Here is a 55730-nt window from a genome sequence, read left to right on the forward strand (position 1 = left end):
TATCGAGCAGGGTGGCACGACATTGCGCGACTTTTTGCAGTCGGACGGCAAACCGGGGTATTTCGCGCAGGAGTTGCAGGTTTACGGGCGGGCGGGAGAACCTTGCCGCGCGTGCGGCACGCCGATCGAATCCGCCAAGCACGGGCAGCGCAGCACCTTCTTTTGCCGGCGCTGCCAGCGCTGAGCATCACTCGGCGGCGAGCTTCGCCATCAGCGCTTGCGTCACCACATCAGGCAGGAAAGGCGCAATATCGCCGCCGTGACGCGCGACCTCCTTCACCAGTGAGGAGGAGATGAACGACCACTCTTCGGAAGGCATCAGGAACACGCTTTCCAGCGTCGGCATCAAATGGCGGTTCATGTTCGCCAGCTGCAGTTCGTATTCAAAGTCAGACACCGCACGCAGGCCGCGCACCAGGATGTTGGCATTCTGGTGAGCGGCAAAATGCGCCATCAGCTCGCTGAAGCCCAGTACTTCCACATTGTCCAGATGCGAGGTGACCTGTGTCGCCAACGCCACGCGCTCATCCAGGCTAAACAGCGGCTTTTTGCTTGGGCTGGCGGCGATGGCCAGAATCACGTGATCGAACATCAGCGACGCGCGCGTCACTAAATCCAGGTGGCCGTTGGTCATGGGATCGAACGTCCCGGGATAGATGGCTTTGCTGGTCATGATTCACTTCTCTGAGTAGTTGCGGCCCAATGCCCATAATGCGGCATATTTATTGAAGGTATATTGCGCGTTGACCACCGCCAACAGCAACCCCTGTTTGCCATCCAGGAAGCCGGCGCGCAGCAGCCAGGTTTTGACGAAGGCGCCGAGCGTGTGGGTCAGGATAGACAGATAGCCGCAACGCTTGCCGGCTCGATGACGCTGTGTGGCCCACTCTTCGGCATAGCGCAGCTGTTTGCGCTGGAAGGCGAAGAAGTCGCGGCAGGTCAGGTGCAGCATATCGCCGCTGAGGGGGATGACTTTAGCGTCGCCGATGTTCAGCGACTCGTGCACCAGATCGTCGTTATAGCGATAGCGTGGGTTGGCGTACAGGCGGTTGACGCGGTCGGGATACCAGCCGCTGTGGCGCATGAAGCGGCCAAGGAACAGGTTGCGCCGCGCACAGCTGTAGACGGCGCCGTCGTCCGGTGCGTTCAACACCCGTTCGATGGATTGCCGCAGTTCGGGCGTGACGCGTTCGTCGGCGTCGATCATCAAAACGTAGTCATGGCTGGCGTAGCTTTGCGCCAGCTGACGCTGCTTGCCGAATCCTTGCCAGTCGGTGTGCGTGAAGACTTTGGCGCCCAGGCTTTCGGCGACGGCGACGCTGTCGTCCTCGCTGCCGGAGTCCAGCACGATGATTTCATCGGCCCACTCGACCGAGCGCAGACAGTCCGGCAACAGCCCGGCTTCGTTTTTGGCGATCATCACCACCGACAGGCTTTTGCGGCTGCTCATTCAGTGGCTCCGGGGCGGCAGATGCGGTTCAAGCAGCTGCAGCAGACGCTGCAACGCTCCCTGATTCTGATACAGCACTTCCACCGCATGGCGGCCGTAGTAGCGACGGTAATCTTCGTCAGTCAACAGGGTTTCCACTTCCTTCACCAGCGAATCCACGTCGGCCACGGCGATCAGGCCTTCGGCCTGCGAGAGCTTGGCGCAGATGTCTTTAAAGTTGAAGGTATGCGGACCCATCAGCACCGGGATGGCGTGCGCGGCGGCTTCCAGCGGGTTGTGCCCGCCGCGTTCCACCAGGCTGCCGCCGACAAAGGCCAGATCGGCGATGCCGTACAGCAGCATCAGTTCGCCCATGGTATCGCCGATCACCACTTGGGTGCTGCCAGACGGGATTTCGCCGCTGCTGCGCAGGGTGTAGCTGAAGCCGGCTTTCTGCACCAGCTCCTTGGCGGTCGGGAAGCGTTCCGGGTGACGCGGCACCAGGATCAGCAGCAGGTCGGGGTGTTTTTCCAGCAGCTTGCGGTGCGCTTCCAGCAGGATGGTTTCTTCACCGTCATGGGTGCTGGTGGCGATCCACACCGGGCGGCGCGGCGCCCATTGGCGGCGCAGCGTAACGGCGCGAGCGGCCAGTTCCGGGGTGACGGAGATATCGAATTTCAGGCTGCCGGTTACGGCCAGCTGCGAGCGTTTCAGGCCCAGTTCGATAAACCGATCGCCGTCTTCCTGGTTCTGTGCGGCGATCAGCGTAATGCGGCGCAGCATATCGCGCATGAATCCGCCAATTTTCTTATAGCCGGCGGCGGAGCGGGCCGACAGGCGCGCATTGGCGATCACCAGGGGGATTTGCCGCTGATGCAGCGCGTTGATCAGGTTAGGCCACAGCTCGGTTTCCATGATGATCACCAGCTTGGGATTCACCTGGTCGAGGAAGCGGTTCATGGAACCGGGCAGATCGTAGGGCAGATAGACATGATGCACGTCTTTGCCGAAAGCGGACTGGACGCGTTCTGAACCTGTAGGGGTCATTGTGGTCACAGTTATCGGCAAAGCGGGGTAACGATGGCGCAGCGCCCGCACCAGCGGGATGGCCGCCAGCGTTTCGCCGACGGAGACGGAATGCAGCATGATGCCGCCCGGCACGACTTTCCCGGCGCAGAAGCCATAGCGTTCCGCCCAGCGTTTACGGTAGGCTGGAGCTTTGCGGCTGCGCAGCAGTAAGCGGAGCCAGATCAGGGGTTGGATGAGGTAGAGTAGTACCTGATATAAACGCAGCAACATTCTATCAATTTCATTTATATGGGTTATTCGGAATAGTACCATAACTGGAAGGGAAAGGCGCTAATTTGGTAACCTTGGGTGTCAGTTTCAGACAACCGGCGAGCGATTTCGCCGATAGGCTCGGAATGAAGAATATTTTAATTATTCGCCGCGACAACATCGGCGATCTTGTTTGCACCACGCCTCTGATTGCAGGGGTGAAAATTGCCTATCCAGACGCAAAAGTTTATCTGCTGATCAATAAAGTCAGCCAGGACGTTGTTAAAAACAACCCTCATCTCGAGAAAGTCTTTGTCTATAAAAAGGCCAAGCACAAGGCGAAAAATGAAACGACGTTGGGTGTTTATTTCGAACGTCTGATGATCTTCCTGAAGCTGCGCAAAATAAAGTTCGATGCGGTCATTCTGGCCAACCCGGTGCCATGCAAATACAGCCTGCGTTTAGCGAAAATGGCCGGCGCCACCCATATCATCGGCGCCGATCTGGGCACGAAAGATATTCATCGCCCGTTCCGCAAGGACGATTTCCGCGGCCTCCATCAGGTCGAACACACCTACAGCTATTTATCGGCGATCACCGATCAATCCATTCCGATCCCGCCGGTGCGGGTATTCCTGACGCCTGAAGAGCGGCAATTGGCGGCGCAGCGGCTGCAGGAACGTCTGCCGTCGGTCGAACGGGTATGCGCCGTGCATATCAGCAGCCGCAGCCCGAAAAGACGCTGGCCGGTTGAACGCTATGCCGAAATCATCAACCGTCTGACCGCCGATCCCCACACCGGCGTGCTGATCTTTTGGTCGCCGCAGGGCACGCTGGCGCCGGACGACGTCGGCGATCAGCAGCGCGCCGAACAGCTGCTGGCGCTGTGCCAAAACGAACGCGTCGCGCTTTATCCGACGGCGTCGGTGCGCGAGCTGTTGGGCGGGTTTGATTTATGCGACCGGGTGCTGTGCAGCGACGGTGGGCAGATGCATCTTGCCGCTGCGTTGAATAAGGACATGGTGGTGTTCTTTGGCGATACCGATAAAACGTCCTGGCATCCATGGACCGGCCGTCATCATATTTTGCAGAGCGAGTCGGGGCACTGTGAAGATGTTTCTGTCGATGAGGTTTGGCAGAAAATGCAGGCGCTCAACTAACGAAGAAAATAAGGCAGGCATCCCCTGCCTTATTTATTTTTTTATTATTTTTCTTTCAGCTCAATATATTGATGGCAAATAGGCTCAAGCCCGTAGCTCAGCAATTGCTGTTGATTTATCTGTGGCGGGTTGGCGTAAATTTCCGCCATTTTTTCTGCCAGCGACGCTTCGTTTAATTCCGCCAACGCGTTAGCCATGCCGGCTTTTTCCAGAATTTCCGCAGGGCCGCCCGGACAGCGGGTGCTGACCACTGGCGTGTCGCACAACAGCGATTCTACCAGCACATTGCCAAACCCTTCGCTATCGGAACTGAGCACCAACAGCGAGGCATGGCGGATAAACGGATAGGGATTGGTCTGGAAACCGAGGAACAGCACGCGCTCTGCGATGCCCAAGTCTGCCGCCAGACGCTTGACCTCGGCGACGCGGGCGTCATCCCCGGTGCCGATCAAGGCCAGCGGCGCCTGAATGCCGGAGAGCGCATAGGCTTTCAGCAGGCGGTCATGCCGCTTGGTGGCGTGAAAGCGGCCGACGTGCACCAGATAGTCCTGGCCGGCCAGTTCACAAGGCGCCGCCGCCTGTTGCCGGATGGCGTCGAGGTCGAACGGATTGTTGATGACCGCCAGGCGGCGCGGGCGGATCGGCAAGTTCCGCTGCAGATCGTCGCCGACCGCCTGTGAAACGGCGACGATATTTCTCCCCTGGTAAACGTTGGCGATTTTGCGTTGCTTCAGCCAGCGATCCAGACCCTTGCGGTGGCCGAGGTAGGAGGTGGAGAGAATGCCGTGAATGCAGAACCACAGACGGTCCGAAGCCAGCCGCTTGCTGCGGCTGACGATGCGATCGGTTTTATGCAGGTTGGAGAACACCAGATCGAACGCGCCGCGTTGGCGCTCGTGTTCGGCTATCGCGCGATCCAGCGCGGCGGCGCGGCGCGGCAGCTCGGTCAGCTTGCGCCAGGGGGCACGGCTGCGATCGGCTACCACCTGATAATCAATGCCTGACGGGATAGGGTAATTGCAGACGTCGCGCAGCGAGATCAGACTGACGTCATGCCCCTGTTGCTGCATGCCCTGACACAGGGTCAGCACCACTTTTTCCGCGCCGCCGCCCGGCAGACCATCGATGATCATCAGAATACGCATAGCTAATCCAGTAACCGGTTATAGAGGGAAATGAGCTGTTCGGACAGATGCGCCGGCGTAGCCGTCATAATGCGCAATCTCGCCGCTTCGCCCATGGATGAGCCCAGCGCCTGGCGCGGCAGTGCCCGAATAGCCTCCGTGATGGCCGGTACATCGAGCGCGTCGGTCACGAAGCCGTTCTGGCCTGGGGTGATAAACTCGGCGCCGCCGCAGGTGGTGCTGGTGATAACCGGCAGGCCGCATGACATGGCTTCCAGAATCACATTCGGGAATGGATCGTACAGCGTCGGCAGCAGCAGCGCGTCCGCGGCCTGATAGAACGGCAGGGTCTGCTTCTGCACGCCCATAAAGTGAATGCGATCGCCGCAGCCCAGCGACTGCGCCAGCGCCCGATAGCGTTTTTCGGCTTTGTCTTTACCGACCACCAGGAGGTGGCTGTCGGTCGCCGCCACGGCGCGGATGGCGGCGGCCAGCCCTTTGCGCTCAAAGCCGGAGCCGACGAAGATCAGGCAGTGCGCCTGTTGCGGGATCTGATATTGCTCGCGCAGACGTTGACGCTGGGCCTCGTCGGCGGGCGGGAATTTTTGATTGTCGATGGCGTTATAGATCACCGTGATCTTGTCGGCGGGCACGCCAAAGTCGGCGATGATTTCCTGCTTGATCATCTCGGCATTGCAGATGACGGCTTTCAGCTCGGGCGCGGCGTACATGGCGCGTTCGGCGCACATCACATAGCGGTGATAGCGATTGGAGAACAGCCACTTGCGGCGCCATTCCGGCAGCAGCCGCGCGCGTTGCAGCAGCCAGCGGCGGTGTACGCCGTCGCCGGCGCGATAGATGTCGCAGCCGGGAATGCGCTCGTGGCTTTGCACCAGATCGAAGCGCTCTTTCTGCCACAGCGCTCTGGCCGCCACGGCGAAGCCCCGTTCGCGGCTGATGCGGCCGAGCTTTAATGGATTGCACAGGTGGATATGCCAGTTGGGATTGGCGTCACCCTGCCATTCGCGAGTGATGACGTTCAGATCGAGATCCTGTTGCTCCAGCGCTTCCAGGGCGCGGGAAACGAAACGTTCGGCTCCGCCGTCCGGGCGGTATTTTTGGCGAACGATCGCCAAACGAAATGCTTTCATGCCAGCGTGCTCCGCGCGGCTGCAATCACCGCGTCTGTAGGAATAAGGTCGAGATACCGTTCGTCGGTGCCGGTATCGATGGCGTCCGGATCGGGCAGTTCGCCGAAGTCGCCGGCCCAGATCACGGCGCCGGTAGCTTGCCACGGCCGCCAGAAAGTCAGCTTGGAAGGGCCGAACAGCGCCACGCACGGCGTTTGCAGCGCGGCGGCCATGTGCATAGGCACTGAATCCACGCCGATAAACAGTTTGGCGTGGTCGATCAGGGCGGCCAGTTGGCGCAGCGTCAGCTGGCCGGCCAACGAGATCACACCCTGTGGCGGGCAGAGCGCCAAAATGCGCTCGACCATGGCTTGTTCTCTGGCGTCGGGGCCGGAGGTGATCACCAACTGGTGGCCGTCGGCCTGCAAGGCGGTGAGGGTGGCGGCCATTTTCTCTTCGCTCCAGCATTTGAAGAACCAGCGCGAGGTGGGCTGCACCACAATATAACTGCCGGCGACGCCCTGTTTCTGCAACCGTTGCTCACAGGCCTGCCAATCCTGCGGATCGTAACTCATGGTCACATGATCACTGAGCGCGGGCAGGTTCAGCGGCGCCAGCAGCGAGAGATTTTGTTCGACGGTATGCAGGTGGGCGTGATTGTCGACCGGCACCAGCTGCGTGTGGCAGTGGCGCCACAGGAAGCCGCGGCGTTTGGGGAAATCGAAGCCCAGACGGATACGCGCACCGGTCAGGCGCGTGAGGATGGCGCTGCGCCACTGATCGGCCAGGTTGACCACCAGATCGTAGCGTTGCGCCTTCAGGCGACGCAGCAGCGCCAGTTCGTGCCCCAGATGCGCGCGGGCGCCCTGTTTTTTCCATTGACGGTCGATGGCGAACAGCGTCGACAGTTCCGGATTACTGGCCAGCATCTCCTGCGTTTCCTGATACAGCAGCACATCGATCTGCGCCTGCGGGTAGTTTTGCCGCAGGCTGCTGATGACCGGCGTGACCAGCAGCATATCGCCGTGATGGCGCAGTTTTATGATCAAAATACGCTGTACGGATGGGGCGGAAGTTGGGGCTGGCGCGTCGTTCATCATGGGTCGCTTTCTGGGAAACCAATGTTTGATTCTAAATGACACGATCGCATGTGGCTACTGTTGCAAGGTTTTCTTGCCTGGTCGTAAAAAAATCGCCGAGCCGGGGACGAATGCGCTTCAACGTTGTCCAAACCAGGCAGCAAAGTCGTTTGCCCTGGCGAAACGGCCTGCGTAACATAGTGCATTCTGTTGATATCAGGTTCGATATTCATGACTAAACCGGCGTTTCTCATCACCATTGATACCGAAGGCGATAATCTGTGGCAAAACCACGATCGCATCGCGACCGAAAACACGCGTTTCTTGCCGCGCTTTCAGGCATTGTGCGAAAAATACGCCTTCAAACCGGTTTATCTCACCAACTATGAAATGGCGGTGGATCCGGCTTATGTCGAGTTCGCGCGCGACGTGATCGCTCGTGGCACGGGTGAAGTGGGCATGCACCTGCATGCCTGGAACAGCCCGCCGCTAGCGCCGCTCACCGACGACGACTGGCGCCACAAGCCTTATTTGATCGAGTATCCCGCCGATCAGATCCGCGCCAAGGTCGATCACATGACCAAGCTGCTGGAAGACGCCTTCCAGACCAAAATGCTCAGTCATCGCGCCGGCCGTTGGGCGTTCAACGAATATTATGCCTCGCTGCTGCTGGAATACGGCTATCAGGTGGACTGTTCGGTGACGCCGCGGGTCAACTGGCAGTTTTCGCCGGGCAATCCGCAGGGCGACGGCGGCACAGATTACAGCCGGTTCCCGTCGCAGGCCTATTTCATCGATCCGCAGAACATCGCCAAACCGGGCGCTTCGTCGCTGCTGGAAGTGCCGATGAGTATCCAGTACAAGCATTCGGCGCTGATGAATGCCTTCAAGCAGGGCTATGACCGGCTGCGCGGCAAGCGGCGTTCGCCGTCCGTCAACTGGCTGCGGCCGAGTGGCGGCAATGTGGCCAAGATGATAAGCGTGGCTGAGGCATCGCTGGCGCAGGGGCATGACTACGTTGAATTCATGCTGCACTCCTCCGAATTTATGCCGGGCGGCAGCCCGACGTTCAAAACCGAGCAGGATATCGAAGGGCTGTACCGCGATCTGGAGCAGCTGTTTGACTGGCTGCAGCAGCGCACGGTGGGCATGACGCTGGCCGAGTATTATCAACTTAAAGCGAATTAAACCAATATGTCGAAACAATGGAAAGTCAAGCTGGCTAACGCTTGTCTCCGGTTTTATACGAAGTTTGGCGGTAACTACAAAGATAAGCGCTCGTTTGATAGAAATCGCGATTTTGAGCGCATTGCTATTTTTTCGACAACCGCGTTGGGCGATTTGATGTTCAATACCCCGGCGATCCGTGCGATCCGTGAACGTTATCCCCGCGCTAAACTCACGTTGGTATCCAGCTACAAGAATGGCGGTTTAGTCGGAACCAGTAGCTATTTTTCCGACGTCATTTATTGGGATCACAAAGCCAAGGATATGCTCGGTGTCATCCGTCGATTGAAAAAGAATCGCCCGCAGTTGGCGGTGATACTGCATTCGAAAGCGCCCTATGATGTTATCACGGCGATCTGTTCCGGCTGCGAGTACTTATTTAAAGATGTCTATAAAAACGATTTGAGCGGTATGGAGCAGTGGTTGACCGGCATCAGCATTCGCGATCGAGGCCACCTGATTCAACGCAAGCTGGATCTGGTTAGCCAATTGGGATGCGATGCGCAGAATCGGGAAATGTTTATTCCGGTGGATTTTCCTCAACAGCCGAAACCATTGGGCAAGGTGGTGATTGGTTTTCAAATGGGGGCTTCTGAGCCCTTGCGTTGTTGGCCGGTTAGCCACTTTATCGGCCTGGCGAAAATGTTGCTGGCGCATTCGACGGAGTATCAAATTACCTTGATCGGTGCACCAAAAGAGCAAGTGATAGAGCGTGAATTTATGGCGGGTTTAACGGCGGAAGAACAGAGTCGGGTGGCCAGTTATATTGGCAAAACGACGTTGCCGCAATTGTTGGGGGTGATGGACAATATGGATGTGCTGGTTACCGGTGATACCGGGCCATTGCATTTGGCCATTGCGCTGAAAACCAAAACTGTCAGCCTGTTCGTGACCGCCGATCCGAAACAAACGGGTCCTTATCAGAACCCTGAGCTGCATCAGGTCATGCACGTACCAACGGAGACGCAGCAACTGAGCGATATACAGCGCCGGCAACCTTTAAGCATTATCACCAGTCAGAAGGTAATGGAGAAGGTCATGTTGAGTCTCGGTGCCGCATAAGATTGCTGAAAATCCGGGGCGGCCTATAGAACCGCCCCGGGCAGTTAACCGGCGTTGGCTTTCACTCTGGTCGTCATGATCACCGCCAACGGGAACCAGAATAAGTACCAGGATTCAGACGGATTACCTACCACGAACATCCCCTGCGATGTGTAAAACAGCAGAATAAAGATAAACAGCGCGGCTTCCAGACGCATGCCGTCGCGCAGGCGCCGCAGGGCCAGCAAGCCGCTATAGCTCAATACCGCCATGAACAGTGCCAGACCCACGATACCGCCTTTCAGTAACGCCCCCCAATAGAGACTGTGGGTGGTGCGTATATACTCACCGGAATAATTGGTGAAAGACAGCTCATAGTTGAATCCATAACCAAAGTAAGGACTTTGGCCGACCAGCTCGAAAATATGGTGCCAGATGCTCAGGCGAAGGGAGCTTTGGGTATACATTTCTTCGAAACGGGTCAGCAGCAATTGCCCTATTTCTGAAGATAAAATAACTGCACTAACCGCGACCAGCGCGATGAGAAAATAAGCGGCGTGCTTCAGTTTTAAGTGCCTATAGGATTGCGTGACCAGCAAGGCAATAAGCAGGGAAATCATCGGTCCGCGACTTTGGGTCAGCAGCATGGTGCCGAGCAGAATGGGTATGACGGCCAGAATAACCAGGCGCCGCTTCTCGCGAAATACGATCAGGCTGAGGAAGATGCCGATCCCTGCCATTCCCGCTAAATCAATGACGTTTCCGGGACCCGGATTGCTTTTCGAGACCTGCCGGCTGACTAGAATTTCTTGGTGATCAAAAACGAGCGAATACAGGCACAGGAGAGTGAGCCCCAGCGTGATGACGGTAAACAGCAAATCGCGTTTTGCGCCGTTAAGCACGCTGATCAGCATGGACAGATAAAGCAGCAGGTAAACGCTGTGCGTCAGGGTTGATTCGATATTGGCCGGATCGTTAGACCAAAGATTGCTGAAAGCGAAGTAGCATAACATCGCTGCAATCAGACCCAGCCCGCGGCGGACTTCATGATTCAGCGAAAAGGTTAGCCGAAGATCTGCATTGCGATACAGCGCGATCGTGAAAAAAATTGCGGCAAGGTGAAACAGATTATTCACTTTTGTATAGCCACAAAAAATAGCGCTGAAAAAAGAAAACAGAAACAGGAACACGACATAAAGTTGCCGTGGCTGAAAAGCGTTATTTGAAAATTTCATCGGGATTGATCTTGTCGAAAATGTCATTGCTGACTGCGCTGGCGACAGAAAGGTTCTTTACCATGATGTTCTTGGCTTTCATCATTTTGCTGGCATGGCTCAGCGACGGCATGATCAGACTGGTGATCTTGTCCTCCAACTCGGTTGGCAGCTTATTTTCCGCTGCTTCATAAAAACGGGGTTGGTGAAAGTTGTTCATATCCAACCCAATGATATACACCTGTTCGAAACCCAAGAACGTTAGAATTTGCAGCGCCCAGTAGGCGACAGTGCCAGCATCGAAGACGCCGTGGCGAATGTCGTGGCTAAAAGCGATATCCTGTCTGTCGGCGGCAAACGTGACGTTATTGTTATCGTGATAGGCCGCCCACAGTTCTTTGTTGACTATTCTGGCTTGGTAGATTTTAAAGGCGGCATCTTCAATCACTGCCAAACGGCACTTCACTTTCTCCAGGCTGAATCTGTCGATGATTTTAGCCACGCCGTGCACCGTCGTGAAAAGCGTCAGGCGAGAGTCGGTGATGATATCGCCGATTATTTCCGCCTTTTTATCGATAAAACCCATATCAACAATGACATAGAATCTAAAATCTACCTGATCATGCAGATAATAGGCGCCGTTAACGCCCATGGCAGGCATGGCCGGGAATTTTTCCAGGTGGAGATTCTTCACCGAGGGGCCGGTGGCAGTCAGCAATATATCGCCAGAGAAACGCGCTTTCAGATCGGCCAATTGCACGAGCGGCACGCGCTGCCGACGGTAATTCAACTCGACGATCTCTCCGCTGGCGGCACGTTTTATCTTGACGTAAGGCCAGAGGTTTTCGTTATGCCTATAAGGGCGCGCATGCGTATAACGATATATTTGCTTGAAGAATGTTCCCATTATACCGGCACCCTGTCGTGAATCAGCGTCATCACCTTCTGAGCGGAAATGTCTGCCATGCTGTTGCTCTGCTCTGGCCGACAGGCGTATTGATTTTGCCCGTAGCCGCCGATCAGACCGGGATCGGTCGGCCCGAACAGCGTGATGTTCGGTTTGTCGAGCGCAGCGGTCAAATGGCTGAGCCCGGTGTCGACCGAGACCACGCCCCTGGCGCCGGCCAGCACCTCGGCCACCTGCTGCAGGCTGAGCTTCGGCAGCACTTCGACATGTGAAAAACCTTCCGCCAAGCGCAGCGCGCGCTGATGTTCATGCTCTGCTCCCCACGGCAGTTTGATCTTCAGCCCGCTGTCCGCCGTCAGTGAGATCAGCTCACGCCAGTTTTGCTCCGGCCAATGCTTATCGTCACGGGTTGTCGCGTGCAAAAACACCAAATACTGCCCGGCATCGGCCGGCGGGCGGCTGAGAAAGCGTGCGGCGATGGCGTAATCGCCGTAGCTGCCTGGCTTGTCGTAGCCAAGGCTTTTGGCGAACAGTTCGCGCGTGCGCTCCACCGCGTGCTGCTGCTTGTCTATCTCATGGCGCACATTGTAGAACCAGCTGGCGAACGGTTCGCGCGCGCTCTTGCAGTCCGGGCCATGTTTGTTGCCTTTGGCGATGCGCGTGATTAGCGCGGCGCTTTTGATCAGGCCCTGCGCGTCGATCACCACGTCGTAACGGCGTTCTTGCAGCGCGCGTTTGAAGTCGCAGCGCTGTTGCCGAGTGTCGTTGCCGAACCAATTTTTTCGCCAGCGGCGAATGGCCACCGGGATCACGCGATCTACCGCCGGGTGCCAGGTGGGGATTTGGCTGAAGCCTTCTTCCACCACCCAGTCGAAGCGGATATCGGGAATGGCCTGCAGCGCGTCGGTCAGGGCGGGCAGTGTATGCAGCACGTCCCCCATCGAGGAGGTTTTTACAATTAACACCTGCATGATTATTCCTCGCTGGCGACAAGTAACGGCGTCAGCGCGTCCAACACTTGCTGCGGCTGAATATCGATCAAACTTTGGTGGTATCCCTGCTCGGCATCGCCCTTACGCACCTTGTGGTAGCCGCTGATCAGACGAATGACCCGCGCCTTGTCGGAAAGCGGCGGCGTGAAGTCGGGGCTGCTTGGGCCGTACAAGGCTATCAGCGGTTTGTTCAACGCTGCGGCAACGTGCATTAAACCGGAGTCGTTGCTGACCACCGCCCGGCAGGCTGCGATAAGGATAACTGCTTGCTCCAGCTGGGTTTTTCCGGCCAGGTTAAGGCAGAAATCGCGGGCGTCTTCCTGCAGCGCGGCGCGGATCTGTTCGCCGGCCTCATGGTCTTTCGCCGAACCGAACAGCGCGATTTGATAGCCGCTCTCGATCAGCCGTTGTGCCAGCGCCGCGTAGTGATAGTGCGGCCAGCGCTTGGCGGGACCGAATTCTGCGCCCGGGCAGAAGCCGACGATCGGGCGGCTGTCGGTCAGGTTGAAGGCCGCGGTGGTGTCGGCGATCTCTTCGTCGCTCACCTGCAGCCGCGGCCACAGCAGCGGCTGCGGCAGATCGTCGGCGCGCTGAATGCGCCCTTTGTCATAGGCCAGCGCCACATAGCGTTGCACCATCAGCGGGAAGGCGGCCTTGTCGAGCACGCGGACATCGTTCAGCAGGCCGTAACGCATTTCGCCCCGCCAACCGGTGCGCTGCGGGATATCGGCGAAGAAGGGCACCAGCGCGGATTTGAACGAGTTGGGCAGAACGTAAGCGCGATCGTAACGGTTGGCGCGCAGAGCGCGCCCCAGGCGGCGGCGCTCGCCGAACCCCAGCGCGCCGTGGCCCAGCGGCATCGCCAGCGCCTGATTGACTTCCGGCATGCGCGCCAGCAACGGGCGGCACCAGGCCGGTGCCATCACATCGATCTCCGCCGACGGGTATTCGGCCTTCAGGGTGCGATAGAGACTTTGCGACATCATCATGTCGCCAACCCAAGAAGGGCCGATAACCAGTATTTTCATACCCAGCGTTAATTCCTTCAGCTTATGCGGTGCGGTTCAACCAGGCCATGTACTCTTTCACGCCTTCGGCGACCGTTTTGAACGGTGCGTCGTAGCCGGCGGCGCGCAGCTTGGTCAGATCGGCCTGGGTGTACGCCTGATAGCGGCCTTTCAGCTTCTCCGGGAACTCGATGTATTCCACAGCGCCTTTCTGGTGGAAGTCCACCACCGCGTCGGCTACCGCCTGGAAGGTTTCCGCTCGGCCGGTGCCGCAGTTGAAGATGCCGGATTTGCCGGTTTCCCAGAACCACAGGTTAACCGCCGCCACGTCGCCGACGTAGATGAAGTCACGCTTGAAGTTTTCGCTGCCGGCGAACAGTTTCGGGTTTTCGCCGCGGTTGATCTGGGTATTCAGGTGGAAGGCGACGCTGGCCATGCTGCCTTTGTGGCCTTCGCGCGGGCCATAAACGTTGAAGTAGCGGAAGCCGCAGATCTGCGAGTCCGCTTCCGGCAGGATCTCGCGCACGTACTGATCGAACAGGAATTTGGAGTAGCCGTACACGTTGAGCGGCGCTTCATACTCACGCTCTTCGATGAACTCTTCGCGGCCGCCGTAAGTGGCGGCGGAGGAGGCATACAAGAACGGGATTTCGCGATCCAGGCAGTAATGCAGCAGGTCTTTGGAGTACTGATAGTTATTGTCCATCATGTACTTGCCGTCCCACTCGGTGGTCGCGGAGCAGGCGCCTTCGTGGAACACCGCTTCGATATCGCCCAGATCGTCGCCGGCCACGATGCTGGCGATAAAGTCTTCTTTATCGATATAGTCGGCGATGTCCAGATCGACCAGGTTGACGAACTTGGTGCCGTCTTTCAGGTTATCCACCACCAGGATATCGCGATATCCCTTGTCGTTCAGTGCCTTAATGATGTTGCTGCCGATCATGCCGGCGCCGCCTGTGACGATAATCATTGGGTTACCCCTGCTAAGCTGCCTGGCGGGGCACAATGCCCCACGCTCAATGGCGGTTATAATAGCATTTCATGCCGCGGCAAACAGCGGAAGGGCTCCGAATATCCCGCATTGCCATTGAAGTCCGCCGTTTGCCGTGATATCTGCTGCAATTTTAATATTCTCTCCCGCGCATTCTCGTCAGTTTGGTTACAAATCAGTAAAATATGCCGCAAATAGCCCAATCCTGGAGATAACCGAATGTCAGCGTCTTTTTATCAGCAGTTGGAACAACAGCTTGCCGCCACGCGCAGTGAAGGGCTGTTCAAGGAAGAACGCATCATCACCTCCGCGCAACAGGCGGATATCGCCGTCGCCGACGGCAGCCATGTGATCAACTTCTGCGCCAATAACTACCTGGGCCTGGCCAACCACCCGGCGCTGATCGCCGCCGCCAAGTCTGGCATGGACAGCCACGGTTTCGGCATGGCGTCGGTGCGCTTCATCTGCGGCACCCAGGACAGCCACAAGCAGCTGGAACAGAAACTGGCGGCCTTTTTAGGCATGGAAGACGCGATCCTGTACTCCTCTTGCTTCGACGCCAACGGCGGGCTGTTCGAAACCCTGCTCGGCCCGGAAGACGCCATTATCTCCGATGCGCTGAACCACGCGTCGATCATCGACGGCGTGCGCCTGTGCAAGGCCAAGCGCTATCGCTATGCCAATAACGACATGACCGAGCTGGCCGCGCAGCTGAAGCAGGCCAAAGCCGACGGCGCGCGTCACATCCTGATCGCCACCGACGGCGTCTTCTCGATGGACGGCGTGATCGCCAACCTGAAAGGGGTTTGCGATCTGGCGGACGAATACCAGGCGCTGGTGATGGTGGATGACTCTCACGCGGTGGGCTTTGTCGGCGCCAACGGGCGCGGCACCCATGAATACTGCGAAGTGATGGGCCGCGTCGATATCATCACCGGTACGTTAGGCAAAGCGCTGGGCGGCGCGTCCGGCGGCTACACCGCCGCCAAGAAAGAAGTGGTGGAGTGGCTGCGCCAGCGTTCGCGCCCGTACCTGTTCTCCAACTCGCTGGCGCCGGCGATCGTCGCCGCGTCGATCAAAGTGCTGGAACTGCTGGAAGAGGGCGATGCCCTGCGCGATCGCCTGTGGGCCAACGCGCGTCTGTTCCGCGAAAAAATGACCGCCGCCGGCTTCACGTTGGCCGGCGCCGATCACGCCATCATCCCGGTGATGCTGGGTGAGGCGAAGCTGGCGCAGGAATTCGCCAATGCGTTGCTCAAGGAAGGCATCTATGTGACCGGTTTCTTCTATCCGGTGGTGCCGAAAGGCCAGGCGCGCATCCGTACCCAGATGTCCGCCGACCACACCCCGGAGCAAATCGAACGCGCAGTGGCGGCGTTTACACGTATCGGTAAGGATCTTGGCGTTATTGCATAAGGTAAAACCATGAAAGCACTGTCAAAACTGAAAGCGGAAGAAGGGATTTGGATGACCGACGTGCCTCAGCCGGAGCTGGGCCACAACGACATCATGATCAAAATCCGCAAAACCGCGATCTGCGGCACCGATGTGCATATCTACAACTGGGACGAGTGGTCGCAAAAAACCATTCCGGTTCCGATGGTGGTCGGCCATGAATATGTGGGCGAAGTGGTGGCGATCGGTCAGGAAGTCAAAGGCTTCAGCATCGGCGATCGCGTGTCCGGCGAAGGCCACATCACCTGCGGGCACTGCCGCAACTGCCGCGGCGGCCGCACGCACCTGTGCCGCAACACCGTCGGCGTGGGCGTGAACCGTCCGGGCAGCTTCGCGGAATACCTGGTGATCCCGGCGTTCAACGCCTTCAAGATCCCGGATAACATCTCCGACGAGCTGGCTTCGATCTTCGATCCGTTCGGTAACGCGGTGCACACCGCACTGTCGTTCGATCTGGTCGGGGAAGACGTGCTGGTGTCCGGCGCCGGCCCGATCGGCATCATGGCGGCGGCGGTGTGCAAACACGTCGGCGCTCGCCATGTGGTGATCACCGATGTTAACGAATACCGCCTGGAACTGGCGCGCAAGATGGGTGTGACCCGTGCGGTGAACGTCAGCAAGGAAAACCTCAGCGACGTGATGGCTGAGCTGGGCATGACCGAAGGGTTCGACGTCGGTTTGGAAATGTCCGGCGCGCCGCCGGCGTTCCGCACGCTGCTTAATGCGATGAATCACGGCGGGCGTATCGCCATGCTGGGCATTCCGCCTTCGGATATGTCGATCGACTGGAATCAGGTCATCTTCAAGGGGCTATTTATCAAAGGGATTTACGGCCGTGAAATGTTCGAAACCTGGTACAAGATGGCGGCGCTGATCCAGTCCGGTCTGGATTTGACCCCGATCATCACCCACCGTTTCTCGATCGACGAGTTCCAGCAGGGCTTCGACGCCATGCGCTCCGGCAAGTCGGGCAAAGTGGTGCTGAGCTGGGATTAATCTCGGCAAATGTGAAAAGGGCCGGAATTCCGGCCCTTTTTTATGCTTGCGGTTTGGCTTGCGTCCAGTGTTGCCAATGACGCTTGATGAAGTTCACCGGCGGCGAGGTGGCAATGCTGTCGGCGATAACGCCCAGCGCGGTGCCGGCGTTGGTTTTTTCCTTCGGCGGTTTGACCTTGCACTGCTTGATGCCGCCGCTGAACGGATTCTTCGGCTGCGGTTTTTGCGGTTTGACCGGCGGCGGGACGTAGCTGCCACCGCCGTTGCCCTGCGGTTCGTTCAGCAGCGCGCTCGGTTTGACCAGCACGATATCGGCGGGCAGCGACGGCAGCATCTGCTGCAGCACCTTCACCGTCGCCGGGCGCGGGTGGCCGATGGCGATGGCGGATCCGTTGCGCCGCGCCAATTCGACCGCGCGGTTGAACTGGCGGCGGATGTCGGCTTCGTTCGCGGTATCGTCGAGGAACACCCTGCGTTTGATCACCTTCACGCCGGTGCCGGCCGCGGCGCGGGTCGCCTGGCTGCTGCCGATGGTCATGCTGTCGAGGAAGTACAGGCGGTAGCTTTCGAGCGCCTGCATCACTTTCTGCATGCCCGGCAGGCTGGAGGTCATGGCGCTGCCCATGTGGTTATTCATGCCGACCGCGTAGGGCACGTTGTTCACTGCGTTGCGGATGATGCGCTGGATCTCGTCGCTGCTCATGGCAGGCTGCAGGGTATCGCGCTCCAGCGGCTGCTTGCTGAGCGGCGCCATCGGCATGTGGATCAAGACTTCGCGGCCCTGGCTGTGGGCGCGGGTGGCCATCAGGCGGGCATGCGGCGCGTTGGGCAAGACTGCGACCGAGATCGCCGTCGGCATTTGCAGCACCGCATTTTCTTCGTGAGGGCGGTAGCCCACGTCATCGATGACGATGGAGAGTTTTCCTGCCTGCGCAGCGTAAACCTGCAGCAGACAGCCGATTAACAAAGCTGTACGGGTTTTGACATAACGCAAATCTATCTTCCCAACCACGGCAGTGGGTTAACCGCCTGTCCCTGACGACGGATTTCGAAATAGAGCGACGGCGTTCCCTGGCCGCCGCTGGTGCCGACCAGCGCGATCGGCTGGCCGGCGCGCACCTGCGCCCCGACGTTGACCAACGCGCTTTGGTTGTAGCCGTACACGCTCATGTCGCCTTTACCGTGTTCGACCACCACCATCAGGCCATAGCCTTGCAGCCAGTCGGCCAGCAGCACGCGGCCATCGGCGACGGCTTTCACTTCGCTGCCTTCGCGGGCTTCGATCACCATGCCTTTCCAGCGTAGCTCGCCCTGCTGCTGCTCGCCAAAGCCGTGCAGCGTGCGGCCGCGCACCGGCCACATCAGCTGGCCGGCCGGACGGCCGAGGCCGCCGGTTCGCGCCATCAGCGAGCGATCGGCTTCGCTAGGTTTGTAGGTGGTGCCGGTTTTCTTCGCCTGCTGTTCCTTGATGCGCACCTGTTCGCGCACTTTGGCCGCTTCACGCGCTTCGCGTTCGGCGCGCGCACGGGCTTCGCGCTCCGCCCGAGCGATCTTGTCGCGCATGCGGGCTTCGTTTTGGCGCAGTTCCACCAGGCGTTGTTGGTCTTTTTCCAGCGAAGCTTCCAGCGCGGTCAGCGTTTTCTTGCGGGCGCCGCGCGCCTGCTCCAGCTTCTGCTGCTGTGTCTGTTGTTCGCTCAGTAAGGATTTTTGCTGGCCCTGTTTAGCCACCAGCGTGGTTTTTTGCTTCGCCAGCTCGGCGCGGGTCTGTTTCAACTCTTCGATGGTTTTCTGGCGCGCTTCATTCAGATAGCCGAAATAGGCCAGAATACGTTCGCTGCGCTGGCTTTCTTCACCGCTGAGGATCAGCTGAACGGCGCTGTGCTGCCCTTGCCGGAAGGCGGCGTCGAGCTGTTTGGCGAGGAGGTTTTGCTGGGTCGATTGCTGCTTTTGCAGTTTGGCTATCGAGGCGTTCAGGCCGGAAATGTCCTTGCCCAACTGGGTGAGCGTGCCCTGGGTGTCGCGCAACTGGCGGCTGGCCTGGGCGATGGTTTTTTCCTGTTGACGCAGCTGATCCTGCAGCGAGCTGCGTTGCTGCTGCTGCTGCTTCACCGCTTTTTCTTTCTCGGCGATGCTCTGCTGGATGTCTTTCAACTGGGATTTATTGTCTTCCGCCGCCTGGCCGGCGAGCGGCAACAGCAAGACGCCAGCGCAAAATACGCTGGCGCACATGGCGGTGAACGTCCTTGGCGCGGTGCGTTCAGGCAGCGGCCGGCTGCCTGCGTTTGCGCTTCGGGTTACCCTTGATAGTGCAAAAAACGCCTTCTCCCTCATGGAGAAGGATTATTCCACGATGAACAGCGGCTTACCAGTCATCTCTTGCGGGATTTCCATTCCCATCAGCGTTAACAGGGTTGGCGCGATGTCCGAAAGCTTGCCGCCTTCGACCGCGCGCGCCGGTTTGCCGACGTAAATCAGCGGCACCGGCAGGCTGGTGTGGGCGGTGTGCGCCTGGCCGGTGGCCGGATCGCGCATCTGCTCGGCGTTGCCGTGATCGGCGGTGATCAGCAGCTGACCGTCGACGTCGCGCACCGCGTCAACCACCTGAGCGATGCAGGCGTCCAGCGTTTCCACCGCTTTGACCGCCGCGTCATACACGCCGGTATGCCCCACCATGTCGCCGTTCGGGTAGTTGCAGATGATGGCGTCGTATTTGCCGCTGCGGATGGCGCTCAGCAGCTTGTCGGTCAGTTCGGCGGCGCTCATCTCAGGCTGCAGATCGTAGGTGGCGACCTGCGGCGAGTTGACCAGCACGCGGTCTTCGCCCTTGAACGGCGCTTCCACGCCGCCGTTATAGAAGAAGGTGACGTGGGCGTATTTTTCGGTTTCCGAGATGCGCAGCTGGGTTTTGTCGTGCTTCATCAGCCATTCGCCGAAGGTGTTGGCCAGCGGCGCCGGCGGATAGGCGCAGGCGGTGTCGATGTCGGCGGCGTACTCGGCCAGCATCACGAAATCGCCGAACTGCACCTGTTTGGCGCGCGGGAAACCGTCGAAATCCGCGTTCACGAAGGCGCGGGTGATCTGGCGCGCGCGGTCAGCGCGGAAGTTCATGAAGATCAACGCGTCGCCGTCCTGCATCGCGGCATCGGCCTCGCCGGCGGCGCGGATCACGGTCGGTCTGACGAACTCGTCGTTTTCACCGCGCTGATAAGCGGCCTGCAGGCCGGCGACCGCATCGTCGGCCACGGAGTCGCCTTTGGCCGCGGTCAGCAGGTCATAGGCCAGCTGCACGCGATCCCAACGGTTGTCGCGATCCATGGCGTAGTAGCGCCCAATGAGTGAAGCGATGCGCCCGACGCCCAGCGTGGCGAAGGCCTCGCGGCAGCGCTGCAACGGGGCTTCGGCGCTGCGCGGCGGCGTGTCGCGCCCGTCGAGGAAGGCATGCAGATAAATGGCTTTGGCGCCGCGCTGAGCGGCCAGTTTAATCATGGCCAGGATGTGCTCGTCATGGCTGTGCACGCCGCCCGGCGACAGCAGGCCCATGATATGCACCGCCTTGCCAGCCGCCACGGCCTTATCCACGGCGGCGGTCAGCACCGGGTTGGCGAAGAAGTCGCCGTCGGCGATCGCTTTGTCCAACCGGGTCAGATCCTGGTACACGATGCGCCCGGCGCCCAGATTGACGTGGCCGACTTCGGAGTTGCCCATTTGCCCATCGGGCAGGCCGACATCCAGCCCGGAGGCGGCGATCAGCGTATGCGGCTGCTCCCGCCACAGACGATCCATCACCGGGGTGCCGGCGTTCAGGATCGCGTTGTCCTGCCGCTCTTCACGGTGGCCGTAACCGTCCAGGATCACCAGGACCATCGGTTTTTTGTTGTTCGACATTGCATTGACCTCTTATGAACTTTTTAAGCTGCGAATAGCCATGCGCCCGCCGCAAGCATGGCTATTCGCCCTCGAAAAACCGGCTGATTTTACATCGCCGCCGGCGAGAAATAGCCCAAAGAGATCAAGGTTGCGGCGAATCGCGCGGGCTTTTATGCTCTGACCTCGGGAATTTCTCAGCGCAGCCCGCAGTTTCTACAATCGCGCTTGCTTATTGGCTGTATTTGCCGCACTCGGCAGGTATACTCTGGAACCTTGACTTATTTATCCCTTAACTGACGGGAGTTGTTACACCCCATGCTGCAAGAAATTATGCCATTCGTAAGCAGACACCCGATTCTGAGCCTGGCTTGGATCGCTCTGCTGGTCGCCGTGATCGTCATGACTTTCAAAAGCCGTTTCTCCAAGGTCAAAGAGATCGCCCGCGGTGAAGCTATCCGCCTGATCAACAAAGAAGAAGCCGTGGTGGTCGACACCCGCAGCCGCGACGATTTCCGCCGTGGTCACCTGGCCAGCGCCATTAACCTGACCGCCAGCGAAATCAAAAGCGGCAGCCTGGGCGAGCTGGAAAAACACAAAGCGCAGCCGATCATCGTCGTATGCGCCAACGGCACCGCCTCCCGCGAGCCGGCGGAGAACCTGAGCAAGGCCGGTTTTGAAAAGGTGACGATGCTGAAAGACGGTATCGCCGGCTGGAGCGGAGAAAACCTGCCGCTGGTGCGCGGTAAGTAACCGTTTAACCTATTTGAGGTGGCAATCCATGGCTAACATTGATATCTACACCAAAGCGACCTGTCCGTTCTGCCATCGCGCCAAGGCGCTGTTGAACAGCAAGGGCGCGGCGTTTAACGAGATCGCCATCGACGGCGATAACGCCAAGCGCGAAGTGATGATGGAGCGCAGCGGGCGCACTACCGTGCCGCAGATTTTCATCGACGGCCGGCATATCGGCGGCTGTGATGATTTATATGAACTCGATGCTCGCGGCGGCCTGGATCCGCTGCTTTAAGCAGCTTGCCGGTTCACCGAGTGTCAATAAGGACGTTTAACCAAGGGTATTACTCACATGTCAGAACAAAACAGCACCGAAATGGCTTTCCAGATCCAACGTATCTATACCAAGGATATCTCCTTCGAAGCGCCGAACGCGCCTCAGGTTTTCCAGCAGGAATGGCAGCCGGAAGTTAAACTTGATCTGGATACCGCGTCCAGCCAGCTGGCTGACGAAGTGTATGAAGTGGTACTGCGCGTAACCGTGACGGCGACCCTGGGCGAAGAGACGGCGTTCCTGTGCGAAGTGCAACAGGCGGGCATCTTCTCGGTAGCAGGCATCGAAGGCACGCAGCTGGCGCATTGCCTGGGCGCATACTGCCCGAACATCCTGTTCCCGTATGCGCGCGAGTGCATCACCAGCCTGGTTTCCCGCGGCACCTTCCCGCAGCTGAACCTGGCACCGGTCAACTTTGACGCGCTGTTCATGAACTATCTGCAGCAGCAGGCGGAAGGCGAAGGTGCCGCACCACATCAGGATGCCTGATGAACACCGTCAATGCTTCAATGACTGTTATCGGTGCCGGCTCGTACGGCACCGCATTGGCCATTACGCTGGCGCGTAACGGCCATTCCGTAGTGCTGTGGGGGCACAACCCCGCGCAAATTCAAACGTTGCAGCACGATCGCTGCAATCAGGCGTTTCTGCCCGACGTTCCCTTCCCCGATACCCTGCTGCTTGAAGCCGATTTGGCGCGTGCGCTGGCCGCCAGCCGCGACGTGCTGGTGGTGGTGCCGAGCCACGTGTTCGGCGACGTGCTGCGCCAGCTGAAGCCGCATCTGCGCCCGGACGCCCGCATCGTGTGGGCCACCAAGGGATTGGAAGCGGAAACCGGTCGGTTGCTGCAGGACGTGGCGCGTGAGGCGCTGGGCGAGACGATCCCGCTGGCGGTGCTCTCCGGGCCGACGTTCGCCAAAGAGCTGGCCGCCGGCCTGCCGACGGCGATCGCGCTGGCGGCGACCGATGCGCAGTTCGCCGACGATCTGCAACAGCTGCTGCACTGCGGCAAGAGCTTCCGCGTCTACAGCAATCCCGACTTCATCGGCGTGCAGCTTGGCGGCGCGGTGAAGAACGTGATCGCCATCGGCGCCGGCATGTCCGACGGCATCGGTTTCGGCGCCAACGCCCGTACCGCGTTGATTACACGCGGGCTGGCGGAAATGAGCCGTCTGGGTTCTGCGCTGGGCGCCGATCCTTCGACGTTCATGGGCATGGCGGGGCTGGGGGATCTGGTGCTAACCTGCACGGACAACCAGTCGCGCAACCGTCGCTTCGGCATTATGCTGGGGCAGGGTAAAGGCGTGCAGGAAGCGCAGGACAGTATCGGTCAGGTGGTCGAGGGCTATCGCAATACCAAAGAGGTGTTGGCGTTGGCGCAGCGGCACGGTGTGGAAATGCCGATCACCGAACAGATTTATCAGGTGCTTTACTGCCACAAGGACGCCCGCGAAGCGGCGCTGAGCCTGCTGGGGCGAGCCCGAAAGGACGAAAAACCCAGCGCGTGACATAAAACGATATGTCGGGGCAGCTGAATGCTGACCCCGCAAATGACCTGGGCCGCTTCGCGCTACCGTGTGAAGCGGCCCGTTTGGCAAGGTAAAGGGGTATGTGATGTCGTCAGAAGAGTTGGAACAGGTCTGGAACAGCATTAAATCAGAAGCGCGAGCACTGGCTGATTGTGAACCGATGCTGGCCAGCTTTTTCCATGCGACGTTGCTCAAGCACGAGAATCTGGGCAGCGCGCTCAGCTATATGCTGGCCAACAAGCTGGCCACGCCGATCATGCCCGCCATCGCGGTGCGCGAGGTGGTGGAAGAGGCCTACAAGTCTGACAACCAGATGATCGTTTCGGCGGCGCGCGATATCCTCGCGGTGCGCCTGCGCGACCCGGCGGTCGATAAATACTCCACGCCGCTGCTTTACCTGAAGGGGTTCCATGCGCTGCAGGCTTACCGCATCGGTCACTGGCTGTGGCAGCAAGGGCGGCAGGCGCTGGCGATCTACCTGCAAAATCAAATTTCCGTCGCCTTCGGCGTGGACATCCACCCGGCGGCGACCATCGGTTGCGGCATCATGCTCGACCACGCCACCGGCATCGTGATCGGTGAAACGGCGGTGGTGGAGAACAACGTCTCTATCCTGCAGTCGGTCACCCTGGGCGGTACCGGTAAAACCAGCGGCGACCGTCATCCGAAAATCCGTGAAGGGGTGATGATTGGCGCAGGCGCCAAAATTCTCGGCAATATCGAAGTGGGCAAGGGCGCGAAGATCGGCGCGGGCTCGGTGGTCTTGCAGGCGATACCGCCGCACACCACCGCCGCCGGCGTGCCGGCGCGCATCGTCGGGCGGCCGGAGAGCGATACGCCGTCGATGGATATGGACCAATACTTCAACGGCACCAATCACGGCTTCGAGTACGGCGACGGCATTTGAACGCCGTTTGCGTATCCATTCAGGGGGAGCTTCGGCTCCCCCTGTGTTTTTCAGGCGGCGGTCAGCCCTGCTTAGGGAAGTTGGTGATATCGGTAACGATGTCGTCGATCGCCGCCTTGACGTCATCCGCCGTGACCGGCGTGCTGTCGTTGTTGACGGTTTTACCGTAGGCCTTGCGTACCACTTCCAGCACCGTTTTACCGGTATCCTGGTCGATCAACTCGCCTTCGATATACAGCGCGGTATTTTGCGTCCGGTGCCCGGTAGCCGCCATAGTGCTGGCAACCACCGCCGCGACCGGCACCACCTCATAGAACTTCATGTCTTCGTTTTCGGCCGAAACGGCGGTGATGGCGAGTTTGGCCACCAGAACGCGCGAGCCCGTCGGGCTTGGCAGAATGGTAAAGCGGTTCTGCAGCGCGGTTTTGATTCGCTGGGTCGCGTAGGCCTTAATCTTGTTCAGCGTGTCCTGGCTGACGCGCGCCGTGGGTTTCTCCGCCGGGAAATAGACTACCGGTTGGAAATAGATGCCGCGATAGTTGGATTCCTTGTAGCTTGGATCTACCCAGCGCAGCGTTTTATGACCGCTTGGTGAGGTGGTTTCCTGCAGTTTGCTGTAATCGGACAAGAAGCCCGAATATTGCGACGTTTGGGTGACTTTGGACGAACAGCCCGCCAGCAACAGGCCCGCTGCCAGAACGGCCATGGCAACGCTCAAGCGTTGTTTTTTCATGTGGTTTCCTATGATGAGTGGTGATTACCCTTACAAAACATAGCGCATTATCTGCGCCTCATCGGGCATTTTCGGGGCCGGGCGTGCCCTGCTGCGGCCTTTTTTCAGGATCGTGATGCGCCGCCGGTTTTCGCCGCCAGTGCCGGTGATAAGGCGGCGAGCAAGGCGTCCGCTCTGACCAGCGCCTGGCGTTGCTCAGCTTGCCACCGGGGCAACAAGGGCCAGAGATCCGCCTGATGTTCTGCCTGCAGGCACCAGATCTCCCGATCGTGCCAGTCACCGAGGGCGTTTTGCGCCGCTTTCAGGCTCGCCATCGCGGCGGGAGAGAGGGGAAGGTGCTGCGGATAGGCTTCAGCCGCGTAACGCAGGCGTTTTATCAGCAGCCGCAGGCGATGGCGATCGTAGCCGGTATCGGCCAATGCCCGGCGCAATTGCCGCTGCTGGCGCTGCAGGCGTCTATTCAGGCGGTGTTTGGCGCCGCGCCGCGCGGTGCGGCGAAAGCGGCGCGGCCAGGCGTGCAAAAGCGAGGGAAAGCCAATGAGCTGCGGATGAGCGAGCAGTTGACGGCAGCGGGCCCGAAGTTCGCTCTGGCGCGCGTTGGCCTGCCAGTCGAGGCGATGACGCGCCAGCTCGGCGATCAGCACCTCGAGATCGCGCAGCGGCGTCGTGAGCTTGCCTAATTCGGCGGCGTCCCGATCGAGCCGGGTTGCGCCGGGGCAGCCGCGCAACGGACGCAGCAGGCTGCGAATGCGGCGCAGGCAGACGCGCAAGTCGTGCAGCGCTTCGCTGTCTTGCGCCTGTTGCAGCCGCAACAGCGCCTCGTTCAGCGCCGGTTCGAGCCGGCGAAACTGGGTGACAATCTCTGCGACGAAAGCCATGTGCCGTGCCTGGAAGGGGTTAACCTTTCCAGTATGGCGCGACGTCGCGAATTACGCCTTGATCAGCGCACCGGCATAGTCCAGCTGCCGCCAGGCTTCATACACCACTACCGATACGGCATTCGACAGGTTCATGCTGCGGCTTTGCGCCTGCATCGGGATGCGGATTTTTTGCTGCGCAGGCAGCGCATCGAGGATGTCGGCAGGCAACCCGCGCGTTTCCGGGCCGAACAGCAGGTAGTCGCCGGCCTGGTAGCTGACGGCGCTGTGCGCCGGCGTGCCCTTGGTGGTGAGGGCAAACAGCCGCTGCGGGTTTTCGGCGGCGAGAAAGGCGGCGTAATCGGCATGACGGCTAACGCGGGTGAACTCATGATAGTCCAGCCCGGCGCGGCGCAGGCGCTTGTCGTCCCACGGGAAACCCAGCGGTTCGATCAGGTGCAGATTAAAGCCGGTATTGGCGCACAGGCGGATGATATTGCCGGTATTGGGTGGAATTTCGGGTTCAAATAAAACGATGTTCAGCATGTTGCAGGCCCCTCGTGAACGAGGGGCGCAGGATAGCAAACTCTTACTGTTCTGTCTTAGACGATAGGCGTTGATGATGCAGCGGCAGCCACAGCACCAGCCGCAGACCGCCAAGCGGGCTGTCTTCGGCCTTCACCCAGCCGCGATGCTGATTGACCGCCGCCTCGACGATAGCCAGGCCAAGGCCGGTGCCGCCGGACTCACGGTCGCGCGCCTCATCGGTGCGGTAGAACGGACGGAAGATCTGCTCGCGATCTTCGGCGCTGACGCCCGGGCCGTCGTCGTCAACCTGGATGGTCACGCCCTGATTGTCGGCGCTGAACGCCACGGCAATGCGGGTGTGTGAATACCGCAGGGCGTTGCGCACGATGTTTTCCAACGCGCTGTCCAGCGCGCTCGCGTTGCCGAACAGCGTCCACGGGCCGGGCGGCGCAGCGATCTCCAACTGTTTGCCCATCTGTTCGGCTTCGAAACGGGCGTTATCCAGCACGTCGGCCCACAGTTCGTTGGCCTTCAACTGCTCGCGCGCCAGCTCGCCCTTTTGCTGCCCGCGCGACAGCGCCAGCAGATCGTTGATCATCGAATCCAGCCGTTGCGCTTCGGTTTCGATGCGCGCCAGCTCGTGGCCTTCGCCGTGGCGGCGGCGCATCAGCGCGGTGGCCAGCTGCAGGCGAGTCAGCGGCGTGCGCAGCTCGTGCGAGATGTCCGAGATCAACCGTTGCTGGGCGTTCATCATGCGTTCCAGCGCGCTGACCATCTGGTTGAAGCTGGCGCCGGTGGCCAGGAACTCCTGCGGTCCGGCCTCCAGTTCCGGATGCTGCTTCAGGTTGCCGCGCGCCACGTCATCGGCGGCGTTCTTCAGCTTGCGTGCCGGTTTCGCCAGGCTCCAGGCCAGCCACAGCAGCAGCGGGGCGCTGATCAGCATGGTGACGATCAGCAGCAGCAGCGGCCGGTCGAACATCAGGTTGATGAAATCGGATTGCGGGCTGTTGGCGGGACGGATCAGGTACAGCTGGTAGTTGTCTTCGCCGTCGCGCACCGCGAACGGCCCGACCAGCTCGACGCGGCCGTACTTTTTCTTCTTGGGATGATCGGAGTTGTCGGATTGGCCGATGAAGTTGCGGACGATCTGCATTTCGTTGCGCTGCGCGCCGATCACCCGGCCTTCGCTGGTGACCAGCAGCAGGCGCTGGCCCGGCGGCGCCCATTTGTCGATGGCGCGGAACAGGCGGCGCCACCACATCAGATCGTTGGCCGGATCGTTTTGCAACTCGGCCTCGACGTGCTGTTCCAGCATCAACCCCTGCCGCTGCTCGCTGTCGAGCAATGAGGTCATCTGGCGGGAGTCGAGCTTGGGCACCATCAGCACCAGCATTAGCACCAGGGCTAACGTGAACCAGAAAATGGCGAAGATGCGTGCCGTCAAACTGTTGATCATGTTGCAGATACCATCAAATAACCACGCCCGCGCAGGGTTTTGAACCACGGATGCCCGTCTTTGCGATCCGGCAGCTTACGCCGCAGGTTGGAGATATGCATGTCGATGGCGCGATCGAACGGGGTCAGGCGTTTGCCCAGCACTTCCTGGCTCAGCAGTTCGCGCGATACCACCTGGCCGAGATGCTGCGCCAGCAGATACAGCAGGGTGAACTCGGTGCCGGTCAGATCCAGCACCTGGCCGTCGAAGCTGGCCTCCTGGCGGCCGGGGTTCAGCTGCAGGCCATCGACATCCAGCGTCGGGGCGCCGCTGTCGACCTGCTGCTGCTGTTCGCTCCAGTTGGAACGGCGCAGAATGGCGCGAATGCGCGCGACCAGTTCGCGATCGTTGAAGGGTTTCGGCAGGTAATCATCGGCGCCCAGCTCCAGGCCCAACACGCGGTCCAGTTCGCTGCCGCGCGCGGTCAGCATGATGACCGGCGTCTGGTGATGTTGGCGCAGTTCTTTCAACGTATCGATGCCGTTTTTCTTCGGCATCATGATGTCGAGCAGCAGCAGATCGACGGAGCTGTCCAGCAGCGACAACGCCTGCTCGCCATCGTGCGCGACGACGATATTAAAACCTTCCATTTCAAGCAGTTCTTTTAACAGCGAGGTCAACTCGCGGTCGTCGTCAACTAACAGAATCTTGTTCATTATGATTTACCTCCAGACGCAAAATACGTCATCAACTGTTGCCATTCCATGACTTTACGTAGTTTTACATGCACTGACGCAGGTTTTCAGGTGTGGCGGTACACTGCTCCTCGTTGATTCGCAAAGTGAGAAAGCTTGAGGAGTTGAAATGCGTAAGGTGACCGCATTAGTTATGGCATCACTGCTGGCAATTGGTTCGACCGCTGCCTTCGCTGCCGACACTATACCGGACACAGCTCAACCTCCCGGCAACGACGCGATGACCCGAGTACCCGGCCAGCACCATATGTTCGACGGTGTCAGCCTCAGCGAACAGCAGCGCCAGCAAATGCGCGATTTGATGCGCCAGGCCCGGCACGATCTGCCTGGTGTCAATGTAGCTGAAATGGAAGCCATGCATAAACTGGTGACCGCAGAGAAATTTGACGAAGCCGCCGTGTATGCCCAGGCGGAAAAGATGGCCCAACAGCAGGTCAAGCGCCAGGTCGAAATGGCTCGGGTGCGCAACCAAATGTATAACCTGCTGACGCCAGAGCAAAAAAGTGTTTTAGACCAGAAACATCAGCAGCGCATGCAGCAGATGGAGCAGCAAATTTCTGGTTTGCAGCAAGCTTCTGCCCAGAAGTGAAGTACGACTGAGTAGTCCCCTGTTTTTCCTTGCCATAGACACCATCCCTGTCTTCCCCGCCATGATGGCGGGGTTTTTTTTATCCGACATTTCGCTATATTGAGCGCCATACCTTTTGACCGGGATCCCTCAATGGAACAGCGCTATGCACGCCTGGTAAAGTCCGCTGCGTTGGCCGCTACCGCGCTGGCGTCGTCGCTGTTGTTGATCAAAATCGTCGCCTGGTACCACACCGGTTCTGTCAGTCTGCTGGCGGCGCTGGTGGATTCGCTGGTCGATATCGCGGCATCGCTGACCAACCTTCTGGTGGTGCGCTATTCGCTGCAGCCGGCCGATGCCGAGCACACCTTCGGCCACGGCAAAGCGGAGTCGCTGGCGGCGCTGGCGCAAAGCATGTTTATTTCCGGTTCCGCCCTGTTTCTGTTTCTCACCGGCTTCCAGCATCTGTATGCGCCGCAAACGCTGCGCGATCCCGGCGTTGGGGTCGTCGTGACGGTGATCGCGTTAGTCAGCACCCTGATGCTGGTCACCTATCAACGCTGGGTGGTCAGAAAAACGCGCAGCCAGGCCGTGCGCGCAGATATGCTGCATTATCAGTCAGATGTCATGATGAATGGTGCTATTCTTATCGCTCTTGGGCTAAGCTGGTACGGCTTCTAGCGGGCGGATGCGCTGTTTGCGCTGGGCATCGGCGTTTACATCCTGTATAGCGCGCTGCGCATGGGCTACGAAGCGGTGCAGTCGCTGTTGGATCGGGCGTTGCCGGATGACGAGCACCAGGCGATTATCGCCGTGGTTTCCTCCTGGCCCGGGGTGAAAGGCGCGCACGATCTGCGCACGCGGCAGTCAGGGCCGACGCGTTTTATCCAACTGCATCTTGAGATGGACGACACGCTGCCGCTGCGCGAGGCGCATCGGTTGGCCGATCAGGTGGAACAGGCGTTGCGGCACCGTTTTGCGGGGGCGGACGTCATCATTCACCTGGATCCATGCTCCGTGGTGCCGCCGGGTAGGCAGGGGCATTGGGAGCTATAATCAGATAGAGGCACAGATCGAAGTATTATCATGAATATCTGAGTTAGCTCAGCGTGCCATGCGGTGTTTTAACCGTTATATTGCGTGACTTGAATCAATTCAGCTGGGTGTTTTTGATATAATATCCAGCAATAAGCCATAAAGCTGGTTTTCTGCAGCCGGAGAGGTTTCAAGACGATCGGCGGAGACAGAATTCTTAAGAAATTGCATCTACACAGTTCAGAGGTAGTCATGATCAAGAAAATCGGTGTACTGACGAGCGGCGGTGATTCGCCGGGTATGAACGCTGCAATCCGCGGCGTTGTGCGTTCTGCGCTTTCAGAAGGTCTGGAAGTTTTTGGTATTTACGATGGCTACCTTGGCTTGTACGAAGATCGCATGGAGCAGCTGGACCGTTATAGCGTGTCCGACATGATCAACCGCGGCGGCACCTTCCTCGGCTCGGCCCGCTTCCCGGAATTCAGGGATGAAAACGTGCGCGCCAAGGCGATTGAAAACCTGAAGAATCGCGGCATCGACGCGCTGGTGGTGATCGGCGGCGACGGTTCCTACATGGGCGCCAAACGCCTGACGGAAGAAGGCTTCCCGTGCATCGGTCTGCCGGGCACCATCGATAACGATGTCGCCGGTACCGACTACACCATCGGTTACTTCACCGCGCTGGAAACCGTGGTGGAAGCGATCGACCGCCTGCGCGATACCTCCTCGTCGCACCAGCGTATCTCTATCGTGGAAGTGATGGGCCGTTACTGCGGCGATCTGACGCTGGCGGCGGCGATTGCCGGCGGCTGCGAGTTCATCGTGCTGCCTGAAATCGAATTCAACCGCGAAGATCTGGTGTGCGAAATCAAGGCCGGTATCGCCAAAGGCAAAAAACACGCCATCGTGGCGATCACCGAGCACATCTGCGACATCGATGAGCTGGCGCGCCACATTGAGCAGGAAACCAAGCGTGAAACCCGCGCCACCGTGCTGGGCCACATTCAGCGCGGCGGTTCGCCGGTCGCCTATGACCGCATCCTGGCCTCGCGCATGGGCGCCTACGCCATCGAACTGCTGCTGCAGGGGTACGGCGGCCGCTGCGTCGGTATCCAGAACGAAAAAATGGTGCACCACGACATCATCGACGCGATCGAAAACATGAAGCGTCCGTTCAAGGGCGACTGGCTGGAAACGGCGAAAAAGCTGTACTGATACGCCGCTCACCGCACGACAAAAAAGCCTCCGCTCCCGGGGGCTTTTTTATGCTCGCCGGTGACATATTCCAGAATCATCTATCCCAAAATTTTTTATTCTTTAGTTGCCGGGAAAGTTTCTGGCAGGCTCTGATGCTAAATCAACCGATTGAGGTTGCGCTTAATTTTCTGGGAGAGCCTGTCGATGCGTAAATGGGGTGTAGGTCTGACATTGGTGCTGTTGGCGTCCGGCGCCATGGCGAAGGATATTCAGTTGCTGAACGTGTCATACGATCCGACGCGTGAGTTCTATCAGGCTTACAACACGGCGTTCAGCAAGCACTACCAGGCGGAAACCGGCGACAAGGTGACGGTGCGCCAGTCGCACGGCGGTTCCGGCAAACAGGCGACCTCGGTGATCAACGGCATCGAGGCTGACGTGGTGACGCTGGCGCTGGCCTATGACGTCGACGCTATCGCCGAACGCGGCCGCATCGAGAAAGACTGGATCAAACGCCTGCCGGACAACTCGGCGCCTTACACCTCGACCATCGTCTTCCTGGTGCGCAAAGGCAACCCGAAACAGATTCATGACTGGCCTGATTTAATCAAGCCGGGCGTGTCGGTGATCACTCCGAATCCGAAAACTTCCGGCGGCGCCCGCTGGAACTACCTGGCCGCCTGGGGCTACGCGTTGCATCACAATAACAACGATAAGGCCAAGGCGCAGGACTTCGTCAAAAACCTGTACAAGAACGTTGAGGTGCTGGATTCCGGCGCGCGCGGCTCGACCAACACCTTCGTTGAGCGCGGCATCGGCGACGTGCTGATCGCCTGGGAAAACGAAGCGCTGCTGGCGGAGAAAGAGCTGGGCAAAGACAAGTTCGAGATTATTACGCCGAGCGAATCGATCCTGGCCGAACCGACGGTGTCGGTGGTGGATAAGGTGGTCGATAAACGCGGTACCCGCGAGGTGGCGATCGCCTACCTGAAGTATCTGTATTCACCGGAAGGGCAGACTATTGCGGCGCAGCACTATTATCGCCCGCGCGATGCGGCGGTGGCGGCCAAGTTCGCCGGGCAGTTCCCGCAGCTGAAGTTGTTCACCGTGGATGACACTTTCGGCGGCTGGACCGAAGCGCAGAAGGTGCACTTCGCCACCGGCGGCGTATTCGACGAAATCAGCAAACGTTGATGCCGTTTAAGCGGCAATAAAAAACCCCGGCAAGCCGGGGTTTTTTTATGGCAAGCCTAGGGCAATCAGGCTTTTTTCGCTGCTGCGGCGGCTTTGACGATCACGGCGAAAGCGTCGGCTTTCAGCGAGGCGCCGCCAACCAGCGCGCCATCGATGTCCGGCTGGGAGAACAGCTCTGCGGCGTTCTTGTCGTTCACCGAACCGCCGTACTGGATGATGATTTCAGCGGCAACCGCGGCATCGTGCTTGGCGATGTGATCGCGGATAAATTTGTGCACGGCCTGCGCCTGCGCAGGGGTGGCGGATTTGCCGGTCCCGATGGCCCAGACCGGCTCATAGGCGATCACGGTGCCTTTCATCGCCGGTGCGCCCAGCGTTTTCAGCACGGCGTCGATCTGGCGCGCGCACACTTCTTCAGTTTTGCCCGCGGCGTTTTCCGCTTCGGTTTCACCGATGCACAGCACCGGGATCAGGCCGGCTTCTTTCAGCACGGCGAATTTCTCGGCGATGACTTCGTCGCTTTCCTTGTGGTAGGTGCGACGCTCGGAGTGGCCGATGATGATGTACTGGGCGCCGACGTCTTTCAGCATGTTGGCGGAAACTTCACCGGTGAAGGCGCCGGACAGGTTAACGTCCACGTTCTGCGCGCCCAGCGCGATGCGGCTGCCGGCCAGCGCGTGCTTGGCCTGATCCAGATACATCACCGGCGGGGCGATGGCGACGCCACAGCCGTCAACGCTGCTCAGCTCATTGCGCAGACCGGCGATCAGTTCGTTGACCATGTGAGTGCTGCCGTTAAGCTTCCAGTTACCCATAACTAATGGATGACGCATGTTTTTTCCTCCAACTAGGGAACGCGAGAGTCGAAATGACAACTGCCGGACCGGCAGTTTACCTGCCCAACAGTATAGAGATCATTAAGCGCGAAGGCTTTGCTTTTCGTCATTAAATGCCGCGCCGTTACGGCTCGGAAAGCGCCAGCTTAATCGGTTCAACCGCGAAGGTTACGCCTTTATCGCCGTTGTCCGAGACGACATAGCGAATGGCGCCGACCTGCTGTTGGTAAAAGCGCGATCCTTTGCCTTTTTCCAGCAGGCTGTTCACCTTGTTCTGGCTCTGCTCCACCGTCAACGCCGGTTCGAACTGGCGCATCAGCGCCGCCATGTAGTTGATGGCGATGGCGCGCGCGGCTTTTTCTTCATTGGCCTGTTGCAGCGGCAGGTGAGTGATCTGCAACGTTTTGATTTTGCCGGTGCCTTTCTCCAGCGCGGTGGAGGCATACAGGTTTTCGTTGAGTTTGCTGGCGGCGCGCGTCAGCAGCGGCGAATCGTCTTCGGTGGCCGGAATGGCGCGGAATTCGCCAATCGGCAGCTTCGGGTTGTCGCGATTGTATTTTTCGCGGAATTTGACCACCGTCAGATCGAACGTCGGCGCGCCGGCCAGCAGGTAAGGTGCGGCGGGCGTTGCATCGGCGGGCGGCGGATTGGCCCAGGCGCTGGCGGCGGCCTGCAACAGACAGGCAATGACGAGGGTTTTTCTCAGCATGGCGTATGGCATCAAGGACAAAGATGGCTCCGATTAAAGCGATAACTCGCGGGCCTTGTCAAAGATCCCGCGCCATTATCGGTTCGCTGACGAGAAAGCTGTGCGGCGCACCGCGTTATGCAAGGCGGAAAACTCGGCCCGGCAGCGCCTATGTTACACTGCGGCGCAGAATATGGGCAGGCTTAGAGCGCAGGAATCGATGACGTTACAACAGTGGTGTTTTTCTTTTAAGGGCCGCATCGGGCGGCGCGACTTCTGGATCTGGATGGGGCTGTGGCTGGTGCTGATGGCGGCGGCGTTTACGCTGGCCAATTATCAATTGATCGCCATCCAATCCATCGCCTTCTTTATCGTGGCGCTGCTGTGGCCGACGGCGGCGGTGCTGGTCAAACGTCTGCACGATCGCAACAAGGCTGGCTGGTGGGCGCTGCTGCTGATCCTGGCGTGGATGCTGGCGGCGGGCAACTGGCAAATGCTGGCGCCGATCTGGCAATGGGGCGTCGGGCGTTTCATCCCGACGCTGATTATCGTGATGATGATGATCGATCTGGGCGCCTTCGTCGGCACGCCGGGAGACAATCGGTTCGGCCCGGAAGCCGAACCGGTGAAGTTCCGCTGATCCCCTTTGGGTTACCAGTAGTGTTCGCTGGTGATGTGGCCCGGTTTGCGGCGCAGGTGTTTGCGCATCTGGCGATGGTCTTTCAGCGTTTGCTGGGTGTCCCGCACCATCTGCGGGTTGCCGCACAGCATCACGTGGCTGGTTTCGGCGTCGATGGTCAAGCCGATCGCCGCTTCCAGCCGGCCGTCCTCGATCAGCGCCGGCACGCGGCCGGTCAGTGAACCGGGCGTTTCTTCGCGGCTGACGACGGTCTGGATGCGCAGCTTGCCGTTGTAGCGTTGCTGCAATTGCTGCATCAGCGGCAGGTAGCTCAGATCGCGCGCAAAACGCGCGGCGTGCACCAGCACCAGGTTGTTAAAGCGTTCCAGGCCGACGCCTTGCTGCAGAATCGATAAATAGGGGCCGATGGCGGTGCCGGTCGCCAGCATCCACAGCGTGTCGCAGTCGGGCACCTCATCCAGCACGAAGAAGCCGGCCGCTTCTTTGGTCACCATGACATCCGACCCTGGCCGCAGCTGATTGAGGCGTGGGCTCAGTTTGCCTTCCGGCACCGTCACCAGATAGAACTCCAGGTTGGCGTCATCGGGGGCATTGACGTAGGAGTAAGCGCGTTGCACTCGTTCGCCGTCGATCTCCAGCGCCAGTTTGGCGAATTGCCCGGCGGTGAAAGGATCGATGGGGGCATTGACCACCAGGCTGAACAGCCCGTCGGTCCATTGTTTTACCTGCGTAACCTTGCCGTTTACCCATTCAGCCATACTCTAAAGCTCCCGTGGTCGAATCAAATAAGCACAATGTCGTGAGCCGGAAATGGCGTGCGTGGTGCGCTCTATCCGGTAGTCGTTGCCGAACAGGCGGTGAAACAGCTGCAGCTCGGAATTGCACAGGCTGCTGCAGTTGGAACCGGCCACGCCGATCGGACAGTGGTTTTCCACCAACAGCGCACCGTGCGGATGATCGAGCAATTCGGCCATGTAACCGTCATGTTGCCGCAGACGCACCAATCGGGCTAACCGCTCTTGGTGGCTGCGCTCGGCGGACAGCTCTTCGGCATAACGCAGATAAAGCTGCTCTTCGCGCGCGCTCAGCAACGGTTCCACGCCGGCGCCGCCAAACAGCCGCAGCGCGGATGCCCGCAGCCGTTCCTGATCGGCGGCCGCAAAAGCGTGCCCTCGCGCTGTCAGCGACCAGTAGCGCGTCGGGCGGCCGACCTTGCTGCGCGCTTCTTCGTAACAAACCAACTCACGTTTTTCCAGGGATTGCAGATGTTGTCGGATGCCCATCGGCGTGATGTCCAGACGCTCCGCCAGCATTTTGGCCGAGTGCGGGCCGAGAGCCTTTAACTGCAATAAAATCAGCTCAGGTGTTTTCATGAACCAAATCCCTATGGTGTTATTTTATTTCAAGTTGATGAAAATAATTATCGATTAAATGCTAAAGCGCAGCTACTGCAAACGCGCTAATTTTTACCCCCAAAGCGTTAGACGTACAGTTTAATTTACGAGCCTGGTCGGGTTTGCTGCCAGTGTGACCTGGATCAATATTTGTCTGAAACTCGCTAAAAAAATCAGATTTGATTAGCTTATGCCGCCATAGAGGGCTGCTCGCCGTTCTGGCTGCTGCAACGGCCATACCGGGACGCTGTGACGAGTTGAAACGTTAACGAAGATAATGAGAAAACTAGAGAATTTTCACCTGCTGGTGATGCTTATCCTGTTGGTCGCCGTCGGCCAGATGGCGCAAACCATTTATGTTCCCGTGATTGCTGATATCGCCCACGATCTGTCGGTTCGCACCGGCGCTGTGCAACGGGTGATGGCGGCGTATCTGCTGACCTACGGTTTCTCCCAGCTGATTTACGGGCCGATATCGGATCGTATCGGGCGTCGCCCGGTGATCCTGACCGGCATGATGATCTTCCTGGTCGGTGCGCTGGGCGCACTGCTGTCCACCAACCTGACGATGCTGGTTGCCGCCAGCGCGATTCAGGGCATGGGCACCGGCGTGGCGGGCGTGATGGCGCGCACCATGCCGCGCGATCTGTATGCCGGCACCGCACTGCGCTACGCCAACAGCCTGTTGAACATGGGGATTTTGGTCAGCCCGCTGCTGGCGCCGGTGATCGGCGGCGCATTGGCGATGGTGTTCGGCTGGCGCGCCTGCTACGCCTTCCTGCTGGGGCTGTGCGCCTGCGTCGCCTTCGCCATGTTCCGCTGGCTACCGGAAACGCGTCCGGTGCAAACGGAAAAACGTCGCATGCTGGCCAGTTTCCGCCAGTTGCTGGGTGACAGCACCTTCAGCTGCTATCTGGTGATGCTGATCGGCGCGCTGGCGGGGATTGCGGTATTCGAGGCCAGCTGCGGCGTGTTGATGGGCGGCGTGTTGGGACTGAGTGGGCTGACCGTCAGCATCCTGTTCATTCTGCCGATCCCGGCGGCGTTTTTCGGCGCCTGGTACGCCGGGCGCGACGGCAAGACCTTCCACACGCTGATGTGGCATTCGGTGATTAGCTGCCTGCTGGCGGGGGCGATGATGTGGATCCCGGGCTGGTTCGGCGTGATGAACATCTGGACGCTGATCGTGCCGGCCGCATTGTTCTTCTTCGGCGCCGGCATGCTGTTCCCGCTGGCGACCACCGGGGCGATGGAGCCGTTCCCTTACCTGGCCGGCGCGGCGGGCGCATTGGTAGGCGGCATGCAGAACATGGGGTCCGGTCTGGCGACCTGGCTTTCCGCCATGCTGCCGCAAACCGGGCAGTTCAGCCTCGGCTTGCTGATGTTCGCGATGGCGCTGCTGATCCTGCTGTGCTGGTGGCCGCTGTCCAATCGTATGCAGCATCAAGGACATACCGCATAACGACAGGGCGCCATTCGGCGCCCTGTTTCGTTACAGCAGAAACTCGTGCAGCGCCGGGTCTTTGCGATCCAGATAGTGGGTCGAACGGATACGGCGGATGGTGCGCGACTTGCCGCGGATCAGCAACGTTTCGGTGGTGGCCATGTTGCCCTGGCGGCTGATGCCTTCCAGCAAATCGCCCTTGGTGATGCCGGTGGCGGAGAAGATCACGTTGTCGTTGCGCGCCATCTGATCCAGACGCAGCGCCTGGCCGGCTTCGATACCCATCTCCCGGCAGCGGGCCAACTCTTGTTCGCCGATGCGGCGGTTTTCGGCGTTGTCGCCTTTCACCTCATGACGCGGCAGCAAACGCGCCTGCATGTCGCCGTCCAGCGCGCGGATCACCGCGGCTGAGATCACCCCTTCCGGCGCGCCGCCGATGCCGTACATCACATCGACCTCGCTTTCGGGCATGCAGGTGAGAATGGAGGCCGCCACGTCGCCGTCAGGAATGGCGAATACTCGCACGCCCAACTGTTGCATCTGCGCGATGACGCCGTCGTGGCGCGGTTTGGCCAATACGATCACCGTCAGCTGCGACAGCGGTTTGCCCAGTCGTTCGGCGACGTTCTGCAGGTTCTCCGCCAGCGGCCGGTTGAGATCGATGGCGCCGCGCGCCGCCGGGCCGACTACCAGCTTCTCCATGTACATGTCCGGCGCGTGCAGGAAGGTGCCGCGATCGCCCACCGCCAATACCGCCAGCGCGTTGGACTGGCCCATGGCGGTCATGCGGGTGCCTTCGATCGGATCGACCGCGATGTCGACCGCGTCGCCTTGGCCGGTACCGACCTGCTCGCCGATATATAACATCGGCGCTTCGTCGATCTCGCCTTCGCCGATCACAATGCGCCCATCGATATCCACTTTGTTGAGCATGATGCGCATGGCGTGGACCGCCGCGCCGTCGGCGGCGTTCTTGTCGCCGCGCCCCAGCCATTTGTAGCCCGCCAGCGCGGCGGCTTCGGTAACGCGGGAGAATTCGATGGCTAATTCACGTTTCATGGCAAACCTGTCTGTGAGAAAGGGAAGAAAATATCGACAAAGTCTATCACAGCGCGGTGGCGGCAGGGCGGGGCAAAAAAAAGCGCCGCCCGCAGGCAGCGCTTGTTGGCGAAACGGCAACTTCGGAATTACTCGTGATCTTCCCATGCCTGAGCGCGAGCCACCGCTTTTTTCCAGCCGCTGTAGCGGTAGTTGCGTTCGGTGGTTTCGATGCTTGGGCGGAATTCACGCTCAACCACCGCTTTGCTCTTCACTTCATCCAGATCGTTCCAGTAGCCGATGGCCAGGCCCGCCAGGAACGCCGCGCCCAGCGCCGTCGATTCACGCACTTCAGGGCGTTCTACGCGGGTGCCGAGAATATCGGATTGGAACTGCATCAGGAAGTTGTTGGCGACCGCGCCGCCGTCCACGCGCAGCGATTGCAGGCGGGTGTTGGCGTCGGCCTGCATGGCGTCCAGCACGTCACGGGTCTGGAAGGCGATGGATTCCAGCGTGGCGCGGATGATGTGGTTGCTGTTGGCGCCGCGGGTCAGGCCGAAAATGGCGCCGCGAGCATACGGATCCCAGTAAGGCGCACCCAGGCCGGTGAAGGCCGGCACCACATAGACGCCGTTGCTGTCTTTCACCTTGGTGGCGAAGTATTCGGAGTCGGCGGCGTCGCTGATCAGTTTCAGCTCGTCGCGCAGCCACTGGATAGACGCGCCGCCGATGAACACCGCGCCTTCCAGCGCATAGTTCACTTCACCGCGCGGGCCGCAGGCGATGGTGGTCAGCAGACCGTTTTTCGACCGTACCGCTTCTTTGCCGGTGTTCATCAGCAGGAAGCAGCCGGTGCCGTAGGTGTTCTTCGCCATGCCCGGTTGAACGCACAGCTGGCCGTACAGCGCCGCCTGCTGGTCACCGGCGATACCGGCGATAGGAATACGCGTGCCGCCCTTGCCGCCGATGTTGGTCTGGCCGTATACCTCGGAGGAAGGACGGACTTTCGGCAGCATGGCGCGCGGAATGTCCAGCACTTCCAGCATGCGTTCGTCCCAGTCCAGCTCGTGGATGTTGAACATCATGGTGCGTGAGGCGTTAGTGTAATCGGTGACGTGTACGCGGCCCTGGGTCATCTTCCACACCAGCCAGGTGTCGACGGTGCCGAACAGCAGTTCGCCGCGTTTGGCGCGCTCGCGGGCGCCTTCGACGTTGTCCAGGATCCATTTCACCTTGGTGCCGGAGAAGTACGGGTCAACCACCAGGCCGGTGTTGTGACGGATGTACTCTTCCAGGCCGTCGCGCTTGAGCTTCTCGCAGATGTCGGCGGTGCGGCGGCACTGCCAAACGATGGCGTTGTAAATCGGCTTGCCGGTCTCTTTTTCCCAGACGATGGTGGTTTCGCGCTGGTTGGTGATGCCGATGCCGGCGATCTGATCGGAATTGATGTCGGCTTTCGCCAGCACTTCTACCAGCGTCGAACTTTGCGACGCCCAGATCTCCATCGGGTCGTGCTCAACCCAGCCGGCCTTTGGATAGATCTGCGGGAATTCGCGCTGCGATACCGCAACGATGTTGGCGTCGTGATCGAGCACGACGGCGCGTGAGCTGGTGGTCCCTTGGTCGAGTGCGACAATGTATTTTTTTTCTACAGTCATGGTAATTATCCTGCTGTTGTTAACCGTTTAAAACTGCACCCATCATGCTTTACGCTGCTGGGTCTTGGCGTCGGGCTCTTCCTCCGTCACGCAGACGTCGCACGGCAGGTGGCGGCCAATCAGCGCGCGGTAACCGAAAGCGCCCAGGCCACAGCCGACGATAGGGGCGAAGATCGGCACCAGGAAGTACGGGATATCACGTGCGCCGGTGAAGGCGACTTTGCCCCAGCCGGCCAGGTAGGCGAACAGTTTCGGCCCGAAGTCACGCGCCGGGTTCAACGCAAAGCCGGTCAATGGTCCCATGGAGGCGCCGATCACGGCAATCAGAATACCGATCAGCAGCGGTGCCAGCGGGCCGCGCGGGATGCCGTTGCCGTCGTCGGTCAGCGCCAGGATCAGGCACATCAGGATTGCCGCGATCACCATTTCTACCAGGAAGGCCTGACCGACGGAGATGTGTGCGTTAGGGTAAGTCGAGAAGATGCCGGCCAGTTCGAGGCTTTCGTTGCTGCCGCGCACCATGTGGTGGGCCGCTTCGAAGTCGAAGAACAGGTTGTAGTACAGCCCGTAGACCAAGGCCGCTGCGCAGAAGGCGCCGGCGACCTGCGCAATGATGTAAGGCACCACTTTGCGCCCGTCGAAGCAGGCGAACAGCCACAGGGCGAGGGTGACCGCCGGGTTGAGATGCGCACCGGAAATGGCGGCGGTCAGATAGATGGCCATGGCGACGCCCAGGCCCCAAATGATGCTGATTTCCCACTGGCCGAAGCTGGCGCCCGCCAGTTTCAGCGCGGCAACGCAGCCTACGCCAAAGAAGATCAGCAGCGCCGTGCCGAGGAACTCGGCGATGCACTGGCCTTTTAATGTCGGACTGGTGGTTTGGCTCATAATGTTGTTGTCCTGCAAAACGGCGGTTGTTGGTTTATAGGCTCAGTTGGGTAGAGATCTGGCCTATGGGCACAGTTTTTTTCATCTCGTCCAATTATTGAATAAGGACGTGATGTAAATTTATCGTTAACGAACATAAACGAGAAATAGCGAAATCAAAATGTGTGTGGCGCGTCATAAAATTGAGCGATTTCGCGTCGTTTAGTGTTCTTTCTGAGCCATAAAAGTGTGATCTGACCAGTGGTTTGCTGAGGGTTGTTAACAACTCGCGGCGGCGGCGATGGGGATTTTCAGTTTTTGCTGATGGCGGGGGCAGGAAAATTGCAACAGACTGCGCGATGATCCGGTATGTTGCTAGACAGGCGGAGACTGGCTACTTACAATCGTTTTTAACGAATCGAGACCGGCGCGCCTTTCGTAACGGCGCGCGTCACTGAGCGCGATGCAATATTCGCAGTAGCTGCAGCCGATGTTGCGGCCGCTACTTATAGATGTACGCCTTGCTATCATGAGGGGACTGAAGCATGTCATTTGAAGTATTTGAGAAACTGGAAGCAAAAGTACAGCAGGCGATTGATACCATCACCTTGTTGCAGATGGAAATTGAAGAGCTGAAAGACAAAAACAACTCTCTGTCGCAGGAAGTTCAGGCTGCCTCCGGCAACCACGAAGCGTTGGTGCGCGAAAACCAACAGCTGAAAGAAGAACAGCACGTATGGCAAGATCGCCTGCGCGCGCTGCTGGGCAAAATGGAAGAGGTCTGATCCTCACGCCATGCAGCAACGAAAAGGGCGCCTCAGGCGCCCTTTTTCATGACCGGAAATCACTCGATGTCGAGCGGGTCCTCGGAGAGGATGATACCGGTGTTGTCGGCATACAGGTGGTCGCCGGAGAAGAAGGTGACGCCACCGAAGTTGACGCGGATATCGCTTTCGCCCACGCCTTCGCTCACGGCACCCGCCGGGATCGCCGCCATCGCCTGAATGCCGATGTCGAGTTCTTCCAGATCGTCCACCTGGCGCACCGCGCCGTACACCACGATGCCTTCCCATTCGTTCTGGGCGGCCAAGCGCGCCAGTTCGGCGTTGATCAGCGCCCGGCGTACCGAACCGCCGCCGTCGACCAACAGCACGCGGCCGCGGCCGTTTTCTTCAAGCAGATCGAACAACAGGCCGTTATCCTCGAAGCATTTCACCGTGGTGATCTGCCCGCCAAATGAAGTACGCCCGCCAAAATTGGAGAACAGAGGTTCAACAACGTTCACCTCTTCATGATAGATGTCGCAAAGTTCGGAAGTATCGTATTTCATAGGATTTTACGTCTGTTTGCCGCTGGAATGTTCAGTATATCCCTTTATTCGCCCTGTTGGCAAAATCATCAGTTTTTAACTGAGCGCCACGCCGATGGCGAACAGCAGGTTGGCCAGCAACGCCGCTTTGACCATGTGTTCCAGCATCGGCCGCATGCCGACCGGCGTCGGATCGCGCAGCACGCGCAGGCCGTGGCGCGTCAGCAGCGGGATCGCCAACACGAACAGCCAACCCCACGGGCTGTGCAGGTTGAACAGCGTAAACAGCGCGAAACACAGCACTGCGCCGCCGAGCAGCAGGGCATGGTAAATGCGCGCCTTGTGCGGGCCGAGACGCACCGCCAGCGTGTTCTTGCCGTTTTCGCGATCGCTCTCGATATCGCGCAGATTGTTGATGTTGAGCACCGCCGTCGCCAGCAGGCCGCAGGCGGTGGCAGGCAGCATCACCACGCTGTCGAAGGTGTGCGTTTGCAGATAGTAGGTGCCGGCCACGCTCAGCCAGCCGAAGAACACCAGTACCGAGATGTCGCCCAACCCCAAATATCCGTAGGGCTTGTTGCCGACGGTATAGGTGATGGCTGCCACGATAGACAGCCCGCCCAGCACCAGAAAGCCCACCACGTCGCTGGGTTGCTCGCAGGCGACGGCGATCAGCGAACAGCCGGCGAGGGCGATCAGCACTACCGTCACCACCAGTGCCCGTTTCATCTGCGCTTGGGTGATCATGCCTTTCTGCATGCCGCGCAATGGCCCGATGCGATCATCTTTGTCGCTGCCTTTGACCGCATCGCCGTAGTCGTTCGCCAGGTTGGAGAGGATCTGCAGCAGGCCGGCGGTCAACAGCGCCAGCAGCGCCACTTCAGGTTTCAGGCTGCCGTGCCAGGCGGCGATTGCCGAGCCGACCACAATGGAGGCAAAGGCCAGCGGCAGGGTGCGGGGGCGTAGACTTTCCAGCCAGGCGGAGATCGGGGTGGTGGGGGTTGATGAGCTCATGTTTCGCTTCTGTGTCCGTTAGAAATAATAGTGGGAGGCAATGCCTCCCACACAGATGACTGACAAGACAATGATTGAGCGATTATAGGATAAAACGACTCAAATCTTCATCCGCCACCAGTTCATCCAGATGACTGCGCACGTAATCCGCATCAATTGTAATGGATTGGCCATTAATTTCACTCGCATCGTAGGAAATATCTTCCATCAGACGCTCCAGCACGGTGTGCAGACGACGCGCGCCGATGTTCTCGGTGCTTTCGTTGACCTGCCACGCGGCTTCGGCGATGCGGCGGATGCCGTCGGCGGTGAACTCGATATTGACGCCTTCGGTGCCCATCAGCGCTTTGTACTGTTCGGTCAGCGACGCGCTCGGCTCGGTCAGGATGCGCTCGAAATCTTCGGTGGTCAGCGCCTGCAGCTCAACGCGGATCGGCAGACGGCCCTGCAGTTCCGGGATCAGATCCGACGGATTGGCGGTCTGGAACGCGCCGGAGGCGATGAACAGGATGTGGTCGGTCTTCACCATACCGTGCTTGGTGGACACGGTGCAGCCTTCCACCAGCGGCAGCAGATCGCGCTGTACGCCTTCGCGGGAAACGTCCGGGCCGGAGCTTTGGCCGCCGCGCTTACAGATTTTGTCGATCTCATCGATAAACACGATGCCGTGCTGCTCAACCGCTTCGATCGCCTGCTCTTTCAGTTCTTCCGGGTTTACCAGCTTGGCGGCTTCTTCTTCCACCAGCAGCTTGAAGGCTTCTTTGATCTTCAGCTTGCGTGGTTTTTGCTTTTGGCCGCCGAGGTTCTGGAACATCGACTGCAGCTGGTTGGTCATCTCTTCCATGCCCGGAGGTGCCATGATTTCCACGCCCATCGGCGCGGCGGCCAGATCGATTTCGATCTCTTTGTCATCCAGTTGGCCTTCGCGCAGTTTCTTGCGGAATGCCTGGCGGGCGGCGGACGGTTCCTGATTTTCTTCCGGCTGGCCCCAGTTGTTCTTGGCCGGCGGGATCAGCACGTCGAGAATGCGCTCTTCGGCCAACTCTTCGGCGCGGGTGCGGTTTTTCTCGATCGACTGCATGCGCACCATTTTGATGGCGGCATCGGTCAGATCGCGGATGATGGAGTCCACTTCTTTGCCCACATAGCCCACTTCGGTGAACTTGGTGGCTTCAACCTTGATGAACGGCGCGTTGGCCAGCTTCGCCAGACGGCGGGCGATTTCGGTTTTACCGACGCCGGTCGGGCCGATCATCAGAATGTTTTTCGGGGTCACTTCGTGACGCAGCATCTCGTTGAGCTGCATCCGGCGCCAGCGGTTGCGCAGGGCAATGGCGACAGCGCGTTTGGCCTTGTTTTGGCCAATGATATAGCTGTCCAGTTCGCTGACGATCTCGCGCGGGGTCATTTCAGACATGGTATTCGATCCTTACGCTTTGGAAGGCAATTCTTCAATGGTGTGGAAATGGTTGGTGTAAATACAGATGTCGCCGGCGATGTTGAGGGATTTCTCAACGATGTCGCGGGCGCTCAGCTCGGTATTTTCCAACATGGCGCGGGCGGCGGCCTGGGCGTACGGGCCGCCGGAGCCGATGGCGATCAGATCGTTTTCCGGCTGCACCACATCGCCGTTGCCGGTGATGATCAGCGAGGCGGTTTCATCGGCGACCGCCAGCAGCGCTTCGAGCTTGCGCAGCATGCGGTCGGTGCGCCAGTCTTTCGCCAGTTCGACGGCGGCTTTCACCAGGTGGCCCTGATGCATTTCCAGTTTGCGTTCAAACAGTTCAAACAGCGTGAAGGCGTCAGCGGTGCCACCGGCGAAACCGGCGATCACTTTGTCGTTATACAGGCGACGCACTTTCTTGACGTTACCCTTCATCACCGTATTACCCAGGGTTGCCTGGCCATCACCACCGATGACGACCTGGCCGTTGCGGCGTACGCTTACAATTGTTGTCACGAGCAGACCCTCGTTAAAGACGGAAAGAAGTCCCCGCAGCGCCTGCTTTCGCAGACGCTACGAGGCATATTGAGAGTATAGATGGGGGGGGATTGACGCTTTTCAACCCCCAACGGAGAGGGGAATGCAACTCGACATGCCGACGCCCTTCAGGCGTGAAAGGGTTTTATCCGCTGCGGCGCGGCTGCTGTAGGGGCCGAGCACCACGCGATTCCAGCCGCCGCCGGCGGTGATGCGGCTCTCGATGCCTTCGAACGCCAGGCGCGCGCGCACGGATTCAGCCTGATCGGTGGCGCGGAACGAACCGCATTGCACCATCCACTTCTGTTTCGATTCCGGCTTGGTGTCCTGCTTGGCCGTGTCCTGTTTCACTTCCGGTTTCGGCTCCGGCTTCGGTTGCGGCTTCGGCTCAGGCTGTTTCACCTGCACCGGCGGTGGGGTGACCGGCTTCGGCTGCTGGTGCTGCTGCACCGGCGCGGTGGCGGCCCCGTTGTTGAATGGGTTGCGCGGCGCCTGGGTAACCTGCTGCTGTTGCTGTACCGGCTGCTGCTGCATTTGCTGTTGTTGCATCTGTTGCTGCTGGCGGTTGCTGCGCGCGTTGGCCTGGCCCGGATCGTTATACGGCACTTCGTTCAACTGCGTCGGGCGCTGCTGCATGTCGGCCTGCATTTGTTCCAGCAACTGCCGCTGTTCGGCGGTCAACTGAGTTTTGGAATTGAGCTCGCCGCCGGCCGTCGGTTCGGTCGGGGTTTGCACGCCGATCTGCCGGTTTTCCAGCTCTTTGATGTAGCGCCAACGCTCTTCCGGCTTCGGCGGCAGGCCGTTGCCTGGGCGCGTGGTGTGCGCAGGCAACAACGGCGCGTCTTCCGGCTTGTTGTGCGTAATGAAATAGAGGCCACCGACAAAGACAACCAGCAACGCGGCGGCTAACGCCAGCACGGTTTTGGAAACCTTCGGAGAACTGCGTTTTTTACGGCTGGGGGTTTTACGCTTAGCTCCTGCTGCGCGCCCACGGCTTACATAGTCTTTTTGTGCCACTATTATTCCGCTGTGTCCTGATGAGAGGATAAGTCCGTCATGTTACTGAACCCTAAAATATTTGACTAGCGTTTCGGGGCAGCGGTGCTGCCTCTGATAATCAATTCACTGTCCAATAGCCGGGAGCCGCTGGCCACCGTCTGGCCGTTCAACTGCTCCAACAGCAATAACATCGCCTGTTGGCCTATCTGGAAACGCGGCTGCGCCACCGTGGTCAGCGGCGGATCGCAATACTGCGCCAGCTTGAGGTCGTCAAAGCCGACGATCGACAGATCCTGCGGTACCCGCAGCCCCATTTTCTTCGCCTGGGACAGCACGCCGATCGCCATGACGTCGCTGTGGCAGAACACCGCCGTCGGCGGTTTCGGCTGAGCCATCAGCGCCGTCAGCGCTTGCGCGCCGGCTTCGTAGGTAAAATCACCCCGGGTAATATAGCTGCTTTCGACGGTAATGCCATTACGACGTAGCGCTTGAACGTAACCCTGCAGCCGATAATGGCTCAGCGGCATCTGTTCCGGCCCGGCGACGCAGGCGATCTGCCGGTGGCCCAATTGATGCAAATAATGCACGGCTTCAAAGGCGGCGGTCAGGTTATCGATGTGCACCGTCGGCAGTTCCAGCTCGGGGGCAAACTCGTTGGCCATCACCATCGGCGGCAGGTTGCGCTGCTCTTCCTTGCTAGCGTCAAACGGCAGGTTGGAGCCCAGCAGCAGCATGCCGTCGATCTGTTTGGTGATGATCAGATTGACGAAGGTGCGCTCTTGCTGATTTTGCTGCGCGCAGTCGCCGATCAGCACCAGATAACCTTGTTGGGCCGCGGTCTGTTCGATCCCCTGGATCACATCGGCGAAAAACGGATCGCAGATGTCGGGCACGATCACCAGGATGGTGCGGGATTCGTTGCGTTTGATATTGCGTGACAGAGCATGAGGAGAATAACCCACGGCCAGCACGGCCTGTTCCACTTTCTGGCGCGTTGGCGTTGACACCTTTTCCGGGTTCATCAGCGCACGCGATACGGTAGCCGTTGAAACGCCCGCCATTTCGGCGACGTCTTTCATGGTCGCCATGGATAACTCTTTCTTGTGTTCCAACGCCTTTCTCCTTGCGTCAGCCCCATGCCGACGCCACTACTGCTGTTTGCTCACAATGTCCGGCATGCGGTGGCGGGATTGTTGTCATTGAGCGCCACTCGCGTTCGGGCACTCCGTCGCGCTGCGATGTGGCGACAAAATTTGCCCTCGCAGACATTCTAAACAGAATACGCCCCGCCTTTGTTACCTAATTTGCATAAAAAATGTGACCTGAGAAGGTTTTTTAGCGTTCGCTCGCAATTTCAAGGGTAAACGTTTGCACTGCGGCAGCTAAATCGGACTTTTCCGGGATCAGCTGTCGATCGGATCGACATCCAGCGTCCATTTCACCTTGCGCGTTTGCGGCAGGGTGCCGATCAGCGGCAGCGAGCTTTTCATCAGCTGTTGCAGGACGCGCCGCGTCGGGTGCTGCAGCAGCAGCTGCCAGCGGAAACGGCCGCCGCGTTTTGATTGCAGCGCCGGCACCGGGCCCATCACCCACAGCGAGTCGTCCTTCAGCGGGCTGGCTTCCAACAGATTGCGCAGCTGCTGCAAGAACAACGGGGCCTGCTGGTTGTCGTGATCTTCGGCGCGCACGATGATGTGGCTGGTGTAAGGCGGCAGAAACACGCTGTTGCGCTCCGCCAGCGTCTGTTTGGCGAAGGCGTCGTAACCCTGTTGCAGCAGCACCTGCAGCAGCGGGTGCTCCGGATGGTGGGTTTGCAGCAGCACTTCACCCTGTTTGCCCGCTCGGCCCGCCCGGCCGGAGACCTGGGTATACAGCTGAGCGAAACGCTCGGCGGAGCGGAAGTCGGCGGAGAACAACGCACCGTCCACGTCCAGCAACGCCACCAGCGTGACGTCGGGAAAATGGTGGCCTTTGGCGAGCATCTGCGTGCCGATCAGAATGCGCGCTTCGCCGCGATGAATATCCGCCAGGTGTTGCTCCAGCGCCCCTTTGCGGCTGGTGGTGTCGCGATCGATGCGGGTGATCGGCGTGTCGGGGAACAGCGGCGCCAGCTCATGTTCCAGCTGTTCGGTGCCGACGCCGACCGATACCAGGTGGGTGGAGCCGCACTGCGGGCACTGGTGCGGCACCGGTCGCTGGCTGTCGCAGTGGTGGCAGCGCAGCTGGCGCTGATGCTGGTGGAAGGTGTAGTAGTGATCGCAGCGCTGGCACTCGGCGATCCAACCGCACTCGTGGCACAGCAGCGCCGGAGCGTAACCGCGGCGGTTGAGGAACAGCATCACCTGGTTGCCGGCTTTTAAATGGTGCTGCATGCTTTTCAAAAGCGGTTGCGACAGGCCGACCTTCAGCGGCAGCCCTTTCAGATCGATCAGGTGCTGCGCCGCCGGTTTGGCGTTGCCTGCGCGCTGGGTGAGCTTCAACTGGCGATATTTGCCCAGTTGCACGTTGTGCAGCGTTTCCAGTGCCGGCGTGGCGGAGCCCATCACCATCGGGATGTCTTCTTCCCGGGCGCGGAACACCGCCAGATCGCGGGCATGGTAGCGCCAGCCTTCCTGCTGTTTATAAGAACTATCGTGCTCTTCGTCGATGATGATTACGCCCAACTGCCGGAACGGCGTGAACAGCGCCGAGCGGGTGCCGATGACGATGGCGGCTTCGCCGCTGCGCGCGCGCAGCCAAACCGCCAGCCGTTCGCTGTCGTTCAGCCCGGAGTGCAGCACGTCCACCGGCGCGTTGAAGCGCTCGCGAAAGCGGGCGATGGTTTGCGGCGTCAGGCCGATTTCCGGCACCAGCACCAGCGCCTGCCGGCCTTTGGCCAACACGTTCTCCAGCACGCTGAGATACACCTCGGTCTTGCCGGAGCCGGTGACCCCGGCCAGCAGCCAGGCGGCAAACTGCTCATCCTCGCTTCTGATCGCCCCGACGGCGGTGGCCTGTTCGGTATTCAGTCGCAGCCGCTCGCCCAGCACCGCGAAGTTGGGGCGCCAGTCCTGCGTGGCCGCGACCTGAGCGCGCAGGTCGATCAGCCCTTTGGCGCGCAGCGCCTGCAGAGCGCTTTCCGTCAGCTCAAGCTGGCTGACCTGATGGCGATAGACCGGGCGTTGCAGCAGCGCCGCCAGCGCCTGCTGCTGTTTCGGCGCGCGTTTCAGGCTTTCGGGCGGGGTGGCGCGCCCCTCTTCGGTGGCGAACCACTGCCACAGCGGCGCGGCCTCGGCCGGTTTGCCTTGGCGCAGCAGGATCGGCAGCGCATGGAACAGCACTTCACCGATGGGATAGTGATAGTAATCGCTGGCCCAGCGCAGGATGCGCCACAGGCTGGGAGAGAACAGCGACTCGGTGTCGATCACGCTGTCGATCGGCTTGAGCTTGTCCAGCGGCAGTTCGCTGGTGTCGCTGCAGCCGGTGACGATGCCGATTGCATGCTGCCTGCCCCAGGGCACGCCCACGCGCGCGCCGGCCACCGGCTGCATGCCGGGCGGCAGCAGATAGTCGAAGGTGCGGGCGAGGGGGACCGGCAAAGCAACGTGTACGACGGGCATGATCTCATCCAAATTGAAAAAAAGTGGGCATCAGTTTACACGGCGCATCGGCAAATGTACGGTTCCGATTGCGCGCCCCGACTAATGCTGTATAATTTGCCGCCTTTGGTATAATTCGATACCAAAATTCTATTATCAACCACGTGTGGTGTCTGGCGAAACAGGGCTGGATAGCGACACGGCCTTAACTGAGGTTTCCCATGAAACAAGGTATCCACCCAAAATACGAAGAAGTTACTGCTAACTGCTCTTGCGGTAACGTGATGAAGATCCGCTCCACCGTGGGCCACGATCTGAACCTGGACGTTTGTGGCGCATGCCACCCGTTCTACACTGGCAAGCAGCGTGACGTTGCTACCGGTGGCCGCGTTGACCGCTTCAACAAGCGTTTCAGCGTACCAGGCGCTAAGAAATAAGATTTCTTATCGACCGATGAAAAAGGCGCCCTGGGCGCCTTTTTTCTTTTCTGCCGCCGGCGTTCGCCGGGCGGTTCTCAATATTCCCAGGTATCGGGATCGACACCCAGTTCGCGCATCAACGCTTTTGCGGCTTCCGGGATTTCATCGCTGCGCTCTTTGCGCAGGTCTTCATCGTTCGGCAGCGGCTGGCCGGTAAAGGCATGCAGAAACGCTTCGCACAGAAGTTCGCTGTTGGTGGCGTGGCGCAGGTTGTTCACCTGGCGACGGGTCCGTTCGTCGGTGAGGATTTTCAGGACCTTCAGCGGAATGGATACCGTGATCTTTTTGACTTGCTCGCTTTTTTTACCGTGTTCAGCGTAAGGGCTGACATACTCGCCGTTCCACTCAGCCATGGGACACCTTAACTTTGTCAGAAAAATTACAAAATTCTAAAAACCGGCCAATTATGCCCGATCTTCACTGTTCTCACTAAATAAATGTCAATTTTACGCGACCAGGGTCACTGAATGCCCCGCTTCGGCCAGGCATTGCCGCTTAACATCTTATCGTCATGTCATATCGGCATAATTTTAGCGGGTATTGTGTCATTGCTCAATCTATACGCAAAGAAGTTTAGATGTCCAGATGTATTGACGTCTATCAATCCTGCGATTACTCTTTAGGCCTCATCCACCGAACCGAGAGCCGAGCGAGCCCATGACGCGTAAACCAGCCACGATTGCCGTACGCAGCGGCCTGAACGACGACGAACAGTACGGCTGCGTTGTCCCGCCGATTCATCTTTCCAGCACCTATAACTTTACCGACTTCAACCAACCCCGGGCCCATGACTACTCGCGACGCGGCAACCCGACGCGCGACGTGGTGCAGCGCGCGTTGGCGGAGCTGGAAGGCGGCGCCGGCGCGGTGATGACCGGCAGCGGGATGTCGGCGATCCATCTGGTGACCACCGTGTTGTTGAAGCCCGGCGATCTGCTGGTGGCGCCGCACGACTGCTACGGCGGCAGCTATCGGCTGTTCGACAGCCTGAGCAAGCGCGGCGCCTATCGCGTGCTGTTCGTCGATCAGGGTAATGAAGAAGCCCTGCAGCAGGCGCTGGCGCAAAAGCCGAAGCTGGTGCTGATAGAAAGCCCCAGCAATCCGCTGCTGCGGGTGGTGGACATCGCGGCGATCTGCGCTGCCGCGCATGCGGCGGGCGCGTTGACGGTGGTGGACAACACCTTCCTCAGCCCGGCCCTGCAACAGCCGATCGAACTCGGTGCCGATCTGGTGGTCCATTCTTGCACCAAATACCTGAACGGGCATTCGGACGTGGTGGCCGGGGCGGTGATTGCCAAAGATCCCGAGCTGGCGGTCGAGCTGGCCTGGTGGGCGAACAACATTGGCGTGACCGGCGGCGCGTTCGACAGTTATCTGTTGCTGCGCGGCATGCGCACGCTGTCGCCGCGCATCAAGGCGGCGCAACAAAATGCTGAAGCGATTGTTGACTATTTACAGCAGCAACCGCTGGTGAAAAAGCTGTATCATCCCTCCCTGCCGGAGAATCCGGGGCATGAGATCGCCCGCCGTCAGCAGCGCGGTTTCGGCGCGATGCTGAGTTTTGAACTGGACGGCGATGAAGCGGTGCTGCGCCGTTTTCTCTCTGCCCTTGAGCTGTTTACTCTGGCAGAATCGTTGGGCGGCGTAGAAAGCCTGATCTCGCATGCAGCGACCATGACTCACGCCGGCATGGCGGCGGAGGCGCGGGCAGCGGCCGGCATCTCCGAGAGCCTGCTGCGCATTTCCGTGGGTATTGAAGACAGTGAAGATTTGATTGCCGATCTGGAACGCGCTTTCCAGGCGGCGGCAACGAGGTAAGCATGAATGCAATTGCTGTAGCAGGGCCGGTGAGCGGGCGTCAACTGCACAAGTTTGGCGGCAGCAGTCTGGCGGATGTGAAGTGTTATCTGCGTGTGGCCGGGATTATGGCGGAATACAGCCAGCCGGGCGACATGATGGTGGTATCGGCCGCCGGCAGTACCACCAACCAGTTGATCAACTGGCTGAAGCTCAGCCAGAGCGATCGCCTGTCTGCGCACCAGGTGCAGCAGACGTTGCGTCGCTATCACAGCGATCTTATCAGCGGCCTGTTGCCGCCGGAAAGCGCCGAGCCGCTGATCGCCGAGTTCATTCAGGATCTGGAACGTCTGGCGGCGCTGCTGGACGGCAACGTCGACGACGTGTGCTATGCCGAAGTGGTCGGGCACGGCGAGATCTGGTCGGCGCGCCTGATGGCGGCGGTGCTCAACCACCTGGATATGCAGGCGGCCTGGCTGGACGCGCGTGATTTCCTGCGCGCCGAGCGCGCCGCGCAGCCGCAGGTGGATGAAGGCCGTTCTTACCCATTGCTACAGCAATTGATGGCCCAACACCCGGGCAAACGCCTGGTGGTGACCGGGTTCATTTCGCGCAATGACGCCGGGGAAACCGTGCTGTTGGGGCGTAACGGCAGCGACTACTCCGCCACTCAGGTCGGCGCGTTGGCCGGCGCTGCTCGCGTCACCATCTGGAGCGACGTGGCCGGGGTATACAGCGCCGATCCGCGCAAGGTGAAAGACGCCTGCCTGCTGCCGCTGCTGCGTCTGGACGAAGCCAGCGAGCTGGCGCGTCTGGCGGCGCCGGTGTTGCACACCCGTACTCTGCAGCCGGTCTCCGGCAGCGATATCGATCTTCAGCTGCGCTGCAGCTATCAGCCGGAGCAGGGCTCGACGCGCATCGAGCGCGTATTGGCGTCCGGCACCGGCGCCAAGATTGTCACCAGCCACGATGATGTGTGCCTGATTGAACTGCACGTCGCCGCTCAGCATGACTTCAAACTGGCGCAGAAAGAGTTGGATCTGGTGCTCAAGCGTGCGCAGATCAAACCGCTGGCGGTGGGCATCCACCCTGACCGCAATCGGGTGCAGCTGTGCTACACCTCCGAGGTGGTCAACAGCGCGCTGGTGACGCTGCAGGCCGCGGCGCTGCCAGGCGAGCTGCGCCTGCGCGAAGGGTTGGCGCTGGTGGCGATGGTCGGCGCCGGGGTATGCAAGAATCCGCTGCACAGCCACCGTTTCTATCAGCAGTTGAAAGATCAGCCGGTCGAGTTTATCTGGCAGGCGGAAGATGGCATCAGCCTGGTGGCGGTATTGCGCCAGGGGCCGACCGCGCTGCTGATCCAGGGGCTGCACCAAAGCCTATTCCGCGCCGAGAAGCGCATCGGCCTGGTGTTGTTCGGCAAGGGTAACATCGGCTCCCGCTGGCTGGAGCTGTTCGCCCGCGAGCAGACCCATATTTCCGCGCGCAGCGGCTTCGAATTCATCCTGGCGGGGGTGGTGGACAGCCGCCGCAGCCTGCTGAACTACGACGGGCTGGATGCCAGCCGCGCGCTGGCGTTCTTTGAGGATGAGGCGCAGGCGCTGGACGAAGAATCGCTGTTCCTGTGGATGCGCGCGCACCCGTTCGACGATCTGGTGGTGCTTGACGTGACCGCCAGCGAAGAGCTGGCCGGGCAGTATCTGGATTTTGCCAGCCACGGTTTCCACGTGATCAGCGCCAACAAGTTGGCGGGGGCCTCGTGCAGCGACAGCTATCGCCAAATTCGCGACGCCTTCGCCAAAACCGGCCGCCACTGGCTGTACAACGCCACCGTCGGCGCCGGCCTGCCGGTCAACCACACGGTGCGCGATCTGCGCGACAGCGGCGACAGCATTCTGGCGATCAGCGGCATCTTCTCCGGCACGCTCTCCTGGCTGTTCTTGCAGTATGACGGCACGGTGCCGTTTACCGAGCTGGTGGATCAGGCCTGGCAGCAGGGGCTCACCGAACCGGATCCGCGGGTCGATCTCTCCGGCCAGGACGTGATGCGCAAGCTGGTGATCCTGGCGCGTGAGGCGGGCTACGACATCGAACCGAACCAGGTGCGGGTCGAGTCACTGGTACCGGCGGGCTGCGAACTGGGCTCCGTCGATCAGTTCTTCGAGAACGGCGAGGCGCTGAATCAGCAGATGCAACAGCGCTTTGAGGCCGCCAGCGAAATGGGCCTGGTGCTGCGTCACGTGGCGCGTTTCGACGCCAACGGCAAGGCGCGGGTCGGCGTGGAGGCAGTGCGCCCTGAGCATCCTCTGGCCTCGCTGCTGCCGTGCGACAACGTGTTCGCCATCGAGAGCCGCTGGTATCGCGATAATCCGCTGGTGATCCGCGGGCCGGGCGCCGGCCGCGATGTGACCGCCGGCGCGATCCAGTCGGACCTTAACCGATTGGCGCAGCTGCTTTAATCCTCTGCGGGCGCGGGTTCACCGCGCCCCTTTGCTTTTCCTGCCATACTTATCCCTGCCGCTGTCATGAAATTTCCTCTTTGAGCGGGTGAGGATTAATCATCTTATTCCCCTCATTTTCCTGTTGACTCTTTAGCCAACATGCGGCATTTTCTATCTAGACGTCTAAACGTATAGACGCTCATCAAGATGAAATAAAAACAGTGATCGAGAAGAGGTGAGCAGGGTATGAGTTTTTTCCACGCAAACCAGCGGGAAGCGCTGAATCAGAGTCTGGCGGAGTTGAACGGCCAGATTAACGTATCATTCGAGTTCTTCCCGCCACGCACCAGCGAGATGGAAGAGACCCTGTGGCAGTCGATCGATCGTCTGAGCATCCTCAAACCTAAATTCGTTTCCGTCACCTACGGCGCCAACTCCGGCGAGCGCGATCGCACCCACAGCATCATCAAGGGGATCAAGGAGCGCACCGGCCTGGAGGCTGCGCCGCACCTGACCTGCATCGACGCCAGCCCGGCGCAGTTGCGCGACATCGCGACCGACTACTGGAACAGCGGCATCCGCCATATCGTGGCGCTGCGCGGCGATCTGCCGCCGGGCGGCGGCAAGCCGGACATGTACGCGACCGATCTGGTGGCGCTGTTGAAAGACGTGGGCGACTTCGACATTTCCGTCGCCGCCTACCCGGAAGTGCACCCGGAGGCGAAGAGCGCCCAGGCCGATTTGATTAACCTGAAACGCAAGATCGACGCCGGCGCCAGTCGCGCCATCACCCAGTTCTTCTTCGACGTTGAGAGCTACCTGCGCTTCCGCGACCGTTGCGTCGCCGCCGGTATCGACGTGGA

At 59.7% G+C, this 55730-nt stretch carries 55 protein-coding genes and 1 pseudogene (2 of these 56 running past the window's edge); 22 read left to right on the plus strand and 34 right to left on the minus strand.

The window, feature by feature from the left end; all coding sequences use genetic code 11:
- Window positions 1–184 carry the 3' end of a bifunctional DNA-formamidopyrimidine glycosylase/DNA-(apurinic or apyrimidinic site) lyase gene (gene mutM, locus CRO23_RS00300; protein WP_028128080.1) on the plus strand. 632 nt of this gene lie to the left of the window's left edge, so 184 of the gene's 816 nt are visible here — the last part of the coding sequence; the start codon falls outside the window, past its left edge; the stop codon is at window positions 182–184.
- Between the two features lie 3 nt (window positions 185–187).
- Here mutM and coaD read toward each other — a convergent pair whose 3' ends face one another.
- The 3 genes from coaD to waaA are packed head-to-tail and all read right to left on the minus strand — an operon-like array spanning window position 188 to window position 2728.
- The gene (gene coaD, locus CRO23_RS00305; RefSeq protein WP_004931181.1) at window positions 188–673 is read right to left on the minus strand and encodes a pantetheine-phosphate adenylyltransferase; all 486 of its coding nucleotides are present in this window, start codon (window positions 671–673) and stop codon (window positions 188–190) included.
- A gap of 3 nt (window positions 674–676) precedes the next feature.
- The gene (locus CRO23_RS00310; protein WP_016929684.1) at window positions 677–1450 is read right to left on the minus strand and encodes a glycosyltransferase family 2 protein; all 774 of its coding nucleotides are present in this window, start codon (window positions 1448–1450) and stop codon (window positions 677–679) included.
- Window positions 1451–2728 carry a lipid IV(A) 3-deoxy-D-manno-octulosonic acid transferase gene (gene waaA / locus CRO23_RS00315; RefSeq protein WP_097101182.1) on the minus strand — a complete coding sequence of 426 codons (1278 nt, stop codon included), beginning with the start codon at window positions 2726–2728 and terminating at the stop codon, window positions 1451–1453.
- Between the two features lie 125 nt (window positions 2729–2853).
- On the opposite strand from waaA, the gene CRO23_RS00320 reads away from it, so the two are divergent.
- Window positions 2854–3867, plus strand: coding sequence for a glycosyltransferase family 9 protein (locus CRO23_RS00320; RefSeq protein ID WP_097101184.1), 1014 nt, complete (start codon window positions 2854–2856; stop codon window positions 3865–3867).
- 44 nt (window positions 3868–3911) lie between these two features.
- On the opposite strand, the gene CRO23_RS00325 is transcribed toward CRO23_RS00320, so the two are convergent.
- From CRO23_RS00325 to rfaQ, 3 genes are read right to left on the minus strand one after another with little or no spacing between them, the layout of a single operon-like run.
- On the minus strand, window positions 3912–5012 hold the full coding sequence (locus tag CRO23_RS00325; RefSeq protein WP_079450581.1) for a glycosyltransferase: 1101 nt from the start codon (window positions 5010–5012) through the stop codon (window positions 3912–3914).
- Window positions 5013–5014: 2 nt separating this feature from the next.
- Entirely contained in the window at window positions 5015–6142 is a 1128-nt protein-coding gene (locus CRO23_RS00330) for a glycosyltransferase family 4 protein (protein ID WP_016929688.1), read from the minus strand.
- Window positions 6139–7221, minus strand: coding sequence for a putative lipopolysaccharide heptosyltransferase III (rfaQ, locus tag CRO23_RS00335; protein ID WP_097101186.1), 1083 nt, complete (start codon window positions 7219–7221; stop codon window positions 6139–6141). Before rfaQ ends, CRO23_RS00330 begins: the two co-directional genes overlap by 4 nt.
- 210 nt (window positions 7222–7431) lie before the next feature.
- Between rfaQ and CRO23_RS00340 the strand changes: the two genes are divergently transcribed.
- Complete coding sequence (locus CRO23_RS00340) at window positions 7432–8388, plus strand: polysaccharide deacetylase family protein (RefSeq protein ID WP_016929690.1); 957 nt, start codon at window positions 7432–7434, stop codon at window positions 8386–8388.
- Between the two features lie 6 nt (window positions 8389–8394).
- Complete coding sequence (locus CRO23_RS00345; protein WP_016929691.1) at window positions 8395–9489, plus strand: glycosyltransferase family 9 protein; 1095 nt, start codon at window positions 8395–8397, stop codon at window positions 9487–9489.
- 44 nt (window positions 9490–9533) lie between these two features.
- On the opposite strand, the gene CRO23_RS00350 is transcribed toward CRO23_RS00345, so the two are convergent.
- The 5 genes from CRO23_RS00350 to rfaD are packed head-to-tail and all read right to left on the minus strand — an operon-like array spanning window position 9534 to window position 14561.
- Window positions 9534–10703, minus strand: a complete 1170-nt coding sequence (locus CRO23_RS00350; RefSeq protein ID WP_028128082.1) for an O-antigen ligase family protein — start codon at window positions 10701–10703, stop codon at window positions 9534–9536.
- Window positions 10687–11589, minus strand: coding sequence for a sugar glycosyltransferase (locus CRO23_RS00355; RefSeq protein ID WP_028128083.1), 903 nt, complete (start codon window positions 11587–11589; stop codon window positions 10687–10689). Before CRO23_RS00355 ends, CRO23_RS00350 begins: the two co-directional genes overlap by 17 nt.
- The gene (gene rfaC, locus CRO23_RS00360) at window positions 11589–12560 is read right to left on the minus strand and encodes a lipopolysaccharide heptosyltransferase RfaC (protein WP_016929694.1); all 972 of its coding nucleotides are present in this window, start codon (window positions 12558–12560) and stop codon (window positions 11589–11591) included. Before rfaC ends, CRO23_RS00355 begins: the two co-directional genes overlap by 1 nt.
- 2 nt (window positions 12561–12562) lie before the next feature.
- Window positions 12563–13609, minus strand: coding sequence for an ADP-heptose--LPS heptosyltransferase RfaF (gene rfaF, locus CRO23_RS00365; protein ID WP_097101188.1), 1047 nt, complete (start codon window positions 13607–13609; stop codon window positions 12563–12565).
- 22 nt (window positions 13610–13631) lie between these two features.
- The gene (rfaD, locus tag CRO23_RS00370; RefSeq protein ID WP_016929696.1) at window positions 13632–14561 is read right to left on the minus strand and encodes an ADP-glyceromanno-heptose 6-epimerase; all 930 of its coding nucleotides are present in this window, start codon (window positions 14559–14561) and stop codon (window positions 13632–13634) included.
- Between the two features lie 240 nt (window positions 14562–14801).
- Between rfaD and kbl the strand changes: the two genes are divergently transcribed.
- Entirely contained in the window at window positions 14802–15998 is a 1197-nt protein-coding gene (gene kbl / locus CRO23_RS00375; protein ID WP_004931154.1) for a glycine C-acetyltransferase, read from the plus strand.
- A 9-nt stretch (window positions 15999–16007) separates the two neighbouring features.
- Window positions 16008–17033: an L-threonine 3-dehydrogenase gene (gene tdh, locus CRO23_RS00380; RefSeq protein ID WP_016929697.1), complete on the plus strand. Its 1026-nt coding sequence runs from the start codon at window positions 16008–16010 to the stop codon at window positions 17031–17033.
- A gap of 40 nt (window positions 17034–17073) precedes the next feature.
- On the opposite strand, the gene CRO23_RS00385 is transcribed toward tdh, so the two are convergent.
- The 3 genes from CRO23_RS00385 to gpmM are packed head-to-tail and all read right to left on the minus strand — an operon-like array spanning window position 17074 to window position 20918.
- The gene (locus CRO23_RS00385) at window positions 17074–18027 is read right to left on the minus strand and encodes a divergent polysaccharide deacetylase family protein (protein ID WP_016929698.1); all 954 of its coding nucleotides are present in this window, start codon (window positions 18025–18027) and stop codon (window positions 17074–17076) included.
- Between the two features lie 2 nt (window positions 18028–18029).
- A complete protein-coding gene (envC, locus tag CRO23_RS00390; RefSeq protein WP_028128084.1) occupies window positions 18030–19364 on the minus strand; it encodes a murein hydrolase activator EnvC in 1335 nt (444 codons plus the stop codon).
- Window positions 19365–19373: 9 nt separating this feature from the next.
- Window positions 19374–20918: a 2,3-bisphosphoglycerate-independent phosphoglycerate mutase gene (gene gpmM, locus CRO23_RS00395; RefSeq protein ID WP_097101189.1), complete on the minus strand. Its 1545-nt coding sequence runs from the start codon at window positions 20916–20918 to the stop codon at window positions 19374–19376.
- A gap of 297 nt (window positions 20919–21215) precedes the next feature.
- Here gpmM and CRO23_RS00400 point away from each other — a divergent pair, with 297 nt between their 5' ends.
- The 5 genes from CRO23_RS00400 (at window position 21216) to cysE (ending at window position 24402) form a co-directional block, all read left to right on the plus strand.
- Entirely contained in the window at window positions 21216–21650 is a 435-nt protein-coding gene (locus CRO23_RS00400) for a rhodanese-like domain-containing protein (RefSeq protein WP_016929700.1), read from the plus strand.
- Window positions 21651–21678: 28 nt separating this feature from the next.
- Entirely contained in the window at window positions 21679–21927 is a 249-nt protein-coding gene (gene grxC / locus CRO23_RS00405; RefSeq protein ID WP_097101191.1) for a glutaredoxin 3, read from the plus strand.
- 57 nt (window positions 21928–21984) lie between these two features.
- Window positions 21985–22455, plus strand: a complete 471-nt coding sequence (gene secB / locus CRO23_RS00410) for a protein-export chaperone SecB (RefSeq protein WP_004931139.1) — start codon at window positions 21985–21987, stop codon at window positions 22453–22455.
- Window positions 22455–23474, plus strand: a complete 1020-nt coding sequence (gene gpsA / locus CRO23_RS00415) for an NAD(P)H-dependent glycerol-3-phosphate dehydrogenase (protein WP_016929701.1) — start codon at window positions 22455–22457, stop codon at window positions 23472–23474. The genes secB and gpsA overlap by 1 nt, the downstream gene beginning before the upstream one ends.
- 106 nt (window positions 23475–23580) lie before the next feature.
- Complete coding sequence (cysE, locus tag CRO23_RS00420; RefSeq protein WP_004931135.1) at window positions 23581–24402, plus strand: serine O-acetyltransferase; 822 nt, start codon at window positions 23581–23583, stop codon at window positions 24400–24402.
- A gap of 61 nt (window positions 24403–24463) precedes the next feature.
- On the opposite strand, the gene CRO23_RS00425 is transcribed toward cysE, so the two are convergent.
- From CRO23_RS00425 to cpxR, 5 genes are all read right to left on the minus strand, one after another.
- On the minus strand, window positions 24464–25135 hold the full coding sequence (locus tag CRO23_RS00425) for a DUF3313 domain-containing protein (protein WP_097101192.1): 672 nt from the start codon (window positions 25133–25135) through the stop codon (window positions 24464–24466).
- 104 nt (window positions 25136–25239) lie between these two features.
- On the minus strand, window positions 25240–26013 hold the full coding sequence (locus CRO23_RS00430) for a CHAD domain-containing protein (protein WP_097101194.1): 774 nt from the start codon (window positions 26011–26013) through the stop codon (window positions 25240–25242).
- A gap of 51 nt (window positions 26014–26064) precedes the next feature.
- A complete protein-coding gene (trmL, locus tag CRO23_RS00435; RefSeq protein ID WP_004931130.1) occupies window positions 26065–26538 on the minus strand; it encodes a tRNA (uridine(34)/cytosine(34)/5-carboxymethylaminomethyluridine(34)-2'-O)-methyltransferase TrmL in 474 nt (157 codons plus the stop codon).
- Between the two features lie 43 nt (window positions 26539–26581).
- Window positions 26582–27976 (minus strand): envelope stress sensor histidine kinase CpxA, encoded by a 1395-nt coding sequence (cpxA, locus tag CRO23_RS00440; protein WP_015379421.1) that lies wholly within the window; start codon window positions 27974–27976, stop codon window positions 26582–26584.
- The gene (cpxR, locus tag CRO23_RS00445) at window positions 27973–28671 is read right to left on the minus strand and encodes an envelope stress response regulator transcription factor CpxR (RefSeq protein ID WP_004931124.1); all 699 of its coding nucleotides are present in this window, start codon (window positions 28669–28671) and stop codon (window positions 27973–27975) included. The genes cpxA and cpxR overlap by 4 nt, the downstream gene beginning before the upstream one ends.
- A 148-nt stretch (window positions 28672–28819) precedes the next feature.
- On the opposite strand from cpxR, the gene cpxP reads away from it, so the two are divergent.
- From cpxP to CRO23_RS00465, 4 genes and pseudogenes are all read left to right on the plus strand, one after another.
- Window positions 28820–29299 (plus strand): cell-envelope stress modulator CpxP, encoded by a 480-nt coding sequence (cpxP, locus tag CRO23_RS00450; protein WP_016929705.1) that lies wholly within the window; start codon window positions 28820–28822, stop codon window positions 29297–29299.
- A 132-nt stretch (window positions 29300–29431) separates the two neighbouring features.
- Window positions 29432–30334 (plus strand): annotated as a pseudogene (gene fieF, locus CRO23_RS00455) (CDF family cation-efflux transporter FieF).
- 231 nt (window positions 30335–30565) lie between these two features.
- Window positions 30566–31528, plus strand: coding sequence for a 6-phosphofructokinase (gene pfkA, locus CRO23_RS00460; RefSeq protein WP_004931116.1), 963 nt, complete (start codon window positions 30566–30568; stop codon window positions 31526–31528).
- Between the two features lie 186 nt (window positions 31529–31714).
- On the plus strand, window positions 31715–32704 hold the full coding sequence (locus tag CRO23_RS00465) for a sulfate ABC transporter substrate-binding protein (RefSeq protein WP_097101196.1): 990 nt from the start codon (window positions 31715–31717) through the stop codon (window positions 32702–32704).
- 65 nt (window positions 32705–32769) lie between these two features.
- On the opposite strand, the gene tpiA is transcribed toward CRO23_RS00465, so the two are convergent.
- Both tpiA and CRO23_RS00475 read right to left on the minus strand, forming a co-directional pair.
- Window positions 32770–33537 (minus strand): triose-phosphate isomerase, encoded by a 768-nt coding sequence (gene tpiA, locus CRO23_RS00470; protein WP_004931113.1) that lies wholly within the window; start codon window positions 33535–33537, stop codon window positions 32770–32772.
- Between the two features lie 127 nt (window positions 33538–33664).
- Window positions 33665–34249, minus strand: coding sequence for a DUF1454 family protein (locus CRO23_RS00475; protein ID WP_016929709.1), 585 nt, complete (start codon window positions 34247–34249; stop codon window positions 33665–33667).
- 199 nt (window positions 34250–34448) lie between these two features.
- Between CRO23_RS00475 and CRO23_RS00480 the strand changes: the two genes are divergently transcribed.
- Window positions 34449–34868, plus strand: coding sequence for a DUF805 domain-containing protein (locus tag CRO23_RS00480; RefSeq protein WP_016929710.1), 420 nt, complete (start codon window positions 34449–34451; stop codon window positions 34866–34868).
- 11 nt (window positions 34869–34879) lie between these two features.
- Here CRO23_RS00480 and fpr read toward each other — a convergent pair whose 3' ends face one another.
- Both fpr and CRO23_RS00490 read right to left on the minus strand, forming a co-directional pair.
- Window positions 34880–35626, minus strand: a complete 747-nt coding sequence (gene fpr, locus CRO23_RS00485) for a ferredoxin--NADP(+) reductase (RefSeq protein ID WP_004931107.1) — start codon at window positions 35624–35626, stop codon at window positions 34880–34882.
- 3 nt (window positions 35627–35629) lie between these two features.
- Entirely contained in the window at window positions 35630–36241 is a 612-nt protein-coding gene (locus CRO23_RS00490; RefSeq protein WP_016929711.1) for a helix-turn-helix transcriptional regulator, read from the minus strand.
- A gap of 298 nt (window positions 36242–36539) precedes the next feature.
- Between CRO23_RS00490 and emrD the strand changes: the two genes are divergently transcribed.
- Window positions 36540–37724 (plus strand): multidrug efflux MFS transporter EmrD, encoded by a 1185-nt coding sequence (emrD, locus tag CRO23_RS00495; RefSeq protein ID WP_028128087.1) that lies wholly within the window; start codon window positions 36540–36542, stop codon window positions 37722–37724.
- Between the two features lie 30 nt (window positions 37725–37754).
- Here the strand turns inward: emrD and glpX are convergent, their stop codons facing one another.
- From glpX to CRO23_RS00510, 3 genes are all read right to left on the minus strand, one after another.
- The gene (glpX, locus tag CRO23_RS00500) at window positions 37755–38765 is read right to left on the minus strand and encodes a class II fructose-bisphosphatase (protein WP_079450585.1); all 1011 of its coding nucleotides are present in this window, start codon (window positions 38763–38765) and stop codon (window positions 37755–37757) included.
- 128 nt (window positions 38766–38893) lie between these two features.
- A complete protein-coding gene (gene glpK / locus CRO23_RS00505) occupies window positions 38894–40402 on the minus strand; it encodes a glycerol kinase GlpK (RefSeq protein WP_004931097.1) in 1509 nt (502 codons plus the stop codon).
- Between the two features lie 42 nt (window positions 40403–40444).
- Window positions 40445–41290: an MIP/aquaporin family protein gene (locus tag CRO23_RS00510; protein ID WP_015379417.1), complete on the minus strand. Its 846-nt coding sequence runs from the start codon at window positions 41288–41290 to the stop codon at window positions 40445–40447.
- A 524-nt stretch (window positions 41291–41814) separates the two neighbouring features.
- Between CRO23_RS00510 and zapB the strand changes: the two genes are divergently transcribed.
- Entirely contained in the window at window positions 41815–42054 is a 240-nt protein-coding gene (gene zapB, locus CRO23_RS00515) for a septal ring assembly protein ZapB (RefSeq protein ID WP_004931092.1), read from the plus strand.
- Window positions 42055–42113: 59 nt separating this feature from the next.
- Here the strand turns inward: zapB and rraA are convergent, their stop codons facing one another.
- The 7 genes from rraA to priA form a co-directional block, all read right to left on the minus strand.
- Window positions 42114–42599 (minus strand): ribonuclease E activity regulator RraA, encoded by a 486-nt coding sequence (rraA, locus tag CRO23_RS00520; RefSeq protein ID WP_004931090.1) that lies wholly within the window; start codon window positions 42597–42599, stop codon window positions 42114–42116.
- A gap of 75 nt (window positions 42600–42674) precedes the next feature.
- On the minus strand, window positions 42675–43592 hold the full coding sequence (locus tag CRO23_RS00525) for a 1,4-dihydroxy-2-naphthoate polyprenyltransferase (protein WP_079450586.1): 918 nt from the start codon (window positions 43590–43592) through the stop codon (window positions 42675–42677).
- An 82-nt stretch (window positions 43593–43674) separates the two neighbouring features.
- The gene (gene hslU / locus CRO23_RS00530) at window positions 43675–45009 is read right to left on the minus strand and encodes an HslU--HslV peptidase ATPase subunit (RefSeq protein WP_004931086.1); all 1335 of its coding nucleotides are present in this window, start codon (window positions 45007–45009) and stop codon (window positions 43675–43677) included.
- Between the two features lie 12 nt (window positions 45010–45021).
- A complete protein-coding gene (gene hslV, locus CRO23_RS00535) occupies window positions 45022–45552 on the minus strand; it encodes an ATP-dependent protease subunit HslV (RefSeq protein WP_004931085.1) in 531 nt (176 codons plus the stop codon).
- Between the two features lie 102 nt (window positions 45553–45654).
- The gene (ftsN, locus tag CRO23_RS00540) at window positions 45655–46590 is read right to left on the minus strand and encodes a cell division protein FtsN (RefSeq protein ID WP_028128088.1); all 936 of its coding nucleotides are present in this window, start codon (window positions 46588–46590) and stop codon (window positions 45655–45657) included.
- Window positions 46591–46655: 65 nt separating this feature from the next.
- Window positions 46656–47684: a DNA-binding transcriptional regulator CytR gene (gene cytR / locus CRO23_RS00545; RefSeq protein ID WP_004931082.1), complete on the minus strand. Its 1029-nt coding sequence runs from the start codon at window positions 47682–47684 to the stop codon at window positions 46656–46658.
- Between the two features lie 291 nt (window positions 47685–47975).
- Window positions 47976–50171 (minus strand): primosomal protein N', encoded by a 2196-nt coding sequence (priA, locus tag CRO23_RS00550; protein WP_097101198.1) that lies wholly within the window; start codon window positions 50169–50171, stop codon window positions 47976–47978.
- A gap of 200 nt (window positions 50172–50371) precedes the next feature.
- Between priA and rpmE the strand changes: the two genes are divergently transcribed.
- Window positions 50372–50587, plus strand: coding sequence for a 50S ribosomal protein L31 (gene rpmE, locus CRO23_RS00555; RefSeq protein ID WP_004931078.1), 216 nt, complete (start codon window positions 50372–50374; stop codon window positions 50585–50587).
- A 77-nt stretch (window positions 50588–50664) separates the two neighbouring features.
- On the opposite strand, the gene metJ is transcribed toward rpmE, so the two are convergent.
- Complete coding sequence (gene metJ / locus CRO23_RS00560; RefSeq protein ID WP_004931076.1) at window positions 50665–50982, minus strand: met regulon transcriptional regulator MetJ; 318 nt, start codon at window positions 50980–50982, stop codon at window positions 50665–50667.
- A gap of 304 nt (window positions 50983–51286) precedes the next feature.
- Here metJ and metB point away from each other — a divergent pair, with 304 nt between their 5' ends.
- The 3 genes from metB to metF form a co-directional block, all read left to right on the plus strand.
- Entirely contained in the window at window positions 51287–52447 is a 1161-nt protein-coding gene (gene metB / locus CRO23_RS00565; protein WP_015379413.1) for a cystathionine gamma-synthase, read from the plus strand.
- A gap of 2 nt (window positions 52448–52449) precedes the next feature.
- Window positions 52450–54885, plus strand: coding sequence for a bifunctional aspartate kinase/homoserine dehydrogenase II (locus tag CRO23_RS00570; RefSeq protein WP_097101200.1), 2436 nt, complete (start codon window positions 52450–52452; stop codon window positions 54883–54885).
- 228 nt (window positions 54886–55113) lie between these two features.
- Window positions 55114–55730 carry the 5' portion of a methylenetetrahydrofolate reductase gene (gene metF, locus CRO23_RS00575; protein WP_004931071.1) on the plus strand. Its footprint extends 280 nt past the window's final position, so the window shows 617 of its 897 coding nt (coding positions 1–617); the start codon lies at window positions 55114–55116; the stop codon falls past the right edge of the window.

This window comes from Serratia sp. JKS296, assembly GCF_900215445.1.
GTDB classification, from domain to species: Bacteria; Pseudomonadota; Gammaproteobacteria; order Enterobacterales; family Enterobacteriaceae; genus Serratia; species Serratia marcescens.

What these genes read in the sequence shown, in the direction of transcription:
- CRO23_RS00570 (WP_097101200.1), top strand. Translation starts at nt 52,450, where the DNA reads ATGAATGCAATTGCTGTAGCAGGGCCGGTGAGCGGGCGTCAACTGCAC.
- CRO23_RS00430 (WP_097101194.1), bottom strand. Translation starts at nt 26,013, where the DNA reads ATGGCTTTCGTCGCAGAGATTGTCACCCAGTTTCGCCGGCTCGAACCG.
- trmL (WP_004931130.1), bottom strand. Translation starts at nt 26,538, where the DNA reads ATGCTGAACATCGTTTTATTTGAACCCGAAATTCCACCCAATACCGGC.
- CRO23_RS00350 (WP_028128082.1), bottom strand. Translation starts at nt 10,703, where the DNA reads ATGAAATTTTCAAATAACGCTTTTCAGCCACGGCAACTTTATGTCGTG.
- CRO23_RS00340 (WP_016929690.1), top strand. Translation starts at nt 7,432, where the DNA reads ATGACTAAACCGGCGTTTCTCATCACCATTGATACCGAAGGCGATAAT.
- gpsA (WP_016929701.1), top strand. Translation starts at nt 22,455, where the DNA reads ATGAACACCGTCAATGCTTCAATGACTGTTATCGGTGCCGGCTCGTAC.
- fpr (WP_004931107.1), bottom strand. Translation starts at nt 35,626, where the DNA reads ATGGCTGAATGGGTAAACGGCAAGGTTACGCAGGTAAAACAATGGACC.
- grxC (WP_097101191.1), top strand. Translation starts at nt 21,679, where the DNA reads ATGGCTAACATTGATATCTACACCAAAGCGACCTGTCCGTTCTGCCAT.
- CRO23_RS00330 (WP_016929688.1), bottom strand. Translation starts at nt 6,142, where the DNA reads ATGAAAGCATTTCGTTTGGCGATCGTTCGCCAAAAATACCGCCCGGAC.
- rfaC (WP_016929694.1), bottom strand. Translation starts at nt 12,560, where the DNA reads ATGCAGGTGTTAATTGTAAAAACCTCCTCGATGGGGGACGTGCTGCAT.
- CRO23_RS00310 (WP_016929684.1), bottom strand. Translation starts at nt 1,450, where the DNA reads ATGAGCAGCCGCAAAAGCCTGTCGGTGGTGATGATCGCCAAAAACGAA.
- metJ (WP_004931076.1), bottom strand. Translation starts at nt 50,982, where the DNA reads ATGGCTGAGTGGAACGGCGAGTATGTCAGCCCTTACGCTGAACACGGT.
- priA (WP_097101198.1), bottom strand. Translation starts at nt 50,171, where the DNA reads ATGCCCGTCGTACACGTTGCTTTGCCGGTCCCCCTCGCCCGCACCTTC.
- coaD (WP_004931181.1), bottom strand. Translation starts at nt 673, where the DNA reads ATGACCAGCAAAGCCATCTATCCCGGGACGTTCGATCCCATGACCAAC.
- CRO23_RS00475 (WP_016929709.1), bottom strand. Translation starts at nt 34,249, where the DNA reads ATGCTGAGAAAAACCCTCGTCATTGCCTGTCTGTTGCAGGCCGCCGCC.
- CRO23_RS00510 (WP_015379417.1), bottom strand. Translation starts at nt 41,290, where the DNA reads ATGAGCCAAACCACCAGTCCGACATTAAAAGGCCAGTGCATCGCCGAG.
- rfaF (WP_097101188.1), bottom strand. Translation starts at nt 13,609, where the DNA reads ATGAAAATACTGGTTATCGGCCCTTCTTGGGTTGGCGACATGATGATG.
- zapB (WP_004931092.1), top strand. Translation starts at nt 41,815, where the DNA reads ATGTCATTTGAAGTATTTGAGAAACTGGAAGCAAAAGTACAGCAGGCG.
- kbl (WP_004931154.1), top strand. Translation starts at nt 14,802, where the DNA reads ATGTCAGCGTCTTTTTATCAGCAGTTGGAACAACAGCTTGCCGCCACG.
- cpxA (WP_015379421.1), bottom strand. Translation starts at nt 27,976, where the DNA reads ATGATCAACAGTTTGACGGCACGCATCTTCGCCATTTTCTGGTTCACG.
- CRO23_RS00525 (WP_079450586.1), bottom strand. Translation starts at nt 43,592, where the DNA reads ATGAGCTCATCAACCCCCACCACCCCGATCTCCGCCTGGCTGGAAAGT.
- CRO23_RS00355 (WP_028128083.1), bottom strand. Translation starts at nt 11,589, where the DNA reads ATGGGAACATTCTTCAAGCAAATATATCGTTATACGCATGCGCGCCCT.
- glpK (WP_004931097.1), bottom strand. Translation starts at nt 40,402, where the DNA reads ATGACTGTAGAAAAAAAATACATTGTCGCACTCGACCAAGGGACCACC.
- cysE (WP_004931135.1), top strand. Translation starts at nt 23,581, where the DNA reads ATGTCGTCAGAAGAGTTGGAACAGGTCTGGAACAGCATTAAATCAGAA.
- waaA (WP_097101182.1), bottom strand. Translation starts at nt 2,728, where the DNA reads ATGTTGCTGCGTTTATATCAGGTACTACTCTACCTCATCCAACCCCTG.
- gpmM (WP_097101189.1), bottom strand. Translation starts at nt 20,918, where the DNA reads ATGTCGAACAACAAAAAACCGATGGTCCTGGTGATCCTGGACGGTTAC.
- pfkA (WP_004931116.1), top strand. Translation starts at nt 30,566, where the DNA reads ATGATCAAGAAAATCGGTGTACTGACGAGCGGCGGTGATTCGCCGGGT.
- cpxR (WP_004931124.1), bottom strand. Translation starts at nt 28,671, where the DNA reads ATGAACAAGATTCTGTTAGTTGACGACGACCGCGAGTTGACCTCGCTG.
- CRO23_RS00325 (WP_079450581.1), bottom strand. Translation starts at nt 5,012, where the DNA reads ATGCGTATTCTGATGATCATCGATGGTCTGCCGGGCGGCGGCGCGGAA.
- envC (WP_028128084.1), bottom strand. Translation starts at nt 19,364, where the DNA reads ATGAGGGAGAAGGCGTTTTTTGCACTATCAAGGGTAACCCGAAGCGCA.
- CRO23_RS00320 (WP_097101184.1), top strand. Translation starts at nt 2,854, where the DNA reads ATGAAGAATATTTTAATTATTCGCCGCGACAACATCGGCGATCTTGTT.
- cpxP (WP_016929705.1), top strand. Translation starts at nt 28,820, where the DNA reads ATGCGTAAGGTGACCGCATTAGTTATGGCATCACTGCTGGCAATTGGT.
- rfaD (WP_016929696.1), bottom strand. Translation starts at nt 14,561, where the DNA reads ATGATTATCGTCACAGGCGGCGCCGGCATGATCGGCAGCAACATCATT.
- hslU (WP_004931086.1), bottom strand. Translation starts at nt 45,009, where the DNA reads ATGTCTGAAATGACCCCGCGCGAGATCGTCAGCGAACTGGACAGCTAT.
- CRO23_RS00425 (WP_097101192.1), bottom strand. Translation starts at nt 25,135, where the DNA reads ATGAAAAAACAACGCTTGAGCGTTGCCATGGCCGTTCTGGCAGCGGGC.
- CRO23_RS00400 (WP_016929700.1), top strand. Translation starts at nt 21,216, where the DNA reads ATGCTGCAAGAAATTATGCCATTCGTAAGCAGACACCCGATTCTGAGC.
- CRO23_RS00465 (WP_097101196.1), top strand. Translation starts at nt 31,715, where the DNA reads ATGCGTAAATGGGGTGTAGGTCTGACATTGGTGCTGTTGGCGTCCGGC.
- CRO23_RS00480 (WP_016929710.1), top strand. Translation starts at nt 34,449, where the DNA reads ATGACGTTACAACAGTGGTGTTTTTCTTTTAAGGGCCGCATCGGGCGG.
- rraA (WP_004931090.1), bottom strand. Translation starts at nt 42,599, where the DNA reads ATGAAATACGATACTTCCGAACTTTGCGACATCTATCATGAAGAGGTG.
- rfaQ (WP_097101186.1), bottom strand. Translation starts at nt 7,221, where the DNA reads ATGATGAACGACGCGCCAGCCCCAACTTCCGCCCCATCCGTACAGCGT.
- emrD (WP_028128087.1), top strand. Translation starts at nt 36,540, where the DNA reads ATGAGAAAACTAGAGAATTTTCACCTGCTGGTGATGCTTATCCTGTTG.
- metB (WP_015379413.1), top strand. Translation starts at nt 51,287, where the DNA reads ATGACGCGTAAACCAGCCACGATTGCCGTACGCAGCGGCCTGAACGAC.
- rpmE (WP_004931078.1), top strand. Translation starts at nt 50,372, where the DNA reads ATGAAACAAGGTATCCACCCAAAATACGAAGAAGTTACTGCTAACTGC.
- tpiA (WP_004931113.1), bottom strand. Translation starts at nt 33,537, where the DNA reads ATGCGTCATCCATTAGTTATGGGTAACTGGAAGCTTAACGGCAGCACT.
- glpX (WP_079450585.1), bottom strand. Translation starts at nt 38,765, where the DNA reads ATGAAACGTGAATTAGCCATCGAATTCTCCCGCGTTACCGAAGCCGCC.
- CRO23_RS00490 (WP_016929711.1), bottom strand. Translation starts at nt 36,241, where the DNA reads ATGAAAACACCTGAGCTGATTTTATTGCAGTTAAAGGCTCTCGGCCCG.
- secB (WP_004931139.1), top strand. Translation starts at nt 21,985, where the DNA reads ATGTCAGAACAAAACAGCACCGAAATGGCTTTCCAGATCCAACGTATC.
- tdh (WP_016929697.1), top strand. Translation starts at nt 16,008, where the DNA reads ATGAAAGCACTGTCAAAACTGAAAGCGGAAGAAGGGATTTGGATGACC.
- CRO23_RS00345 (WP_016929691.1), top strand. Translation starts at nt 8,395, where the DNA reads ATGTCGAAACAATGGAAAGTCAAGCTGGCTAACGCTTGTCTCCGGTTT.